The 50,614-nt window shown below is 70.4% G+C and carries 55 protein-coding genes, 1 tRNA gene and 1 pseudogene (1 of these 57 running past the window's edge); 24 read left to right on the top strand and 33 right to left on the bottom strand.

What is annotated here, in order from left to right; genetic code table 11:
* Positions 1-213: 213 nt before the first annotated feature.
* A pseudogene (locus BSB02_RS30665) lies at positions 214-2,005 on the top strand (DNA/RNA helicase domain-containing protein).
* On the opposite strand, the gene BSB02_RS30655 reads toward BSB02_RS30665, so the two are convergent.
* Both BSB02_RS30655 and BSB02_RS30650 read right to left on the bottom strand, forming a co-directional pair.
* Positions 1,983-3,851 (bottom strand): DUF2075 domain-containing protein, encoded by a 1,869-nt coding sequence (locus tag BSB02_RS30655; protein WP_084964218.1) that lies wholly within the window; start codon positions 3,849-3,851, stop codon positions 1,983-1,985. The pseudogene BSB02_RS30665 and the gene BSB02_RS30655 sit on opposite strands and share 23 nt — an antisense overlap.
* Positions 3,852-4,104: 253 nt before the next feature.
* Positions 4,105-5,106, bottom strand: coding sequence for an HNH endonuclease (locus BSB02_RS30650; protein WP_084964216.1), 1,002 nt, complete (start codon positions 5,104-5,106; stop codon positions 4,105-4,107).
* A gap of 119 nt (positions 5,107-5,225) precedes the next feature.
* On the opposite strand from BSB02_RS30650, the gene BSB02_RS30645 reads away from it, so the two are divergent.
* Entirely contained in the window at positions 5,226-5,525 is a 300-nt protein-coding gene (locus BSB02_RS30645) for a nucleoside triphosphate pyrophosphohydrolase (RefSeq protein ID WP_084964214.1), read from the top strand.
* Positions 5,526-5,875: 350 nt separating this feature from the next.
* Here the strand turns inward: BSB02_RS30645 and BSB02_RS30640 are convergent.
* The 4 genes from BSB02_RS30640 to BSB02_RS30625 all read right to left on the bottom strand — a co-directional run bounded on the left by BSB02_RS30640 (position 5,876) and on the right by BSB02_RS30625 (position 8,790).
* Positions 5,876-5,948 (bottom strand) — tRNA-Thr (locus BSB02_RS30640).
* 21 nt (positions 5,949-5,969) lie between these two features.
* A complete protein-coding gene (gene rlmB, locus BSB02_RS30635) occupies positions 5,970-6,890 on the bottom strand; it encodes a 23S rRNA (guanosine(2251)-2'-O)-methyltransferase RlmB (protein WP_084964212.1) in 921 nt (306 codons plus the stop codon).
* 13 nt (positions 6,891-6,903) lie between these two features.
* Complete coding sequence (cysS, locus tag BSB02_RS30630; protein ID WP_084964210.1) at positions 6,904-8,295, bottom strand: cysteine--tRNA ligase; 1,392 nt, start codon at positions 8,293-8,295, stop codon at positions 6,904-6,906.
* 108 nt (positions 8,296-8,403) lie between these two features.
* Positions 8,404-8,790, bottom strand: a complete 387-nt coding sequence (locus tag BSB02_RS30625) for a PPOX class F420-dependent oxidoreductase (protein WP_084964208.1) — start codon at positions 8,788-8,790, stop codon at positions 8,404-8,406.
* A 56-nt stretch (positions 8,791-8,846) separates the two neighbouring features.
* Between BSB02_RS30625 and BSB02_RS30620 the strand changes: the two genes are divergently transcribed.
* Positions 8,847-10,166 (top strand): hypothetical protein, encoded by a 1,320-nt coding sequence (locus tag BSB02_RS30620; protein ID WP_084964206.1) that lies wholly within the window; start codon positions 8,847-8,849, stop codon positions 10,164-10,166.
* Positions 10,167-10,252: 86 nt separating this feature from the next.
* Here BSB02_RS30620 and BSB02_RS30615 read toward each other — a convergent pair whose 3' ends face one another.
* The 4 genes from BSB02_RS30615 to BSB02_RS30600 form a co-directional block, all read right to left on the bottom strand.
* On the bottom strand, positions 10,253-10,534 hold the full coding sequence (locus BSB02_RS30615) for a GlsB/YeaQ/YmgE family stress response membrane protein (protein ID WP_084964204.1): 282 nt from the start codon (positions 10,532-10,534) through the stop codon (positions 10,253-10,255).
* A gap of 93 nt (positions 10,535-10,627) precedes the next feature.
* On the bottom strand, positions 10,628-10,897 hold the full coding sequence (locus tag BSB02_RS30610; RefSeq protein WP_084964203.1) for a GlsB/YeaQ/YmgE family stress response membrane protein: 270 nt from the start codon (positions 10,895-10,897) through the stop codon (positions 10,628-10,630).
* 164 nt (positions 10,898-11,061) lie between these two features.
* On the bottom strand, positions 11,062-11,529 hold the full coding sequence (gene ispF, locus BSB02_RS30605) for a 2-C-methyl-D-erythritol 2,4-cyclodiphosphate synthase (protein ID WP_084964201.1): 468 nt from the start codon (positions 11,527-11,529) through the stop codon (positions 11,062-11,064).
* 17 nt (positions 11,530-11,546) lie between these two features.
* Positions 11,547-12,029 carry a CarD family transcriptional regulator gene (locus BSB02_RS30600; protein ID WP_084964199.1) on the bottom strand — a complete coding sequence of 161 codons (483 nt, stop codon included), beginning with the start codon at positions 12,027-12,029 and terminating at the stop codon, positions 11,547-11,549.
* A gap of 236 nt (positions 12,030-12,265) precedes the next feature.
* Here BSB02_RS30600 and BSB02_RS30595 point away from each other — a divergent pair, with 236 nt between their 5' ends.
* On the top strand, positions 12,266-12,853 hold the full coding sequence (locus tag BSB02_RS30595; protein ID WP_084964197.1) for a copper chaperone PCu(A)C domain-containing protein: 588 nt from the start codon (positions 12,266-12,268) through the stop codon (positions 12,851-12,853).
* 173 nt (positions 12,854-13,026) lie between these two features.
* Here the strand turns inward: BSB02_RS30595 and BSB02_RS30590 are convergent, their stop codons facing one another.
* Together BSB02_RS30590 and BSB02_RS30585 are read right to left on the bottom strand one after the other, a co-directional pair.
* On the bottom strand, positions 13,027-13,716 hold the full coding sequence (locus BSB02_RS30590; protein WP_084964195.1) for a response regulator transcription factor: 690 nt from the start codon (positions 13,714-13,716) through the stop codon (positions 13,027-13,029).
* On the bottom strand, positions 13,713-14,894 hold the full coding sequence (locus BSB02_RS30585; RefSeq protein WP_084964193.1) for a sensor histidine kinase: 1,182 nt from the start codon (positions 14,892-14,894) through the stop codon (positions 13,713-13,715). Before BSB02_RS30585 ends, BSB02_RS30590 begins: the two co-directional genes overlap by 4 nt.
* A gap of 112 nt (positions 14,895-15,006) precedes the next feature.
* On the opposite strand from BSB02_RS30585, the gene phoU reads away from it, so the two are divergent.
* On the top strand, positions 15,007-15,651 hold the full coding sequence (gene phoU, locus BSB02_RS30580) for a phosphate signaling complex protein PhoU (protein WP_084964191.1): 645 nt from the start codon (positions 15,007-15,009) through the stop codon (positions 15,649-15,651).
* On the opposite strand, the gene BSB02_RS30575 is transcribed toward phoU, so the two are convergent.
* From BSB02_RS30575 to mshA, 4 genes are all read right to left on the bottom strand, one after another.
* Entirely contained in the window at positions 15,629-16,582 is a 954-nt protein-coding gene (locus tag BSB02_RS30575) for a helix-turn-helix domain-containing protein (protein WP_084964189.1), read from the bottom strand. The two genes, phoU and BSB02_RS30575, sit on opposite strands and share 23 nt — an antisense overlap.
* A 1,240-nt stretch (positions 16,583-17,822) precedes the next feature.
* The gene (locus BSB02_RS30565) at positions 17,823-18,566 is read right to left on the bottom strand and encodes a phosphoglyceromutase (RefSeq protein ID WP_084964187.1); all 744 of its coding nucleotides are present in this window, start codon (positions 18,564-18,566) and stop codon (positions 17,823-17,825) included.
* 8 nt (positions 18,567-18,574) lie between these two features.
* Positions 18,575-19,042 carry a type III secretion system chaperone family protein gene (locus BSB02_RS30560; RefSeq protein ID WP_084964185.1) on the bottom strand — a complete coding sequence of 156 codons (468 nt, stop codon included), beginning with the start codon at positions 19,040-19,042 and terminating at the stop codon, positions 18,575-18,577.
* Complete coding sequence (gene mshA / locus BSB02_RS30555; RefSeq protein WP_276206371.1) at positions 19,039-20,307, bottom strand: D-inositol-3-phosphate glycosyltransferase; 1,269 nt, start codon at positions 20,305-20,307, stop codon at positions 19,039-19,041. The genes BSB02_RS30560 and mshA overlap by 4 nt, the downstream gene beginning before the upstream one ends.
* A 92-nt stretch (positions 20,308-20,399) precedes the next feature.
* Between mshA and BSB02_RS30550 the strand changes: the two genes are divergently transcribed.
* Positions 20,400-21,143, top strand: coding sequence for an SDR family NAD(P)-dependent oxidoreductase (locus BSB02_RS30550; protein WP_084964181.1), 744 nt, complete (start codon positions 20,400-20,402; stop codon positions 21,141-21,143).
* 28 nt (positions 21,144-21,171) lie between these two features.
* Entirely contained in the window at positions 21,172-21,954 is a 783-nt protein-coding gene (locus BSB02_RS30545) for an SAM-dependent methyltransferase (protein ID WP_084964179.1), read from the top strand.
* A gap of 61 nt (positions 21,955-22,015) precedes the next feature.
* On the opposite strand, the gene BSB02_RS30540 is transcribed toward BSB02_RS30545, so the two are convergent.
* Positions 22,016-22,534 (bottom strand): O-acetyl-ADP-ribose deacetylase, encoded by a 519-nt coding sequence (locus tag BSB02_RS30540; protein ID WP_084964177.1) that lies wholly within the window; start codon positions 22,532-22,534, stop codon positions 22,016-22,018.
* Between the two features lie 46 nt (positions 22,535-22,580).
* On the opposite strand from BSB02_RS30540, the gene BSB02_RS30535 reads away from it, so the two are divergent.
* The 5 genes from BSB02_RS30535 (at position 22,581) to BSB02_RS30515 (ending at position 25,248) form a co-directional block, all read left to right on the top strand.
* Positions 22,581-22,937, top strand: a complete 357-nt coding sequence (locus BSB02_RS30535; protein WP_084964175.1) for a BlaI/MecI/CopY family transcriptional regulator — start codon at positions 22,581-22,583, stop codon at positions 22,935-22,937.
* Positions 22,934-23,836: a M56 family metallopeptidase gene (locus tag BSB02_RS30530; RefSeq protein WP_084964173.1), complete on the top strand. Its 903-nt coding sequence runs from the start codon at positions 22,934-22,936 to the stop codon at positions 23,834-23,836. The genes BSB02_RS30535 and BSB02_RS30530 overlap by 4 nt, the downstream gene beginning before the upstream one ends.
* A gap of 72 nt (positions 23,837-23,908) precedes the next feature.
* Positions 23,909-24,358, top strand: a complete 450-nt coding sequence (locus tag BSB02_RS30525; protein ID WP_084964171.1) for a helix-turn-helix domain-containing protein — start codon at positions 23,909-23,911, stop codon at positions 24,356-24,358.
* 3 nt (positions 24,359-24,361) lie between these two features.
* Entirely contained in the window at positions 24,362-24,787 is a 426-nt protein-coding gene (locus BSB02_RS30520) for a hypothetical protein (RefSeq protein WP_084964169.1), read from the top strand.
* 95 nt (positions 24,788-24,882) lie between these two features.
* Positions 24,883-25,248 carry a DUF2516 family protein gene (locus tag BSB02_RS30515; protein ID WP_084964167.1) on the top strand — a complete coding sequence of 122 codons (366 nt, stop codon included), beginning with the start codon at positions 24,883-24,885 and terminating at the stop codon, positions 25,246-25,248.
* A 54-nt stretch (positions 25,249-25,302) separates the two neighbouring features.
* Here BSB02_RS30515 and BSB02_RS30510 read toward each other — a convergent pair whose 3' ends face one another.
* On the bottom strand, positions 25,303-25,851 hold the full coding sequence (locus BSB02_RS30510; protein ID WP_206184974.1) for an SGNH/GDSL hydrolase family protein: 549 nt from the start codon (positions 25,849-25,851) through the stop codon (positions 25,303-25,305).
* Positions 25,852-26,018: 167 nt separating this feature from the next.
* Here BSB02_RS30510 and BSB02_RS30505 point away from each other — a divergent pair, with 167 nt between their 5' ends.
* Positions 26,019-26,753, top strand: coding sequence for an alanyl-tRNA editing protein (locus BSB02_RS30505; RefSeq protein WP_084964163.1), 735 nt, complete (start codon positions 26,019-26,021; stop codon positions 26,751-26,753).
* Positions 26,754-26,963: 210 nt separating this feature from the next.
* Here BSB02_RS30505 and BSB02_RS30500 read toward each other — a convergent pair whose 3' ends face one another.
* Positions 26,964-27,689 carry a 5-formyltetrahydrofolate cyclo-ligase gene (locus tag BSB02_RS30500; protein WP_084964161.1) on the bottom strand — a complete coding sequence of 242 codons (726 nt, stop codon included), beginning with the start codon at positions 27,687-27,689 and terminating at the stop codon, positions 26,964-26,966.
* Positions 27,690-27,701: 12 nt separating this feature from the next.
* Positions 27,702-28,862: a helix-turn-helix transcriptional regulator gene (locus tag BSB02_RS30495; protein ID WP_084964159.1), complete on the bottom strand. Its 1,161-nt coding sequence runs from the start codon at positions 28,860-28,862 to the stop codon at positions 27,702-27,704.
* Positions 28,863-29,011: 149 nt separating this feature from the next.
* Between BSB02_RS30495 and BSB02_RS30490 the strand changes: the two genes are divergently transcribed.
* The 4 genes from BSB02_RS30490 (at position 29,012) to BSB02_RS30475 (ending at position 31,343) form a co-directional block, all read left to right on the top strand.
* Entirely contained in the window at positions 29,012-29,443 is a 432-nt protein-coding gene (locus BSB02_RS30490) for an ATP-binding protein (protein ID WP_084964157.1), read from the top strand.
* Entirely contained in the window at positions 29,440-29,895 is a 456-nt protein-coding gene (locus BSB02_RS30485) for an SAM-dependent methyltransferase (protein ID WP_084964155.1), read from the top strand. Before BSB02_RS30490 ends, BSB02_RS30485 begins: the two co-directional genes overlap by 4 nt.
* A gap of 342 nt (positions 29,896-30,237) precedes the next feature.
* Complete coding sequence (locus BSB02_RS30480; RefSeq protein WP_143591331.1) at positions 30,238-30,801, top strand: Rossmann-fold NAD(P)-binding domain-containing protein; 564 nt, start codon at positions 30,238-30,240, stop codon at positions 30,799-30,801.
* Entirely contained in the window at positions 30,798-31,343 is a 546-nt protein-coding gene (locus BSB02_RS30475) for an NUDIX hydrolase (RefSeq protein WP_084964152.1), read from the top strand. The genes BSB02_RS30480 and BSB02_RS30475 overlap by 4 nt, the downstream gene beginning before the upstream one ends.
* A gap of 63 nt (positions 31,344-31,406) precedes the next feature.
* Here the strand turns inward: BSB02_RS30475 and BSB02_RS30470 are convergent, their stop codons facing one another.
* From BSB02_RS30470 to BSB02_RS30460, 3 genes are all read right to left on the bottom strand, one after another.
* Positions 31,407-32,516, bottom strand: a complete 1,110-nt coding sequence (locus tag BSB02_RS30470; RefSeq protein WP_206184973.1) for a serine hydrolase domain-containing protein — start codon at positions 32,514-32,516, stop codon at positions 31,407-31,409.
* A 383-nt stretch (positions 32,517-32,899) separates the two neighbouring features.
* Positions 32,900-33,385 carry a Clp protease N-terminal domain-containing protein gene (locus tag BSB02_RS30465; protein ID WP_084964148.1) on the bottom strand — a complete coding sequence of 162 codons (486 nt, stop codon included), beginning with the start codon at positions 33,383-33,385 and terminating at the stop codon, positions 32,900-32,902.
* Positions 33,382-33,618, bottom strand: coding sequence for a hypothetical protein (locus tag BSB02_RS30460; protein ID WP_084964146.1), 237 nt, complete (start codon positions 33,616-33,618; stop codon positions 33,382-33,384). Before BSB02_RS30460 ends, BSB02_RS30465 begins: the two co-directional genes overlap by 4 nt.
* Before the next feature lie 254 nt (positions 33,619-33,872).
* On the opposite strand from BSB02_RS30460, the gene BSB02_RS30455 reads away from it, so the two are divergent.
* Together BSB02_RS30455 and BSB02_RS30450 are read left to right on the top strand one after the other, a co-directional pair.
* Positions 33,873-35,483, top strand: a complete 1,611-nt coding sequence (locus BSB02_RS30455; RefSeq protein ID WP_084964145.1) for a DUF2207 domain-containing protein — start codon at positions 33,873-33,875, stop codon at positions 35,481-35,483.
* Between the two features lie 39 nt (positions 35,484-35,522).
* Complete coding sequence (locus BSB02_RS30450) at positions 35,523-36,623, top strand: serine hydrolase domain-containing protein (RefSeq protein ID WP_084964143.1); 1,101 nt, start codon at positions 35,523-35,525, stop codon at positions 36,621-36,623.
* Positions 36,624-36,718: 95 nt separating this feature from the next.
* Here the strand turns inward: BSB02_RS30450 and BSB02_RS30445 are convergent, their stop codons facing one another.
* Positions 36,719-37,660, bottom strand: coding sequence for an asparaginase (locus BSB02_RS30445; protein WP_084964141.1), 942 nt, complete (start codon positions 37,658-37,660; stop codon positions 36,719-36,721).
* Positions 37,661-37,709: 49 nt separating this feature from the next.
* On the opposite strand from BSB02_RS30445, the gene dtd reads away from it, so the two are divergent.
* Positions 37,710-38,135 carry a D-aminoacyl-tRNA deacylase gene (gene dtd, locus BSB02_RS30440; protein ID WP_084964139.1) on the top strand — a complete coding sequence of 142 codons (426 nt, stop codon included), beginning with the start codon at positions 37,710-37,712 and terminating at the stop codon, positions 38,133-38,135.
* Here the strand turns inward: dtd and ygfZ are convergent.
* The 4 genes from ygfZ to BSB02_RS30420 all read right to left on the bottom strand — a co-directional run bounded on the left by ygfZ (position 38,132) and on the right by BSB02_RS30420 (position 40,549).
* The gene (ygfZ, locus tag BSB02_RS30435) at positions 38,132-39,070 is read right to left on the bottom strand and encodes a CAF17-like 4Fe-4S cluster assembly/insertion protein YgfZ (RefSeq protein WP_084964137.1); all 939 of its coding nucleotides are present in this window, start codon (positions 39,068-39,070) and stop codon (positions 38,132-38,134) included. The genes dtd and ygfZ overlap by 4 nt on opposite strands.
* 9 nt (positions 39,071-39,079) lie before the next feature.
* Complete coding sequence (locus BSB02_RS30430) at positions 39,080-39,493, bottom strand: Fur family transcriptional regulator (protein WP_084964135.1); 414 nt, start codon at positions 39,491-39,493, stop codon at positions 39,080-39,082.
* A 271-nt stretch (positions 39,494-39,764) separates the two neighbouring features.
* A complete protein-coding gene (locus BSB02_RS30425; RefSeq protein WP_084964133.1) occupies positions 39,765-40,064 on the bottom strand; it encodes a DUF2470 domain-containing protein in 300 nt (99 codons plus the stop codon).
* Positions 40,061-40,549, bottom strand: coding sequence for a heme-binding beta-barrel domain-containing protein (locus BSB02_RS30420; protein WP_084964131.1), 489 nt, complete (start codon positions 40,547-40,549; stop codon positions 40,061-40,063). The genes BSB02_RS30425 and BSB02_RS30420 overlap by 4 nt, the downstream gene beginning before the upstream one ends.
* A gap of 91 nt (positions 40,550-40,640) precedes the next feature.
* Here BSB02_RS30420 and BSB02_RS30415 point away from each other — a divergent pair, with 91 nt between their 5' ends.
* Positions 40,641-41,003: a DsrE family protein gene (locus BSB02_RS30415; protein WP_084964231.1), complete on the top strand. Its 363-nt coding sequence runs from the start codon at positions 40,641-40,643 to the stop codon at positions 41,001-41,003.
* Here BSB02_RS30415 and BSB02_RS30410 read toward each other — a convergent pair.
* From BSB02_RS30410 to BSB02_RS30395, 4 genes are all read right to left on the bottom strand, one after another.
* Entirely contained in the window at positions 40,997-41,716 is a 720-nt protein-coding gene (locus tag BSB02_RS30410) for a type 1 glutamine amidotransferase (protein WP_084964130.1), read from the bottom strand. The genes BSB02_RS30415 and BSB02_RS30410 overlap by 7 nt on opposite strands.
* A complete protein-coding gene (locus BSB02_RS30405) occupies positions 41,706-42,935 on the bottom strand; it encodes a Mur ligase family protein (protein ID WP_084964128.1) in 1,230 nt (409 codons plus the stop codon). Before BSB02_RS30405 ends, BSB02_RS30410 begins: the two co-directional genes overlap by 11 nt.
* Before the next feature lie 48 nt (positions 42,936-42,983).
* Entirely contained in the window at positions 42,984-45,890 is a 2,907-nt protein-coding gene (locus tag BSB02_RS30400) for an ATP-binding protein (protein ID WP_084964126.1), read from the bottom strand.
* A gap of 78 nt (positions 45,891-45,968) precedes the next feature.
* Entirely contained in the window at positions 45,969-47,876 is a 1,908-nt protein-coding gene (locus BSB02_RS30395; RefSeq protein WP_206184972.1) for a hypothetical protein, read from the bottom strand.
* Between the two features lie 146 nt (positions 47,877-48,022).
* Here BSB02_RS30395 and BSB02_RS30390 point away from each other — a divergent pair, with 146 nt between their 5' ends.
* Genes BSB02_RS30390 through BSB02_RS30380 form a run of 3 tightly spaced genes read left to right on the top strand, consistent with a single transcriptional unit; the run spans position 48,023 to position 50,177 of the window.
* The gene (locus BSB02_RS30390; protein ID WP_084964123.1) at positions 48,023-48,727 is read left to right on the top strand and encodes a hypothetical protein; all 705 of its coding nucleotides are present in this window, start codon (positions 48,023-48,025) and stop codon (positions 48,725-48,727) included.
* Entirely contained in the window at positions 48,724-49,365 is a 642-nt protein-coding gene (locus BSB02_RS30385) for a hypothetical protein (RefSeq protein ID WP_084964121.1), read from the top strand. The genes BSB02_RS30390 and BSB02_RS30385 overlap by 4 nt, the downstream gene beginning before the upstream one ends.
* Positions 49,362-50,177, top strand: coding sequence for a hypothetical protein (locus BSB02_RS30380; RefSeq protein WP_084964120.1), 816 nt, complete (start codon positions 49,362-49,364; stop codon positions 50,175-50,177). The genes BSB02_RS30385 and BSB02_RS30380 overlap by 4 nt, the downstream gene beginning before the upstream one ends.
* Here the strand turns inward: BSB02_RS30380 and BSB02_RS30375 are convergent.
* Positions 50,167-50,614, bottom strand: the end of a protein-coding gene (locus tag BSB02_RS30375; protein ID WP_084964118.1) for a hypothetical protein. Its footprint extends 851 nt past the window's final position; 448 of the gene's 1,299 nt are visible here — the last part of the coding sequence; its start codon lies off the right edge, out of view; its stop codon occupies positions 50,167-50,169. The two genes, BSB02_RS30380 and BSB02_RS30375, sit on opposite strands and share 11 nt — an antisense overlap.

The raw sequence follows: 50,614 nt of genomic DNA, 5'->3' as shown, positions 1-50,614 counted from the left end.
AGAGCCGCCTAAAAGATCTTGATCCACAGGTCTTGACGATTGCTCCATGCCGCACGAGTCTTTCGTGCTGCCTAGGGGTTGTTCATGGGCCCGCCTACCGGATGTCGGCGAAATCGCTGCGACAGGACCTGAGCGTCCCCAAGTCCGTTCTCGAGAGACACCTCATCGAGATCTTGGCCAAGAAGGTAGAACTTGCGAGGCAGCGCAAGCCCAATGCGGCCGAGAAGCGGTCCTGGGTCGAGAGCCTGTCCGAGCTCGCGCGTGCTCGACGATGCGGGATTAGAGCAAGTCGAGGTTCTGATCGAGTTCCCCATGCCGCACAACAGGCGTAGCAGCGCCGATGTCCTTCTCGCTGGTGTTCATCCTGACACCGCCCTGGACACGTACATCGTGATCGAGCTCAAGCAGTGGAGCAGCGCCGAGTCCCTAGATGACGAGGCGGAGCTGTTCGAGGTGCCAGGCTTGGGCCCTCAAAGCCATCCCTGCCAGCAGGCCAAGGGCTATCGCAACCAGATCGCCAACCACTTCGGCGCCCTCGATGGGCGCCCGGAGGCCGTCAAGGCGGCTGTCTATCTCCACAACGCCACGCACTCCAGCGTCAAGGACCTCGCCATGGGAGCCGTGGTTGAGGGTGTTCCGCTGTTTACGAAGGCCGAGCGTGGCGGGTTCATCGAATACCTGCGTGGGAACCTTGCGAACGAGCCGGGCAGGATGGCTGCGGATCGTTTGCTCGGCAGCCCTATCCGCCCGAACAAGCCCTTCCTGCGCAAATCTGCTGAAGTCATCCGCGGAGTCGGGCAGTTCGATCTGCTGGACAAGCAGCTCGACGCGTTCAATCTTGTCAAGACGAGGGTGCGACTGGCTCAGGCGGCCAACACCAAGCGCGTAGTGATCATCACGGGCGGGCCGGGGAGCGGGAAGTCGGCGATCGCGGTCTCGCTCCTTCGCAGCCAGATCGAGCAGGGCAACCGCGACCGCGTCGTGTACGCCACGGGTTCCCGTACCGTGACCAAGACTCTGCGCCGGCACGTGGCCGGACGGGACATGGAGTTTGACGGCCTGTTCAGGTACTACCTGGAGTTCGCGAACGCGGAGCAGAGCGGTCTCGATTTGCTGATCGCCGACGAGGCGCATCGCGTGCGGAAGAACTCGCAGAGTCGGTTCAAGAAGGAGTGGCGCAGTCCCCGCCCGCAGATTGAGAGCCTCATCCAGGCGGCCCGCGTCCCCGTCTTCCTGTTGGATGAGCACCAGGTCGTCAAGCCCGACGAGGTCGGCACGGTCGCCGCGATCATCGCCCAGGCACAGGCTCTCGACGTGGATTACGAACTCATCCGGCTGGACGGACAGTGGCGCTGCGGCGGCAGCGCCAAGTACGACGTTTGGGTTCAGCGCTTACTGGGCCTCGGCGATACCGACTGCGAGTGGAATGGCGACGTGGAGCCGCAGCTCTGGACGGGAGACCAGAACTTCGAGGTCGTCCTCGCGGACACTCCGGGCGAGATGGAGGACCTCCTGCGCAGCAAGATCGCCCAAGGGCTCACGCCCGCATGACGGCAGGGTATTGCTGGCCCTGGAGCGAGCCGAACCCGGACAACAGCCTCGTGCCTGACATCGTGATCGGCGACTGGGCACGTCCGTGGAACGCCAAGCTGAGGAGAGACAGGCTGGGCTCGGTGCCGTCGAGCGACTATTGGGCGACGGCCGAGGGCGGTTTCGACCAGTGGGTTGTATCTATACGGCGCAGGGGCTGGATTTCGACTGGGTCGGCGTGATCATCGGTCCGGATCTCGTGGCCCGTGGCGGCAGGTTTGTGCCCCGACGTGAGTTCAGCAAGGACAAGAACCTCACCGCTGCCAAGGTCACCCACGAGCAGTTCAGGCGGCATGTGCGCAACGTCTACAAGGTGCTGCTGACGCGCGGGCTCCGTGGGGTGGTCATCTACGCAGTCGATCCGGAGACGCGGAAGTTCCTGGCTGGGCTGATCAAGCCCGAGCTCGAGGCATGAGACCGGCGAGCAAGCTTCGCAGCTCAGGGTTCACCGCGTAGATCACCGTGCCGCGCATGCCCCGGGTGAGCAGGACCTTGTACACGTGCCGGACCAACAGGTCGAACTCGGTGTCGGGCACAGCCTTCCGGCTTTTGAACGCGGGGTCTTTGTTCGCTTCGCGTACCGTAACCAGCCGTCCGTTCTGGACGGTGAGGTCAGGGCCCAGGATGACACCGTTCCAGTCGTACTCGAACCCCTGGGCTGTATAGATACAGCCCACCTGCCCGAATCCGTTCGGGTCGCTCGCCCAGAGCATGCTCGGCGGGTAGTCACCGACGGCACGGTCGCTCTTGACGTTCCACGGTCGCGTCCAGTCGCCGATGACCACGTCATTGACGAGGGTGTGGTCGGGGCGTGGATCACTCCAGGGCCAGCAGAAGCCGGCTGTTATGCGCGCGGTGCCTGTCTGCGCGCGGAGGAACGCCTCGAGCTCGTGCGGTGAGTCGGCGAGCCGTACGTCGAAGTCCTCATCCCCGTCCCACGCCATAGGTCCGCCGTCGGCCAGGCCCAGCAGGCGGAGCACCCAGTGCTCGTATTTACGGCTGCCGCCGCAGCGGAACTGCTCGTCGAGTGAGACGCGCCGTACGTCATAGCCCTTGTGGCGGGCGTAGCGCTCGATGCTCTCCACGGTGCCGAGCTCGCCCGGCCGTACCACTTGATGCTCGTCGAGGAGGAAGACCGGCACCCGCGCCGCAGACATCAACTCGTCGAGCTGACTGCGACCGGTCCGCTTGCCCGCGGGAGTGAAGCGGTTGGTGGACGTTTCGCGAATGCGATGAGCTTCATCGCAGATCAGTACATCTAGAGCGTTCGGTTCGGCATCGGTGAAGCTGTTGAAGTATCGGAAAAGATTCTTAATCCGGGTGCTGCCCCGACCGGGGTAGCGACGCATGGTCTGGGTGAACGACTGCGAGCCGGTGGCGTGCAGCGCCGAGCGACCCTGCCTGAACAGCTCACCGAGCAGGGACAGGGCGATGACGCTTTTACCACTACCGGGGCCGCCGGTGACGATGACGACCTGCTTGGAGTCGGCGCGCCTGGCCCTGTCCACTGCGCGCATGACAAGCTCGTACGCGACCTGCTGCTCGTCCAGCAGCGTGAACTGCTCGCGTTCGCGGATCTCCTTGGAGGCGTAGGTCATGAGCTGCTTGCTCGGCGCGACCGCGCTGTTGAGGAGGCGATCGGCCGCCTCGGCGCCAGGCTTGTCGGCAAGGCGCTCGCTCAAGTAGCGGAGGAATGCGCCACGCCGCTGCTTGGTGAACAGGCGGCTGCGCTCGTCGCGCACTTGCTCGGACAGGCCGTCAACGTCCAGGTCCATGGCGTTGTGCAGGTATGCGGCACCGTACACAGCATCCGGCTTGCCGTTGAACACCCCAAGGAAGTCACGCATGTACTCGCAATACCGGCGGACCTGCTCGGCGGGGTTGAGCCTCTCGCCGCCCGGCATGCCGTCCACGATCACCAGATGCTCGCCCCGCTCCGAGGGCTCGGCACGGCTCCACTGCTTGAGCTCGACCACGACGTAGGAGTCCTCGCCGGTTCGTGGATGCACCCCGGCGAGGACCACGTCGACGCGCTTGCTGGTCAACGGGAGTTTGTATTCCACGAGCATTTCGACCCTGCGTAGTCCGGCGTCGGCCAGATCGCGGACGAGGGCCGGCAGGCTACGCTGCCAGGACTTCATCTCGGAGGGGGAAGGACGGTGCCCGCTGGTATCGCGCACGTGCTCGGCGATCACCTCCGCGAGCGCGATCTCGTTTGGAGAGGCGAGCAGGCTCTCGACAGACAGTCGCAGCGCCGTCACGGAGTGTCCCCCAGGCAGCACGAGAGAACTCGTGCGGGTGGGGGCCTATCCACTCCGGCCGAAGCCGTACGAGCGCGGAAGCCCGTCGGGCCGCATCACATGGTCGCCACAAGAGTAGCGGGGGTGCCTATTCGATGGAACTCGGCGGCAAAGTGTCAGTCGGGCGGCGACGCATGCCTCATGACCGGCGGGGCCGTCCTTCTCCGAGTGCGGAACCGTACGAAGATGCAGCGGTCATCAACGCCGGCAGGCTTCACACCTGGTTGTATACGTGCTGGAGGAAGCGGTACCAGTCGCCGTCTCCTGTGCCCTTGTAACCGTAACGCTGCAGCGTCAGCTGCAGGCTCCGCCTCAAGGGATGAGGAGACTGCATGATCGCCTCATTCCGTTGGGCCAGGCGGTCGAGTTCATCAGGCTTGGGCAGCCGGTTGCTCTTGCGCCCGTTGCAGGATTCGTGGGCAGGGGCAAGATTCCAGATCGCGTCGAGGTCGATCTTCGAGCCGAGGACGCGTCCGTACGAGTACGGGAAGAGATGATCGACCTCGATCTCGTCGACGCTGGGATTGATCAATTCAGTGCAGCTGATGCAGCGCCCGTGCTGAAAGCCGATCACGGCCTCGGTGACTCCTGCGACCGAGCGACGCCGCCGCCTGTCGGTGACGACCCACGCTTCCAGATCGACCGCTACGCCTTCCTCGATCAGGCTCCGGCCAACCTCCGCTGCGAATGACGTCTCCACGATGTTCCATCGCGCGGTCAACTCCGCCTGCAGGCTCACTGCCTGCTCGGACAGCGCAACATCGCGAAGGTGCTCGGTCAGCCTGACCACGCGCTGGTGTCCTCTGCCGGTCACCTCGTAGAAGCGGTGAGGCAGCTCGGTGCCGCCGCGCAGGTTGTGGAACTTCTGCATGACCATGGCAGGCATCGACTTCATCGCGGCTTCGAGAAGCCTCTCAGTAGGCGAGCCGAGCCGAACTGACTCGGCGGCCTCGCGCTCGGCCACGGTAAGGAAGTCGGAGTCGGCGACGACCGAACTCGACGGCGCTTGCGGAGCCTGGGCAAGGTGGTCGACCAGGCCCATTGCGTAGGGCCTGGCCAGATCGTTGAGCAGGATGTCCGTATGCCCCTCGGCGGCGACCCTCAGCAGCGCATCACCTAAGGCGAACTTGTATGTCCGCGAGTTGGCGCCCATCAGCACGGCCAACCGCCACGATGAGCTGGCGGTCGGCTCTCTGCGAAAGAACTCCACGTTCATCTGCTAATGCTCGCCTTGATCGTGATATCGACCGATTCAGGGTAGTTTGCGACCGAGGGGATGTCACCGTAACCCAGTAAGCTCAGGGGCCTTGGGCGCGGAACCGGAGAACGCAGAGCATGGGCAAGCTGGTGCGGGACAAGATCCCAGAGATCATTCGGCAGAACAACAAGGAGCCGGTGGTCACCGTGCTCGGGGACACCGAGTACCGCACGGCCCTGCTGGCGAAGCTGTTCGAGGAGGCGTCCGAGCTCAGCGCAGCCTCCCCAGCCGAGGTGATCGGAGAGATCGCCGACGTGTACGAGGTTCTTCGCGCGGTGGCGGAGGTCAATGGCTACGACTGGCAGGAGGTCGAGAAGGCGGCGGAAGCCAAACGAGAGGAACGCGGCGCCTTCCGTGCCCGTCTATACCTCGCTTGACCGGCCCTGGAGAGCTCATATCCGACCCACATCGCTGGTCTGGCTGACGACCGCCTGCTGTACATCACTTCCGTGGACGTGACCTCCCGTCCTGACTCTGCGTCGCATTCTCGGTTCGCCAGCAAGAAATCCCGAACCGAGAGGAGACGATCACCATGACCAACGAGACCTACCCGCCCCGCGTACGAGCGCGACACACGGCTCGGCAAGGGACAGACCGGGACCCCAGGGCCACGAGCTCGACCTCACGCGGCACTGCGACGCCTCAGCGACAGCACCCCGACCGACACCGCTGCCGTACGAGATCCAAAAGGCCCCTCCCGATCACCGGGAAGGGCCTTTCACCTGCGAGCCGACGAGGGGAATCGAACCCCTGACCTGCTGTTTACAAGACAGCCGCTCTGCCGATTGAGCTACGTCGGCACGGCCCACCAGTTTAGACGCTCACCGCCGCCGATGACGAGCAGCCTCATACAGTGCGATCCCCGCCGCCACGCCCGCGTTGAGAGACTCCGCGGCCGCCTGCATCGGGATCTTGGCCACCACGTCGCAGTTCTCCCGGACCAGCCGCGACAGGCCCTTCCCCTCGGACCCGATCACCAGCACCAACGGCTCGCTCAGCAGCTCGACATCGGCCAGTTCGGTCGTCGCCTCACCGTCGAGCCCGACGACGAAGAGCCCGGCCTCGCGGTACTCCCGCAGCGCCGCGGTCAGGTTGGAGGCCCTGGCCACCCGCATGGTGGCCAGCGTTCCCGCCGACGTCTTCCACGCTCCGCCGGTGACGCCCGCGGCGCGGCGTGAGGGGATGACCAGGCCGTGCGCGCCGAAGGCGGTGGCGGAGCGCGCGATGGCGCCGAGGTTGCGCGGGTCGGTGACGCCGTCCAAGGCGACGATGAGCGGCACCTCGGCCGCGTCCTGCGCGATGGTGACGAGGTCGGCCGGGTGCGCGTAGTCGTAGGGCGGGATCTGCAGCGCGATGCCCTGGTGGACGGCACCCTCGGTGAGGCGGTCGAGCTTGTCGCGCGTGACCTCCAGCAGCGCGACGCCGCGGTCGGCCGCGATCTTCAGGGCGGTGCGGACCCGGTCGTCGCTGTCGATGCGCTGCGCGACGTAGAGGGCCGAGGCCGGCACGCCCGCCGTCAGGGCCTCGACGACGGGGTTGCGGCCGCCGATGTACTCCGGCGCGTCGTCCGAGCGCTTCTGCCGCGAAGGCGCGGGCTTGGCGGCCGGGGCCGCCGGGGCGCGCTCGGCGCGGACCCGCTCCTTGTACCAGTGACGCATCTCCTTCGGCGGCGTCGCGCCCTTTCCTGCCAGGCTGCGACGCTGCTTTCCGCCGCTGCCTTTGAGCGGACCCCGTTTCCTCATGCCCACCAGGGTACTAGCGCGCCAGCTGCCACCGAGCCCCGTGCGGGGTGTCCTCGACCACGATCCCGGCCTTGGCCAGGGAGTCGCGGATGGCGTCGGCGGCGGCGTAGTCTTTGCGGGCCCGGGCGGCGGCCCGCTGCTCCAGGGCCACGGCGACCAGCGCGTCGACGACCGGCTTGAGGTCGGAGCCGGCCGAGCGCCACTGCGGCGAGCGCGGGTCGAGGCCCAGCACGTCGAGCATGTTCTGGGTCTCGGCGAGCAGGCGCGCGACCGCCTCCTTGTTGCCCTGGGAGAGCGCGACGTTGCCCTCGCGGACCACCTCGTGGACGACCGCCAGGGCCTGGGGCGTGCCGAGGTCGTCGTCCATGGCGTCGACGAACGCCTGGGGCAGCGGCGCGTGCGCGTCGACGTCGTGGATGACCTCGGCGGCCCGCGTGACGAAACCCTCGATGCGCTGGTAGGCGGCGGCGGCCTCGAGCAGCGACTCCTCCGAGAAGTCGATCGAGGAGCGGTAGTGCGGCGCCGCCAGGTAGTAGCGCAGCTCGACCGGGCGGACCTTCTCCAGCAGGTCGGGGATGAGCAGCGAGTTGCCCAGCGACTTGCTCATCTTCTCCGCGCCGATCTTGAGCAGGCCGTTGTGCATCCAGTAGCGCGCGAAGCCGTCGCCGGCCGCCTGGGACTGGGCGATCTCGTTCTCGTGGTGCGGGAAGATCAGGTCCATCCCGCCGCCGTGGATGTCGAAGGTCGGCCCCAGGTACTTGGTCGCCATGGCCGAGCACTCCAGGTGCCAGCCGGGGCGGCCCGGACCCCAGGGCGTGGGCCAGGTGGGCTCGCCCGGCTTCTCGCCCTTCCACAGCGCGAAGTCGCGCGGGTCGCGCTTGAACGACTCGTCGTCGCAGTCTCCGGCCGCCCGCATGTTCTCGAGCTTCTGGTTGGACAGCGAGCCGTACCGGTCGGCCCAGGACCGCACGTCGAAGTAGACGTCGCCGCCGGAGGCGTAGGCGTGGCCGCGGTCGATGAGCCGCTGCATGAGCGTGATCATCTCCGGCACGTGCCCGGTCGCGCGCGGCTCGACGGTCGGCGGCAGGCAGCCCAGCTGGTCGTACGCCCAGGTGAAGGCCCGCTGGTTGCGCTCGGCGACGACGAACCAGGGCACCCCCTCCTCGGCGGCCACCCGGATGATCTTGTCGTCGATGTCGGTGACGTTGCGGCAGAACGTCACCTCGTAGCCGGAGCGCATCAGCCAGCGGCGCAGCACGTCGAAGTTGACGCCCGAGCGGATGTGGCCGATGTGCGGCGGAGCCTGCACGGTGGCCCCACACAGGTAGATCGACACCCGGCCGGCCTGGACCGGGACGAACTCGCGGACTGTGCGGGTGCTGGTGTCGTAGATGTGCAGGCTCACGAAGGCAAGGCTAACGCCTCACGGCGCCTCGCACGTCGTTTTACGGGCCCGCAGTGGCCGGCTCCGTGGCCGACCCCGTGCCCGATCCTGTGCCCGGCCCCGCGGTTGTCAGCCTCGCAGGATGACCTTCCGTGGCCGCACCCGCACGATCACCCGCTCGTTGCCCGGCGGCTCCTTCCACGGCTCGCCCCGGTACTTCAGGGAAAGCTCCTGGATGAGCGCGCCGTCCGGGTCGTCCTCCATGGTCACCACGCCCCGGACCTCGGCGTAGACGTAGGGATCCTCCGGGTCGACCACCAGGACGCTCGTCCGGGGGTCACGCAGGAAGTTGCGGTGCTTGCGCCGTCCCTTGACGGTCGAGAACAGCACGTCGTCCCCGTCGGTGCGCACCCAGACGACCGTGGACTGCGGCCCGCCGTCGGGGTTCAGGCTCGTCACGATCGCGTGGTTGGCGCCGTCGAACAGCTTCCGCACTCGCTCGGGCAGCTCGACCATGTCATTCTCCCTTGATCGGTTCCATGTGGCCATTGTTCTGTAGGCTCGAATCCGCCATGGACGTGACTCCCCCATCCACTCTGCGCCGCCTCGGCATCGCCCTGGCCGGGCTGGCCGTCGTCGCCCTCACCGGCACCGCCTGCGCGCTGTCCTTCCACGACCTGCAGCAGCTGGCCTTACAGGGCGGCGCCAGGCGCGACCTGGTCTTCCTGTACCCCGTGGCCTTCGACGCGCTGCTGGTGGTCACGCTGATCAGCGTGCTGCTGCTCACCGGCGGGCGGCTGCTGGTGCGGGTGCAGGCGGCGGTGGTGCTGGTGCTCCTGCTCTGCGCGGCCGCCGCCGCCGACGTGGCCGCCGCGGTGGGCTTCCAGGCCGGGGTACGGCAGGCCGCGGTCGGCGTGGCCGTCGCGCCCTGGGTGATGCTGGCCGTTGCGCTGTGGCTGTGGCTGCTGCTGATCAAGCATGTGCAGACCCGCAAGGCGGCCGAGGAGCGTGCGGCGGAGCCGGACATCGTGCCGTTCCCCTGGGAGGCGGCCACGGCCCCGCCCGCCCGCGCCGAAGCCCCGCACGCACCGGAAACGCCCCAGGCTCCGCAGCGGCCGCAGGCGGCCCCCAAGCCGCCGGAGCCGCAGCCGGAGCCGCAGCCACGACCGGCAGCCGAGCCGCCGGACAAGCCCATCCCCGTCTCCGAGCGCGTCACCCGCTGGGAGCCCGAAGAGCCCAAAGAGTCCATAGAGCCGGAAGAGCCTAAAGAGCCGGAAGAGCTCCAGGAACCCCGGCGAGAGGAACCCCAAGAGCGCCAAGACACCCAGGAGCACCACATCCCGCAGAACCGCCCGGAGTCCGAGCAGCCGCAAGAGGAGCCCGTCCGCCCCGCCGAGACCCACACGCCCGAGGAGGCGCCCGCCAGGCCCGTGCGCTGGGGCGACCGCGCCAGGCCGACGAACCCGCCGACCGACGTGCTCGTCCACCCGCGCCCCGGCACGGTCACCGACAGGGACGCCGACACCCAGCCCGTCCGCGTCTTCGCCGACGAACCCCGCCGGAGGTCCGAGCCGCCCTCCACCGGTGAGGAGGCACCGTCACCTGAGTTCGACCCCGACCCCGGGCACGGCCCCGAAGCCGCCGACGAGCCGGGAGAGCCCGCAGAGCACACAGGGCCCGTAGAGCCGCGCTCCTCCCGCGACGTGCGGGAGCCGTCCAGCCCCGAAGAGCCGTACAGCCCCGAAGAGCCGTACGGCCGCGACGAGCCGACCGTCACCGAGGAAGTGCCCGTCCCCGAAGAGCCGCCCGTCGCCGAGAAGCGGCGCCAGCCGTACGGCGAGGCCCCCTCGGGCCGCCTGCGCAGCACCCCGCTGCCTCCCGAGGAGGACTGAGGACGGCCGAGAACGGCCGAGGAGAACCGAGAAGGCCCGCTCCATCCTGCCGAGCGGGCCTTCTTCGTGTGGGCGTTGTACGGGCGTTACAGGGTGGTGCCTGCGCCACGGCCACGTCGTAGCCCGGCGACCAGGGCCACGCCGATGACGGCGAGGACGACCTGCATGACGAGCTCTATCCAGTCGATTCCTTGCGTGGTCTCAACACCCATGACCTGGGCGATAGCCGTACCTATCAGCGCGGCTACGATGCCGACGGCGATGGTCAGGATCCAGCCGATGGCCTGGCGACCCGGCAGGAGGAGCCGACCGATGGCGCCGATCACGGCACCGATGACGATCGCACCGAGTATGGATTCGATGGTCATGAAAACCTCCCCGTGAGGGTGATCCCTTCACTCCCACGCACAGGGATCTACCCGTACCACCGCAAGTAATCAGACCAACATCGAATGCCCAGGTCAGGTGGTGGTACGGCCGCGCTGAAGCATGGCGACCAGCCAGACGCCGACCGCGGCCAGGGCCACCTGGATGATGTGCTCGATCCAGTCGATGCCTCTGGTGTCCGCGACGCCGATCCCGTGGGCCAGCAGCGTCCCGAGGAGCGCCGCGGCGATGCCGACGATCAGCGTCAGCCAGATCGACATGTTCTGCTTGCCGGGGACGATGAGCCGTCCGAGCGCGCCCACGATGGCGCCGATGACGATGGCGGAAATGATCGCTCCGAGCATGAGAAATCCCCCCTTGTAGGGAGGACGTACCCAAAGCGGCTGGAAGTCACCCGTGGTAAGGGGCGGCGGTCCGTACCGCGCCAGAGACGAACCGCCGCCCGCTTGCGGCGGGCTTACCGCACCGCCCGCCGGGACACCTCAACGCATCCGGGAAAGGAGACGCTTCACGGCCGCGGTTGGTTCACCACGATCGCGGTCGCGATGGCGGCGACGCCCTCGCCGCGGCCGGTCAGGCCGAGGCCGTCGGTGGTGGTGGCGCTGAGCGACACGGGCGCGCCGACGGCCGCGCTGAGGACCTTCTCGGCTTCGGTACGGCGGGGCGCCAGCTTGGGGCGGTTCCCGACGACCTGGATGGCGACGTTGCCGATCTCGAACCCGGCGGCGCGCACCTGGCGCGCGGTCTCCTCCAGCAGGGACACGCCGGAGGCGCCCGCCCAGCGCGGATCGGACGTGCCGAACAGGCCGCCCAGGTCGCCCAGGCCCGCCGCGGACAGCAGGGCGTCGCAGGCGGCGTGAGCGGCCGCGTCGCCGTCGGAGTGTCCGGACAGCCCCGTCTCGCCGGGCCAGTGGAGCCCGGCCAGGTGCAGCTCGCGCCCGGATGCGAACGGGTGGACGTCGACTCCGACGCCCACCCGGGGAAGTTGTGTGTTCAGCTGTTGAGAACCTCGTCGAGAAGGGCTTCAGCCTTGTCCTCATTGGTCTTCTCGGCGAGGGCCAGCTCGCTCACGAGGATCTGGCGCGCCTTGGCGAGCATGCGCTTCTCACCCGCGGACAGACCGCGCTCGCGGTCCCTCCGCCACAGGTCCCGGACCACCTCGGCGACCTTGTTGACGTCACCCGACGCGAGCTTCTCAAGATTGGCCTTGTAGCGGCGCGACCAGTTGGTCGGCTCCTCCGTGTGTGGCATGCGGAGCACGTCGAACACGCGCTCCAGGCCCTCCTGGCCGACCACGTCTCGCACGCCGACCAGTTCTGCGTTTTCGGCTGGCACCTGGACGGTAAGGTCGCCCTTGTCGACCTTGAGCACCAGGTAGGTCTTTTCCTGCCCCTTGATGGTGCGAGTCGTGATTGCTTCGATCCGAGCAGCCCCATGGTGGGGGTAGACGACTGTGTCGCCGACCTGGAAAGTCATGTGACAAGTACCCCTTCCGCTGTACTCCAGGGTACCACGCATCCAGAGTCTCCCGGAACAGTGAAATCACCATAACTGCAGGTCAAGGCGGCATATTGGGGCTTGACAAGCGCTCAACTCTATGAATCGCATTGCCGTCCATAGCGAATGACCTGCGGGGGCGCGGATATGACCATGGAATCGGGTGGATAAGGTTGTCGCGGCCCAACTGTGCATGATCGTAAGGAGAGCCACCCGTGACCAGCCGTCGCTGGATTATCGCCGCCGCGTTCCTGGCAGCCCCTGCTCTGGCCGGCTGCGCGGCCGGATTCGGGGCCAACACCAACCAGCCCTACGCGCCCAACGAGGCGGCCGTCCTCATCGACAAGAGCGCGTACGGCTCGCGTGGCGTGGTGATTCCCCAGGCGTTCATCCTCGGCCCCGACGCGGGCGCGCAGCTCGCGAAGGGCGCGTCGGCGCCGCTGTACGTGCAGGTGGTCAACACCACGGACAAGCCGGACACGCTCCAGGCGGTGACCGTCGAGGGGCTGGGCACCGCGAAGCTGGCCGCGCCGATCCAGCTGCCCAGCAACAAGCTGGTGAACGCGGGCAAGCCGAGCCCGCAGATCCTGATCGAGGGACTGGCGGAGCCGCTCGACGGCGGGGAGAGCGCGAAGGTCACCTTCCAGTTCGCCAACGCGGGGGCGGTGACGATGCAGGTGCCGGTGGTGACGCGGAGCCGCGAGTACGCGCAGTACCCTGCCGCCCCGGGCGCGACCCCGGCCCCCACGCCGACCGCGACGCCCACCCCTTCGGCCAGCGAGTCGCACTCGGGGGACCACTGACGGGGCCTGGCGGCTGCCGGCGTCCCTCCAGTCGCCCGGTGTCCTCCGCCCCGCAGGCGCGCCACCTCACGGGCTGAGGACCAAGGGGGTGGGGTACGGCGAGCCCCACGAGGGTACGGCGAGCCGCCGCACCGGGGTGAGGGCCGAAGGGAGCCGGGTGCGGCGGGCGGGCGTCAGTCCACCGGCTCGAACTTGTAGCCCAGCCCCCGGACCGTGAGGATGCACCGGGGGTTGGACGGGTCGGCCTCGACCTTGGCGCGCAGGCGCTTGACGTGCACGTCGAGCGTCTTGGTGTCCCCGACGTAGTCCGCCCCCCACACCCGGTCGATCAGCTGCCCGCGGGTGAGCACCCGGCCGGCGTTGCGCAGCAGTACCTCCAGCAGCTCGAACTCCTTCAACGGCAGCTGCACCTGCTGGCCGCGCACCGTGACGATGTGCCGGTCCACGTCCATCCGCACCGGCCCGGCGGCCAGCACCGAGGTCTCCAGCTCGTCGCCCGCGTCGCCCTGCCGCCGCAGCACCGCCCGGATGCGCGCCACCAGCTCGCGGGAGGAGAACGGCTTGGTCACGTAGTCGTCGGCGCCCAGCTCCAGCCCCACGACCTTGTCGATCTCGCTGTCCTTGGCCGTCAGCATGATCACCGGGACCTTGGAGCGCTGGCGCAGCGACCGGCACACCTCCGTGCCGGGCAGGCCGGGCAGCATCAGGTCCAGCAGGACCATGTCGGCGCCGCTGCGGTCGAAGATCTCCAGCGCCTCCGGGCCGCTGGCGGCGACGGAGACCTCGAAGCCCTCCTTGCGGAGCATGTAGGACAGCGCGTCGGAGAAAGACTCCTCGTCCTCGACGACGAGAACTCGGGTCATAGGGCCGCCTCCAGGGATTTCTCGTTGGGTACTGCTACCGCGGTGCCGCCGAAGGCGGGCAGCCGCAGGGTGAAGGTTGATCCGGAGCCTTCCTTGCTCCACACCGTCACCTCGCCGCCGTGTGCGGCGGCGACGTGCTTGACGATGGCCAGGCCCAGTCCGGTGCCGCCGGTGGCGCGGGAGCGGGCGGCGTCGACGCGGAAGAAGCGCTCGAAGATCCGTTCCAGGGCTTCCTCGGGGATGCCGATGCCCTGGTCGCTGACGCTGATCTCGACCGAGTCGCCGGCGGGCCGGGTGCTGACGATCACGCGGGTGTGTTCGGGGCTGTAGGCGATGGCGTTGTCGATGAGGTTGCGCAGGGCGGTGGCGAGCAGTTCGTCGTCGCCCCACACCCGCAGGCCCTCGGCGCCGCCGGAGACGAGCGTGATGTCCTTGACGGCGGCCTTGGTCGTGGAGTGGTCGATGGCCTCCTGCACGACCTCGTCGATGAGCACCTGGCTGGGGGTGGGGATGGGCTCGGCGCCCTGGATGCGGGACAGCGTGATGAGGTCCTGGACCAGGTAGGTCAGCCGCGCCGCCTCGTGCTGCATGCGCCCGGCGAAGCGCGTGACGGCCTCGGGGTCGTCGGCGGCGTCCTGGATGGTCTCGGCGAGCAGGCTGAGCGCGCCCACCGGGGTCTTCAGCTCGTGGCTGACGTTGGCCACGAAGTCGCGCCGCACGGCCTCGACGCGGCGCCGCTCGGTCTGGTCCTCGGCGAGGACGAGCACCTGGCCGTAGGCGCCGAGCGGCGCGACGCGCACGGCGAAGCTGGTGCTCTCCTGGCCGAAGCGGTGCCCGGCGACCTCGAACTCGCTCTCGCGGATCTCGCCGTCGCGCCGTACCTGCCGGGCCAGGGCCAGCAGCTCGGCGGCCATCAGCCGCTCACCCTTGACCAGCCCGAACGCCCGCGCCGCCGAGCTGGCGCGCAGGACCCGGTCGTGCGCGTCGAGGACGACGGCGCTGCTGGGCAGGACGGCCAGCACCGAGGCGACGCCCTGCGGGAGGGCTCCGGGCTCCGGCTCCTCGACGGCGCCGGATCTCCTGGACGCGGTCCCGATCTGGTTGCGGTAGAGCAGGACGGCCATCGCGCCCACGACGAATCCGGCCAAAGCGGCGAAGCTCATGGCCAACTCATTCATGTTCTCGATGGTAGGTGCCCTTTTCCGGCATCAGACCCCCCACCTGCACCCTTCCCGCAAAGTTCACCCAGCGGTAGAGGGCCGTTCATCGAGCGGAACGTACGTTTGGGACATGCGTGACGCCTACCACGAAGAGCTCGACGCTCTCACCGGCCGGCTCGTCGAGATGACGCGGCTGGTCCGTTCGGCCATCTCGCGGGCGACCACCGCGCTGCTGGACGCCGACCTGGAGCTGGCGGAGAACGTGATCTCGCGGGACGAGGAGGTCAACCGGATCTTCGCGGAGACCGAGGCGGCCATCTTCGAGCTCATGGCCCGCCAGCAGCCGGTGGCCGTGGACCTGCGCATGGTCATCACGGCGTTGCGCATGGGAGCCGACCTGGAGCGCATGGGCGACCTGGCGGTGCACGTCGCCAAGGTGGCCCGGCTGCGCCACCCGGACTCGGCGATCCCGCCGGAGATGCGCCCGGCCATCCTGGAGATGGGCCAGATCGCCGAGAACCTGGTCGCCAAGGCCGGCAGCTGCGTCGCCCGCCGCGACGTGGAGTCGGCGCTGGAGCTGCAGCACGACGACGACGCGATGGACCGGCTGCACCGCAAGCTGTTCAGGGACATCCTGGACAAGGAGTGGAAGCACGGCGTGGAGGCGGCCATCGACATCACGCTGATCGGGCGCTACTACGAGCGGTACGCCGACCACGCGGTCCGCATCGCGGCCGACGTGGTCTACCTGGTCACCGGGTCCCGGCCCGCGTGAGCACGTCCCCGGCGGGAGTCCGGTAGTAGAGCACGGACCGCCCGGCCCGGCGGCGCTGGATCAGGCCCGCGTCCATCAGCACCTTGAGATGGCGTCCGACCGAGCCCAGCCCCTGGCCGGTCAGCGCCACGAGCTGCGTGGTGCTCTTGGGCTGGCCCAGCAGCACCAGCACCGTGGCGCGAGCCGTACCCAGGAGCCTGCCCAGGGCCTCCGGCGCCCGCCTGGAGGGCTCGACCAGCACGCCGGAGCAGGGGTAGACGAGGGCGTAGCGGCCCGAGTCCCACGACACCTGGCCGACGTGGGGCGTGACGGGGACGAACATCAGCCGACCGCCCGAGATGTCGCGCGGTGGGTTGTCGTAGGCGTTGATCTGCAGCTTGCCTTTGCCCAGCCATCGCATGCCCGGCCGCATGTCGTGGAACGCCGCGGCCCATCCGCCCTGGGTCAGCTGGGCCGTGCGCGCCACGATGTCGGCCTCCAGCACTCTGCGCCGCCTGTCCCACGTCGGCAGCACCGCCTCGCGCCAGATCCACGCCACCAGGTCGGCGGCACGGCCGGGCAGGTCCGAGCGGCGCAGCCGGGGCGGGACCGGGCCGCCGAGCGACACGGCCAGGTCTTCCAGCGCCCGCTCCGGCGGATAGTCGCGGACTACGGCCAGTTCCTCCTCGAAGGCACGCTCCTCGCCTGTCGGCGTGGGGGCGAGGAAGTCGGCGGTCCAGGTCGGCCGCAGCGCGGCGTCGACCAGCAGCGCGTCGACGGAGTCCAGGCGTTCGCGGTAGGCGGGCAGCCACGTGTCCAGCCACTCGCGCTCGCCCGGGTGCGCGGCCCGGGCGCGGTGCAGGAGCTTCAGGCAGGCGATGGTCTCGGCCAGCGGCGAGACGAGGAAGCGGCTGCCCGCGAGCGTGTCGGCGTCGACCAGCCACCAGCCCATGTTCCGCCCTCCCCGGAGAACCATGGTTCCGTCTTCCCGGGGAAACCATCGTTTCGCCGCCCTGCGAAACAGTAACGGCGCCGCCACCGCCCTGCCGACACTCCCGGCATGCGCTCCTATCGCGAACTCTTCCGCAGCCAGGAGTTCACTCCCCTGTTCCTGACCGTGACCGCGCAGGTGGCGGCGCAGACGGTGGGCGGCCTGGCCCTCGCCACGCAGGTCTACGCGGCCACCGGCTCGCCGTTGCTGTCCGCGCTGAGCATGTTCGGCCCTTCGCTGGCCCATGTGCTCGGCGCGACCACGCTGCTGTCGGCCGCCGACCGGCTGCCGCCGCGCGCCGCGCTGACCGGCCTGGCGCTGCTGTACGGCATGGCCACCGCGGCCCTGGCGCTTCCCGGGCTGCCCCTGTGGGGCGTCTTCGCGATCATCCTGGGTCAGGGGCTGGCCGCCGCGCTGAACGGCGGCGTGCGCTACGGGCTCCTCACCGAGATCCTGCCGGAGGACGGCTACCTCCTCGGCCGCTCGATGCTCAACATGGCCAACGGCGGCATGCAGATCGCCGGGTTCGCGGTCGGCGGGGTGCTGCTGGCCGTCCTGTCGCCGCGCGGCGTGCTGCTCGCGGGAGCGTGCCTGTATCTCGTGGCCGCCGCCGTGGCCCGCTTCGGCCTCACCCGCCGCCCGCCACGGGCCTGCGGCCGGCCCTCGGTCCGCGAGACCTGGCGTGTCAACGCCGAGCTGTGGTCCTCCGTGCCCCGCCGCTACGTCTACCTGGCGATGTGGGTGCCCAACGGCCTCATCGTGGGCGCCGAGTCGCTGATCGTCCCCTACGACCCCGCGCACGCCGGGCTGCTGCTGGCCGGGTCGGCCGTCGGCATGCTGGCGGGCGACCTCATCGCCGGGCGCTTCCTGCCCGCGCACTGGCGGCGGGCGCTGGAGCTCCCCGGGCGGCTCCTGCTGGCCGCGCCGTTCCTGATCTTCATCGCCCGGCCGCCCCTGCCGGTGGCCCTGGCCGCCGCCACGGTGGCCACCCTCGGCTACGCCTCCACGCTGATGCTCCAGGAGCGGCTGATCGCGCTGACGCCAGCCGGGATCCGGGGCCAGGCGCTCGGCCTGCAGACCTCCGGCATGCTGACCATGCAGGGCGTCTGCGCCGCCCTGGCGGGCGCGATCGCCCAATGGACCTCGCCCGCGACCGCGATGACGGTGATGGCCGCCCTGTCCATCGCGGTCACGCCGGCGCTCAGCGGCCCTGGTTCGCCACTGCCTCGATCGCTGCCTTGGCCGCCTCGGGGTCGAGGTAGCGGCCGCCCCGCTCGATCGGGCGGTAGTTCGCGTCGAGCTCGTAGACCAGCGGGATCCCGGTAGGGATGTTGAGGCCGGCGATGTCCTCGTCGGAGATCTGGTCCAGGTGCTTGACCAGCGCCCGCAGGGAGTTGCCGTGCGCGACCACCAGGACCGTCCTGCCCGCCGCCAGGTCGGGGACGATGCGGTCGTACCAGTACGGCAGCGCCCGCTCGACCACGTCCTTGAGGCACTCGGTCCTGGGCATCAGCTCGGGCGGCAGCGTCGCGTAGCGGGGGTCGCCCGCCTGGGAGTACTCGTCGTCGTCGGCGATGGGCGGCGGCGGCACGTCGAAGGAGCGCCGCCACAGCATGAACTGCTCCTCGCCGTAGGCCTCGCGGGTCTGGGCCTTGTTCTTGCCCTGCAGCGCCCCGTAGTGGCGCTCGTTGAGCCGCCAGGAGCGGTGCACCGGCAGCCACAGCAGGCCGGCGGCCTCCAGCGCCAGGTTCGCCGTGCGGATGGCGCGCGTCAGCAGGCTGGTGTGCACCACGTCGGGCCGGATGCCGGCCTCGACCAGCAACTCACCGCCGCGTCGCGCCTCGGCCTCGCCGCGCGGGGACAGGTCGGCGTCCACCCAGCCGGTGAACAGCCCCTTGAGGTTCCATTCGCTCTCGCCGTGCCGTACCAGCACCAAAGTCGCCATGGGGCAAATCATATGAGGCGGGCGAAGGCCTGGAGGTTGGCCAGGGACTCCCCGCGCTTGCTGCGCCAGGCCCACTCCCGGCGGATGGAGGAGGCGAAGCCCAGCTCCAGCGCCCGGTCGAACCAGTCGTCGGCGTAGGTGAGCACGCAGCCGAGCAGCCGGTCGATCTCCTCGGCGGTCACGGCGGACAGCGGCACCCGGCCCACGAGGTAGACGTCGCCTTCTGCGTCGAGGCTGAAGTGCACGCCGTACATGCCGCCGTTCTTGGTCAGCAGCCACTTGTAGAACTCGGCGTGGTTCTCGTCGGGCTGGCGGCAGAAGAACGCCTCCACGTGCAGCGCCTGCTCGCCGACGATCAGCCAGGTCATGGTGGCCAGCTTGTGCCGGCCGGGCAGCTTGGCCAGGAACGCGCCGGGCCGCGGCTCCTCGTAGGACACCTCGGCGGCGTCGAGCGCGGCGGCGATGACATCCCTCATACCGCCACCCTAAGAGACCGGCTCGCCACGGCCTCCTCGTACACCTCCAGGAGCCTGGCGGCCGTCGCCGACCAGCCGAACCGGGCGGCGTGCGCCCGCGCACCCGACGACAGCCCCTCGCGCCAGCGCGGGCTGGACAGGAACCGCCCGAGCACGAGGGCCCAGTCGTGCGGGTCGTGGCCGTCCACGAGCACCCCCGACACCCCGTCCCGTACGGCGGTGCGCAGCCCCCCGACGGACGCGGCGGCCACGGGCGTGCCGCACGCCTGGGACTCCAGGGCGACCAGGCCGAAGGACTCGCTGTAGGAGGGCACGACCGTGACGTCGGCGGCGCGGTACCAGTCGGCCAGCTCCTCCTGCGGGGCGGGCGGCACCAGCCGTACCACGTCGGAGATGCCCAGCTCGGCGGCCAGCTTGTGGAGCACGTCGGGACGGGCCAGGCCGTTGCCGGACGGGCCGCCCACGCAGGCGACGATGAGCCGGTCGCGCAGCGAGGGGTCCTCGATCAGCATGCGGGCGGCGGCGCGCAGCAGCACGTCGGGCGCCTTGAGCGGCTGGATCCTGCCGACGAACAGCAGCAGGCGGGCGTCCTGCGGGACGCCCAGCCGGCGCCTGGCCGCGCCGGTCGAGGCGGGCTGGAAGACGCTGAGGTTGACGCCCGGGTTCACCACGACCACGCGGTCGTCGGGCGCGCCGTACAGGGTCTTGAGCTCCTCGGCCTCGTCGTCGGTGTTGGCCACGAGCCGGTCGGCGACCTCCACGACCTGCTCCTCGCCCACCACGCGGGCCTGCGGCTCGGGCTTGTCGCCCTCGGCCAGCAGTAAGTTCTTGACCTTGGCCATGGTGTGCATCGTGTGCACCAGCGGGACGCCCCAGCGTTCCTTGGCCAGCCAGCCGACCTGGCCGGACAGCCAGTAGTGGGAGTGGATGAGGTCGTAGCGGCCGGGCTCGTACATCGCCTCGGTGCGCAGCACGCCCGACAGGAAAGCGCACAGCTGGGCGGGCATGTCGGCGCGGTCCAGCTCCTCGTAGGGGCCTGCGGTGATGTGCCTGACCAGCACGCCGGGAGCCAGCTCCACCGACGGAGGCAGGTCGCGGGCGGTCTGCCGGGTGAAGATCTCGACCTCGACGCCGAGCTGGGCCAGCCGCCTGGCCGTCTCGACGATATACACGTTCATGCCCCCGGCGTCACCCGTTCCCGGCTGGTCCAGAGGGGATGTGTGCATGCTCACCGTCGCGACCCGACCCACCCGTCTGCGCCTCACCGGGCATCACCTCCGAACGGGTAACAACTGTCCAGATCTTTCCGGCATTCCCCCGCAAAGATCGAACCTGCTCGCCCTGGCAGGATAGGCGCATGACGAAGACGGCAGTGGTGACGGGTGCCAGCAGCGGCATCGGGGCGGCCACCGCGCGGCGGCTGGCCGCCGAGGGCTACCAGGTCGTGGCGGGGGCGCGGCGCACCGACCGCCTGGAGAAGCTGGCGGCCGAGGTGCCCGGGATCAGGCCCGTGACGTTGGACGTCACCTCCCAGGAGTCGGTCGACGCGCTGGCGGCGTCCCTGGAGCGCTGCGACGTGCTGGTCAACAACGCCGGCGGGGCGCTCGGGCTGGACCCGGTCGCGCAGGCGCAGGTCGAGGACTGGCAGCGGATGTACGACACGAACGTGCTCGGCTCGCTGCGGATGACCAAGGCGCTGATGCCCAAGCTGATCGAGTCGGGGGACGGGGTGCTGGTGATGCTCACCTCGGTCGCGGGGCTGGTGTCGTATGAGGGCGGGGGCGGGTACTGCGCGGCCAAGCACGCGCAGACGGCGATGACCGAGACGCTACGGCTGGAGCTGGTCGGGCAGCCGGTGCGGATCGTGGAGATCGCGCCGGGGATGGTGCAGACCGAGGAGTTCTCGCTCACGCGGTTCCGCGGGGACGCCGAGAAGGCGGCGAAGGTGTACGAGGGGGTGCCGGGGCCGCTGACGGCCGACGACGTGGCGGACGCGATCGCGTGGTGCGTCACCCGGCCGTGGCACGTGAACATCGACCGGATGGTGATCCGGCCCCGGGCCCAGGCGGCGCAGCACAAGGTGTACCGCGTGTCGTCGTGACCTCCCGCCGACCCGGGAGAATGGGAGGGTGGGCAGGGGCAGGCCGGTCGGGACGATCACCCGGGGGACGACGGGGGTCAACCGGTTGCGGCGGGCGGATCGCTGGCTCCTGGCCGTCCACGGGCGCCTGCTCCGCCCGGCCGACGACCCGCTCGTCGTGGACCTCGGCTACGGCGCCTCCCCCGTCACCACCGTCGAGCTGTTCACCCGGCTGGGCGGCGGCGTCGAGGTCGTCGGCGTCGAGATCGACCCCGTGCGGGTGGCGGCGGCCAAGCCGCATGAGCGGCCGGGCCTGTCCTTCGTCCTGGGCGGTTTCGAGCTGCCCGTCCCCCGCCCGCCGGCCGTCGTGCGCGCCTTCAACGTCCTGCGGCAGTACGGCGAGGCCGAGGCGTGGCACTACTGGGACGTGCTGCGGGCCAAGCTGGCCCCCGGCGGGGTGATCGTCGAGGGGACGTGCTCGGAGACCGGGCACCGGGCGGTCTGGGTGGGGCTGGACGCCACCGGCCCCAGGACGCTGACCTTCTCGGCCCGCTTCGACGCCTTCGACACCCCCTCCGACCTCGCCGACCGCCTCCCCAAGACGCTCATCCACCGCAACGTCCCCGGCGAGCGCATCCACGCCTTCCTGACCGACTTCGACCGGGCGTGGGCCGCGGCGGCGCCGTACGGCGTGCACGGCCGCCGGCAACGCTGGCTGCGGGCGGTCGACCGGCTGGCGGACTCCTGGCCGGTCGAGCGGCGGCCGCCGCTGGGCGGCAAGGCCCGCTGGCGGCTCGGCGAGGTGACGATCCCATGGGAGGCGGTGGGCTGAGCGCCGGACGGGCAGTCGTCGCGGCGAGGGTCAGGAAGGCCCAGCTCGTGCCGCTCCGGCGTCATCCCGCCAGCGCGCTCTCGAACGCCTCGTACGCCTTGCGGTCGAACAAGACGAACCGCACCTCCTCCACCGAGGTCACCGAGGTCTCGGCCCGCCGTACCGCGTCGACCGCGATGCGCGCCGCGGAGTCGAGCGGCCAGCCGTACACGCCCGTGGAGATCGCGGGGAAGGCGACCGTCCTGGCGCCGAGCCCGTCGGCGACCCGCAGCGCCTCGACGTGGCAGGAGCGCAGCAGGTGGGAGCGGTCCTCGCTCGTGGAGTGGATCGGGCCGACCGTGTGGATGACCCAGCGGGCGGGCAGGTCGCCCGCGGTCGTGGCGACGGCCTGGCCGGTGGGCAGGCCGTCGGGGTACCGGGAGGCGCGCAGCGCCCGGCACTCCTCCAGGATGGCCGGGCCGCCCCTGCGGTGGATGGCGCCGTCGACCCCGCCGCCGCCCATGAGCGAGGAGTTGGCGGCGTTGACCACGGCGTCGACTCGCTGTTCGGTGATGTCGCCCTGCACGAGAGTGATATGCATCTCCCCGCCTCCCTGCTCGACGGCTCGTAGTACTACGCTGGAGAGTGTGAAGGGTCTTGGCGAGCTCGAACGCAGCATCATGGACATCCTCTGGGCGGAGAACAACCCGCTCACCGCCCGCGAGGTCGGCAAGTTGATCGCCGACCGCGACCTGGCGCCCACCACCGTCATGACCGTGCTCGACCGGCTCACGCGCAAAGGCTTCCTCAGGCGCACCCGCGACGGCCGGGCGTGGCGCTACCAGCCCGCCGAGAGCCGCGACTCCTACATCGCCGAGCTTATGCTGGAAGCACTCGACATGACGGGCGACCGGTCGGCCGCCCTGACCCGCTTCGCCAAGGCCGTGTCCGGCGACGAGGCGGAGATCCTGCGCAAGGCGCTACAGGAGCTGGAGGAAGAGTGATCACCGCGGCGGCGTTGACGGCGCTCGCCCTGGGCTGCGCCCTCGGGGCCTGGCGGTTCACCGCCGCGCGCTGGACCCACCGCGCTCCGCGCCTGGCCATCCTGCTGTGGCAGGCGCTCGGCCTCACGTGGGGCCTGGCCACCGTCGGGGCCCTGCTGGCCTTCGCGGTCATGCCGTACGACAGGGGCGTCGTGGGCGGGCTCGCGGCCTTCGCACACGGCGAGAAGCCGGCTCAGCCGTGGGACCTGCCGCACGTGCTGGCCATGATCGCCGGGCTGTCGATGCTGGCCGTGCTCGTCATGGTGACGCTGACGGCGGGCGTGCAGACGTTGCGGGCGCGCCGGCGGCACCGGATGCTGCTCGCGCTGATCGCCCGGGAGGATCCGGGTATCCCCGGCGTGCGGGTGCTCGACCACCCGGGCGCGGCGGCGTACTGCGTGCCGGGCTGGCACTCGGAGGTGGTCGTCAGCGCCGGGGCCATGGAGCTGCTCTCGCGCGACGAGCTGGCCGCCGTGCTCGCGCATGAGGCGGCGCACGTGCGCGAGCGCCACGACCTGGTGCTGCTGCCGTTCGCGGCGCTGCGTGCGGCCCTGCCGTTCTCCAAGGTCGTCGGCGAGGCCCAGGAGCAGGTGGAGCTGCTCGTCGAGATGGCCGCCGACGACCGCGCCCGCCGCTACTGCTCTCCCCGCCGCCTGGCCACCGCGCTGCTCAGGTTCGGTACGGCCGGCGCCATGCCGGCCCCGCAGGGCATGCTCGGCCTCCACTCCCACGTCATGGCCAGGGTCGACCGCCTCATCAAGCCGGCTCCCGAGCTGTCCACCGGCTGGCGCTTCGGCCTGCTGACGCTGGCCGTGACGTTGGTCACCCTGGCGCCCTTCCTGTGGGTGATCCGCCTCTGACCTCACGGAACACTGCTTGCAGGTGTTAGCCTCTCTGCTTGCAACTGCAAGCAGAGAGGCTAGACTGGGGTCATGGCACTACCCAAGGTCGGCTCGATCGGGGAATACATCCGCGAGCAGCGCAAGCAGGCGAAGATCTCGCTGCGCCAGCTCGCGGAGGCTGCTGGAGTGTCCAACCCCTACCTCAGCCAGATCGAGCGCGGCCTGCGCAAGCCGAGCGCCGAGATCCTCAACCAGATCGCCAAGGGTCTGCGGATCTCCGCGCAGGCGCTCTACGTGCAGGCGGGCCTCATCGAGGACCGCGAGCCGCCGAGTGACGTCATCACCGCGATCACGGCCGACACGTTCATCACCGAGCGGCAACGCCAGGTGTTGATCGACATTTACGAGTCTTTCCGCAAGGAGAACCGCGCCGGGGAGGATGAAACCTCCCAGAACACCCAACCCCGGCGCGACTCCTCAGCGGAGGACGAGCTACCGGAAACGGCAGCAATCGTCACCACGGAATCCAGGGAAGGGTAACCCATGACGCTCGCCACCGAGGTCAAGAAGCTCACCGAGTCCAAGCCGTTCTATGCGGTCGCGGGCGCCGGCGACTACGTCGTCGAGAAGCTCCGCGAGCTGCCCGAACAGTTCCAGAAGCTCCGCGAGGCCGACCTGGCCAAGGAGCTGCCCGAGCGCACCCGCGCCTACGCGACCAAGGCCGAGAACCTGGTGCGCGACCTGCCGGTCAAGGCCCGCGAGTACGCCGACCAGCTCGGCCACCGCGCCGCCGAGGTCTACGAGGCCTCCGTCAGCCGCGGCCGCAAGGTCGTCAGCAAGGTGAGCGGCGAGGCCGCGCTGGAGCTGGAGGAGGCCGCGGTGGAGATGGAGAAGGTCTCCACGGCGGCCGAGCCGCCCAAGGCCGCCCCGGCTCGCAAGACCCGCACGACCACGGCCACCAAGGCCTGAGCCCGCCGGGAAGGCCCGCCTTGATCGAGGCGGGCCTTTCGCGTGCCTTCCCCGTATAGGCTGGGGACCGTCAGCGCGACACGGGCGGAGCGAACATGACTGTCATCAACGGCGTCCTGAACCTGTTGTTCCTGCTGCTCGCCACGGGCATCTTCGGGATGTCCGTCTATGCCCTGATCCACGCCGTCAGGGTGCACCCGACCGCGTTCGCGGCGGCGGGCAAGCTCAACAAGAACCTGTGGCTGCTCATCCTGGCCCTGGCCACGCTGTTCTCGGCCGCCGGCGCCTGGTCCTACCTCCAGGCCTTCATGCTGGTCGGCGGCATGCAGTTCATCGGCATCGGGCTCGGGCTGTTCTCGGTCCTCGCCGTGATCGCGGCCATGGTCTACATCGTCGACGTCAGGCCCGCCGTGAAGGGCATGGGCCGTGGCGGCTCGCAGGGGCCGTACGGTCCCTGGTGAGCGGCCCGCGCCGCCCGTCCGCGCCATTTCGCCTTCCGGCTGGGAGTCCTGCCGCTAAGCGACCTGCCGCAGCGCCTCGGCCAGCCAGCGGCCGATGACCTTGTGCCCCTCCGCCGTCGGGTGGATGCGGTCGGGCAGCACCAGTCTCGTACGGCCCGCCGTCCAGCGCTGCCGCATCGGGTCGAGGAACGGCACGCCCTCCCGGGCGGCGACCTCGGCCAGCGCGTCCCTCACCCCGTAGGCCTCGCGCGGCGGCCGTCCCATCCACATCGGGCCGACCAGCACCGTGGTGGCGCGTGGCCAGCGGGCCTTCACCTGCCACAGCAGCGCGGCGGCGGCCTGCCGTACCCGCTGCGGGCTCCAGCGGCGGTCGTTGTGGCCGCCGGAGATCACCAGGACGTCGGGCTCGGGCCGCCAGGCCAGCTCGGCCAGGAACGAGTCCAGGAACGTGCGCCCGACCCGGCCCGGGTTCACGAAGCCCGTCCCGCCCGCGCCCGCGATCACCGGCTGCCAGCCCAGCAGGCGGGCGGCCTGCGTGGCGTAGGCCCGCCAGGCGGGCACCGGGCCGGACCCCACGGTGAAGCTGTCGCCGAGGACCATCATCACCGGCGTGCCGCGCGGAGACGGGGCGGGCGTGGGACTGGTTTCCCCCGCAGCACACGTGCATCCCGCAATAAGCGCACATATCACCACAAGCGCGGCGGCCGGATCCGTCAATCGGCGATGCAGCAGGCCGCGCATGACCACCTCGATGGTTCTAGGCTGCCGATATGAGCTTCGATCTCCATGGACGCACGCAACGTCTGGAGCTGACCGACCAGAACCTGCGCTCCTTCGAGGCCGTCGTGCTCGACTCGTCGCCCGAGGGGATCGTCTTGAGCAGGTCGGCATTCTATCCGGGCGGCGGTGGCCAGCCGGCGGATCACGGAACTCTCCTGTGGCAGGGCGTGGAAACCCGCATCGTCGGCGCGCGCAAGGGCGACGACCTCTATCTCATCCCGGCCGAGGGCGACCCCGTCCCGCCGGTGGGCACCACGGTCAGGGGCGCGGTGGCCGACGAGCGGCGCTCGGCGCTCATGCGCACGCACTCGGGGCTGCACGTGCTGTGCGGGGTGGTCTTCCGCGACTACGGGGCGCTGGTGACGGGCGGGAACATGGAGCCTTATAGCGCGCGCATGGACTTCAACCTGCCGGAGGTGCCGCCGGGGTTCAAGGAGGCGGTGGAGGAGGCGTGCAACGCCGAGATCGTGGCGGATCGGCGGATCGACATCCGGGTGCTGCCGCGTGAGGAGGCCTTCGCGATCCCGGACATCATCCGCACCGCCACCAACCTGGTGCCGCCGGAGGTGGAGCAGGTGCGGATCGTGGACATCGTCGGGCTGGACACGCAGGCCGACGGGGGTACGCACGTGGCGTCGACCAAGCAGATCGGGCGGATCAAGGTGGCGAAGATCGAGAGCAAGGGGCGGGGATTCCGGCGGCTGCGCATCACGGTCTCCGACTGAGCGCACTTCACTCGTTCTTGCTTGTTGTACGGCGTGGGCCTTCGCTCTTGGCGCGCTTCGCGCGTTTTGGGGCTCCGGGCTCCCCTCAGCGGGGGGCCGAGCCCCCCGCGACCCCCTGGCAGGGGCCTCCCGAGCATAGGGCGATTACGGATCATCGGCGTTCAAATGTGGGAGGCCCGCGCCAAGCCAAGCCGATGATCAATCGGACCGCTACGAGCGCAGGCGCTTGCTCTCCCGAGCCTCGAGGACCGGAATGGCGGCTACCTTGTCCGCGGGCATGCTCGACCAGATCAGCCCGCTCGGCCGGGGCGAGCGGGGACAGGTGATGACGTCTTGCTCGGTGACGATCATGTCGACGCGGAAGTCGTGTTCCGCCTCGGGCAACGGCTCGTCCAGCACCTGAAGCGAGTGGACGGTGGTCACGATGACGGTGTCGTCGTTGACGAGACCCTCTTCTATCAAAAGCGCCACCTCGATGTCCGAATAACCCGCGCCCTTGCCCAGCCGTACCCCTTGGCGGTTCACGGCGACGGTGCCGCACACGACCAGGTCGATGGGACGCATGTCCTCGACGCCCACGCGTGGGCTGGCCGTCGCGGCGACGCGGCCGGTGGCGGCCTCATGCGGCGGTACCGACAAGTCGGCCGGGTCTATCAGGTAGAACGGCTGGATTGAGGCGATCTTCGGGACGGCCATGTAGAGGACCTTGCCGTCGGCGAGCGCTCGCGCCCGGACGGGGAGCTGCGCGGTATCCGGGTTGGCCTTGACGGTTCGAGCCTTCCGCCAGGGAGCCGTCGCGGCGAGCAGTTCGGCGGCGCGGTCGGATCCGGCGAAGTCGGGAATGTATCCCCGGGCGTCAGGAGTGGAGATCCCGGCTTCGATGAGGGCGGCCCACACCCGCTCCCGGACAGCGTTCTTCTCGGCGTCAAGGCTCATACGCCAACCTCATCATGTGGTCATCATGGCGAACAGCCGGTCGCTGATGTCCTGTACCCACGGCTCGTGGCGCCATGGTGCCAGCTCGCGCCCCGCCGTGAAGGCGACGTTCATCCCGCCGCCTCCACGGGTCTGCTCGATCAAGTCGATTGCCGCGTGCAGCGTGCCGCAGGCTTCCTCCAGCTTGCCTTGCCGGATGTAGGCCAGGGTGAGGTTGCCCAGCACGATGGACTGGGACTTCTTCCACTGAACCAGGCGGCGTGCGGTGCGTGTGAGGATCTCTTCGGCCTTGCCGTTCACTCCCAGGAACAGGTAGCAAGACCCGGCGAGACGATCGAACTGCGACGGCGAGAACATGGGCAGCGCCTCGTCGTCCGGGCGGATGGCGGCGAAGCTGTCCTCCGCGGCGTTCAGGGCCTTTTCGCATGCGCGGCGTTCGCCGAGCATCGCGTGTGCCTCGCCGGCATGAAGGTGCCCCAGGCCGGTGAGGACATTGCTCACCGACCGGCTGACGAGCGTCGTCTCCTCACAGAGCCTCAGCCCTTCCCGCGGATCCTTGGTCCCGTAGAGCGCGACGAAGCCCTTGCGTAGCTGGGCATGTGCCTCGAGAACCGGGTCAGCGATCTCCCGGGCCGCGTGGATCGCCTGGTCGAAGTACTGCAGTGGCACCACGGCATCGCGTCGCTGGGACGCGTCCCAGACGAGTTGCCCCATCAAGGTGGCCGATTCCGCGACTGAGCAGGCGAGCTGGCGCCGGACCCGTCCGGGCGGGGCGTAGCGGTGCAGGAGGGTGATGTGGCTGTGGCACTGGCCGGCAGCTGCCAGGAGCGAGGCCGCTGGTGCGGCGTCGTACACGGCGTTGAGCCGCTCGATCTCCTGAGCCAGATGCGCGGCTGTCACCAGGTCGACGGCGGAGGGATGGCGCAGGACGTAAGCCAGACGTTCGTCGTCTGACTCCTCCGTTGAGGGCGAGGCGAGGATCTGATCGAGTTCCTCCAGGGTGAGCTGAAGGGCGGCAGCGAGTTGGGGTCGGTGCCACGGCCGAGGTTCCGTTTCGCCGCTCTCCCAGCGCACGACTGTGGATCGCTCGACGCCAACGGCATACGCGAATGCCTCTTGGGAGAATCCGAGTGCCTTGCGCCGCTGTGCGAGCTTTTGTCGTCGTATTGGCATGCCGCCGTTCCTCCCGCGACATTGACAGGAGCTCACTTGCAGTATTCCCCGTGTTCCCGCAGGTTACAGGCCTAATGCGGCATTGATGCGTCGTTCCTGCACGCTTTCGCTCTGGAGGCGAAGCCCGCTTCGGCGTTTCCTTCAGGGCTATGACAACCCCCCTGGCAAGCGGCGTTTTCTGGCGCGCTTACACCCTCTCGCCCGTCAAGGCAGCTGTGCCTGCCGCGCGCACCTGGGTCCGGCAGATGCTCAAGCGATGGGACCTGGCTCACTTCGTCGAGCGCGCCGAGCTCCTGGTCTCCGAACTCCTCACCAACGCGATCACCCACGCCAGCGCGAACGGAGCCTCCGTCGGGATCGTGCTGACGTACGGGTCCGGCACGCTCCGGCTCGAGGTCCGCGACCGCAACGCGAGCAAGCTGCCCGTCCCGCACGAGCCGGTGGCCGATGCGGAACGTGGGCGCGGGCTGCGGATCGTCGGCGTCTACGCCGATCGCTGGGCTGTGGATATCACGCGGGACGGCAAGACGGTCTGGTGCGAGCTGGACGCTCCGCTGCAAAGCGAAGGCCATCTTCCATGATCGAGTACAACCGCGGCTCCCCGTGCATCGACATCACGACGCCCAGCGTGGCTTGGATCCACGACTACCTCCTGGGCAGCGAGGCCCATTTCGGCTCCGATCGAATGGCGGCGGAGAAGCTCAAGGTCACGATTCCGGGCATCGCCGAGTGTCTGCGAGATGACCGCACGTTCCTCAGCCGCGCGGTAAAGCACCTCATGGTCAAGGCCGGAATCCGGCAGTTCATCGTCATCGGCTCCGGCCTCCCGACTCAGGGCAACGTCCACGATCGGCCGGGTGCCGGTAGTCATGAGCGGGTTCGCGAGTGCTTCACCGGATTGCGGCTCCTCGAACCGGGAGTCGTCGACGTCCACCATCGGCGCCCTGACTGGGGCACGACTGGCTCGGCTACGCCCACGATGTTCCATGGCGGCGTGGGGCAAAAGCCTCTCCTCTGGGCTTTGACAGGTTGATGGCGATGTCGCTCTTCGATTCGCCTTCCTGCTACAGCCCGCACGTTCGCAAGTCCACACCATGGTCACAGGCATTGGATTGGGACGAGCCGCGTCCAGGCGAGCGCAGGCGCGTGATCACATGGACGTGCGGCTGCCAGACACCGTCCTACGAGTTGTGCGCCGCCGGTGGCCTGTACTTCATCAGGCGCATCGCAGCCACCTCCATCCACGAGAGCACCAGATGGCGTTACCGAGAGGCCGAGGCGACATGGTCGGCCTTGCTCAAGGGTGAGGTCCACTGACCGGCCAAGCGTCGCACACACCTAACGGCGCACGACTTTCCGCTGGCAATCCAGGAGGATGATCCGTATTGGAAGACTTCGAGCGCAGCCGTATCGATGCCTTCTTCCGCTGCATCGCCGACGCCGCCCCCGCTACCACCTACGACATCAACCCGTCCGGCGCGTCCTGGCCCTGTCCCAGGGCTACCGCACCGCCGCCACCCTTGCCGAGGGCCTGTCCGGTGCGGGCATCGTGGTGTGCGCCACCGGCAACATGGCCCTACGCGAGGAGGATTTCGGGCGGATCGCCAACGGCGCCTACATCGCCTCCGTCACCAGCAGCGACGACGAACTGGAGCTGTCGGCCCTGAACGGGCTGTACATCCGCCTCGCCGTCGAGCCGCACGTGGTCCGCTACGCGCGTACCGGCCACTACTTCTACGTCCTGGCCGACGGCAACGCCGTCAACTTCCTGCACGGCGCCAGCGTCGGCCCGTTCATCCTGCTGGTCCAGGCCGAGATCCTCGCCGCCCTGGCTCTCGTCGCCTCCCGCGATCACGACCCGGGCATGTGGGAGGTTCCCGCCGAAGTCCGGCAGTCGATTGCGGCTGTCTGGCTCGCCTACTTCCATGAGGTGCCATGACCGTCACTCGAGACGAGATCCACACCGTTCTGGCCCGGTATCTCGCCGCCCACCCCGACCGCGCCGTCGGCATCGCCCAGCTGTCCGAGGCACTCGACCGTCCCCAGGACCTGGCCTCCCGCTCCACCTTCCCCCTGCATGTCACCTGCAGCGCCGCCGCCATCGACGACCGCAACCGGGTTCTGATGATCCACCACCGGGCCCTGGACCGCTGGCTGCTGCCCGGCGGCCACGTCGAGCCGACCGACCGCAGCCTGTACGGCGCGGCGCTGCGTGAGCTTGAGGAGGAGACCGGCATCCCCTGGCAGCACGCCGTCTCCCCGCCCGGTCACGACGTCATCCCCGTGGACATCGACATCCACGAGATCCCCGCCAACCCGGCCAAGGGCGAACCGCGGCACTGGCACGCCGACTTCCGCTACGCCTTCTGGGCCAAGGACAGCCCGATCGTCATCCAGCCCGAGGAGATCGTCGCGTTCGACTGGCGGCCCCGCCACGACCTGCCCACGACTGCTCTCGCCGAGAGAATCGCCGTCATCTGACGCCTCGGCGCCGGAGGACGGAAAGAGGGTTTGGCGCCGTGACGTCGGGTGGCGGTGCCGCTTCTACGAGGCCGGGTGCCCGGAGGATCGCGGGCAGAAGCGGGTTTCGAGGAGCAAGCTGAAGGTCTTCAGGAAGTCGTTCCAGTCGCCGTTGATGTTGCTCACCAGCGTGTCGGTGCCGTGGCGGTTGCCCATCGCGTAGGTCGTCGAGCCCTGGATGAAGCCGCCGCCGCCCCACAGCGTGACCCCGCACGAGAGCTTCTGGGAGTAGACGCCGAGGCCGTACCTGGTGTTGGGGACCCAGCCCGAGCCCTCGGTCGAGACGGTGGTGAACATCTCCCTCTGCAGGGCGGGCGGCAGGAGGCGGCCGCCCAGCAGGGCCCGCAGGAACCGCTGCAGGTCCGAGGTCGTCGAGACCATGCCGCCGGCGGCCCAGGCCCAGCTCAGGTCCGCGTTGGTCACGTCGTGGATCTCCGTGGGACGGCCGGCCCGGTCGAACTTCGAGTAGTGCCGGGCGTGCGGATCGCGCATGGTGTTGTCGGCGCCCGGCAGGTAGGTGCCCGTCAGGCGCAGCGGGCGGGCGATGCGGCGCTCGATCTCCTGGGCGAGGGTCGAGCCGGTCGCACGTTCGACGATCATTCCGGCGAGGTTGTAGTTGACCTTGGAGTAGATGAAGCGCTTGCCGGGCTCCTCGGGGCGCGGGGTCTCCTGGCCGAGGACGGCGTCGGGCAGTCCGCTGGTGTGGTTGAGCAGTTGCCTGATGGTGATCTTGGTGCCGTCCGCGCCGAGATGCTCCTCGACCACGCCGGGCAGCCACCTGGCCACCGTGTCGTCCAGGGTCAGCCTGCCCTCGGCGACCAGGTGCAGGATCACCGTGGCGGTGAACGCCTTGGTGAAGCTTCCGATGCGGAAGTGCTCGCCCGGCCGGCGCTTGCGGCCGGTCGTCATGTCGGCCACGCCTGCCGTACCGAACCATGGCTTGCCGTGGCCGTTTCTGAGTTCGGCGACGATGCCGGGGCCGCCGCCGTCGGTCACGGCCCGCTCAAGCGCGCGCTGGATCTCGGCGTGACCTCGGCCGTGGTCGGCTGCCGAGGCGGCGGCGGGGGCCGTCATGGCACTTCCCGCCACGGTCAGGGCGGCGAGCAGGCCCACGTGGACACGGAACATCAACATTTTGCCTCCTTGGGCATGAAGTGGGCATGGGAGAAGGGCTGGAGGTGGAGAGGGTGGATCAGGTACGGCGATGCCGGACAAGGCTGCGCCGATAGGACCCAGGAGAACGCGAAAGAAGGCCGCTGAAGGTCGCGGTGGGCGCTGTCGGCCGATCTCTTCGGATCGCCTCGCCGTCAGGGGGCGAGAAGTTTCACCGGCAGGGGGCAATGAGGCTCGCCGTCAAAAGGCGATGAGAGGTGTCGTCTGGCAGGACGTGCCTGTTGTCTCGTGTGCTCGGGAGCGAAGCGCCGGTGCTCCGGGCCGGGGAAGGGCAGCGTGCTCGCTGCTCGAAGCCGTCGTTTGCTCGTTGTCGTCGTTACTCGTCGCGGTCGTTTAGCGGTCGTTTATTCGACGCCGTCGCCGGCGATGGCGTCGCGGACGCGGTTCAGCAGGTCGGCGCGATCGACCCCGGCCAGAGCCAGGGCGCGTGGCACCGTACCGACCTCGGCCTGCAGGATCCCGAGCAGCACGTGCGCCGGCCGCAGGTCCTTCTTGCGCGGCGCCGAGGCGAAGGCCCGTTCAAGAGCCAGCTTGCCCGTCGCGCCGATGTCGGGCGGGCGCTTGGACGGCATGCTCGGCCGGGGCAGGTTGAAGGCGGCGCGAGACACCCCGACCGCGCTCAGGCTGTGGTCGAACTCCCGGTCGAGGGCGGCCAGGACCGCCTGGTAGTCGAGGCCGGCGGAGGCCAGGACGCGCTGCGGGGCGGTGCCCTCCTGGGCCGCGACGGCCAGCAGGAGGTGCTGGGCCTCGATCGTCGCCGATCCCTGCCTGCGCGCCTCGGTCGCGGCTTCCATGATGACCGTATGGAGGTATGCGTCGATCGGGCTCATGGTGAACGTCTCCTCAGCTTGACGCCCGCGGCGATGAGCCGCTTGGCGTGCTTCCTATGGACCGCCTGGCGGGTCACGCCGAGAGCCTCGGCGACCTGCGGCCAGCTCCAGCCCGCGCGCATCGCCTGCTCGACGGCGGCGTCCTCCAGCTGGTCGGCCAGGCGCCGCAGCGCCACCACGGCCGCCAAGGCGTCGGCAGGGTCCTGGGGGACGGGGATCTCACTCGCGGACATGCAAGCAACATTAATTGACTAAATCGAAGTTAGTCAACACAAGTTGCTTAACGGTGAGACGACTCGCCGCGAGCGTGCCGCCGGTGCTGCGTGACCCCGGATTCGACGGCGGCGGCACGATGAGCGAAGGCCCATGCCTTTCCAGCACGGCAAAGGCCCAAGCCGCCGAGCCGGCCGCCTCACGTAACCCCTGATTCATCCGGCGGCAAAGGCACCCCCAGTTCCGTCAGGCAGACCCGATACGATGTGCCGCCATGACGGGAATCCGGATCACGCTGGCGGCGCTGGGGGCCGTCGCGCTGTCGCTGATCTCCTCCCCCGCGCTCTCCGCCCTGGTGCAGGCCCCGATCACCACCGAGGTGACCCTCGACCTCCGCCGGGACGGCGTGCTCCACGTCCAGGAGAAGATCACCGGTAGCGGCGAGCTGAAGCGGACGATCCTCACCAGCATCCGTCACGACGACGGTCACGACCGGGTCTACCAGCTCTCCGGCCTCAAGGGCGGCAAGCTCGACGGCGACGTGCTCACGGTCACCGCCCCGGCCACGCTCGAGTATGACGTCAAGGGCGCGGTGGCCCCGGCCGGCGGGGTCGAGGAGCTGCGCTGGTTCGCCGTGAGCGGGTGGAACGTCCCGGTGGAGAAGGCGACCGTCAAGGTGACCGGGCCCGGCCAGGTGCAGAACCTTTCGTGCTTCGCCGGCGAGCTGACCTCGGCCGTCGGCTGCACCACGGCCTCCATGGACCACGGCGGCACCCACGCCGAGTTCGAGCAGCAGGGCCTGCCCGCCGGCCAGGCGCTGACGGTGGTCGTGGGCTTCCCGGAGGGTGCGACCGGGGCCAGGCCGATCCTGGAGCGGCGGTTCTCGCTGGCCGCCGCCTTCACGCTGAACGCCGTCACCGGCGGCGCCCTGGCCGCGCTGCTGGTGCTACTGCTCGGTGGGGTGGCGCTGCTCTACTGGACCCGCGGGCGCGATGCCCGCGCCGTGGGCGCGAGCGAGAGCGTCAACCCGGTGCGCGACGGCCAGTTCTCCCCGCCCGACGGGGTACGGCCCGGCCAGATCGGCACGCTCGTCGACGAGCAGGCCGACGTGGTCGACGTCACCGCGACGATCGTCGACCTGGCGGTCCGCGGCTACCTGCGCATCGACGAGCAGCCGCGCGGCGCCTACGACGCGCCCGACTGGATGCTGGTCAAGCGGCCCAACGCGCCGGTCGAGGCGCTTTTGCCGTATGAGAAGGCCCTCTATGACGCGATCTTCGACGGCCGCGACTCCGTGCTGCTGTCGGAACTGTCGGGGTCCTTCGCGAGGAACCTGGGCAAGGTGCGGGACCTGCTCTACGCCGACGTGGTCACGCAGGGGTGGTTCGCCCGCCGTCCCGACACCGAGCGCACCCGCTGGACCACCATCGGGCTGGTGCTCATGGGCCTCGGCGTGGCGGGCACGGTGGCGCTGGCCTGGTTCACGACGTACGGCCTGCTGGGCCTCGCGGTCGTCATCGCGGGCGCCGCGCTCACGGTCGGCGGGCAGTACATGCCGGCCAAGACCGCCAAGGGCTCGGCCGCCCTCGCCCACACGCTGGCCTTCCGCGACTACCTGTCCTCCGGCCACATCGGCGACATCCCCGAGCAGCACCGCGTCGAGCTGTTCTCACGCTACCTGCCGTACGCCGTGATCTTCGACCTGGTCGACCACTGGTCGCGCGTGGTGGCCTCGGTGACCGGCGACGGGCACGAGGCCGACAACCTGTACTGGTACCACGGCCCCGCCGAGTGGGACCTGTCCAAGTTCGCCGCGTCGATGCGGACCTTCACCACGACGACCTCCGGCGCGATCTCGGCGACACGCCAGTTGAGATCGCTCTGACGCCGATGAGTTCCGCCCTCGCCGGCGGTCTGTCCTGGCATGAGCGATCTGCACAAGAGCATCCAGGCTGCCATCGACGAGCTGGTGGACTCGGGCGTCGAACGAGGCGTCCAGGTCGCCGTCTACCGTCGCGGTGAACTGGTCGTCGACGCGGTCGCGGGCGTCGCCGACCCGGCCACGGGCCTGCCGTTCACCTCCGGCACCCCCGTCTACGTCACCTCCACCGGCAAGGGCGTGAGCGCCGCCGTCGTCCACGTGCTGGCCGCCAAGGGCGTGCTCGACTACGACACGCCCATCGCGTCCCTGTGGCCGGAGTTCGCCGTCCACGGCAAGGACAAGGCGACCGTACGGCACGCGCTCACGCACCAGGTCGGCGTGCCGGGAGTCCCGGTCGACACGACGCCGGAGGACCTGGTCGACTACGACGGGATGTGCGCCACGATCGCCGCCGCCAAGCCGTGGTGGGAGCCGGGCACCAAGATGGGGTACCACCCGCAGACCTACATGTACATCGTGGCCGAGATCGTCCGGCGGGCGACGGGCAAGCCGATCTCTCAGGTGCTGCGCGAGGAGATCACGGGCCCGCTGGGCGTGGAGGACGAGGTGTACTTCGCCGTGCCGGCCTCGGAGCTGGGCCGCGTGGCGAGGATCGAGGATCCGGCGACGCCGATGGAGATGCCGCCGGAGATGATGGCGCAGATCCCGTTCTTCCGCGTGGTCGACGGCTTCACCGCCGCGCCCATGCGGGCGATGCCCGACGCGGCCTTCAGCAACCGGCCCGACGTGCTGACCTCCGAGATCGGGGCCACCATGACGGCCAGAGGGCTGGCCAAGGTCTACGACGCGCTCATGCATGGGCTCATCCCGGCCGAGCGCCTGCGTGAGGTGACCTCGCCGCAGGTCAGCGGGCTGGACGAGGTGGCGGGCATGGAGGCCACGTGGGGGCTGGGCTACTCGCTGCGGTTCCCGCTGGAGCGGGACACCATGTTCGGGATGGCGGGAAGCGGCGGCACCGCCGGCTTCGCGGACACGGCCACGGGCGTCTCGGTCGCGGTGACCAAGAACCGGATCTCCGCCGGAGAGTTCACCACCGTGCAGCGGATCGCCTCGCTCGTCTTCGAGCGGTCTCAAAGCCGCTAGAGCCGGATCAGACCCCGCTCGACGGCCTCCCGCACGGCCGCCGTCGCTCTGATCGCCGCCGGTGCGGTACGGCTGGGCCGTACGGCAGGAGACCGTCAGGAGGCGGCGTCCCCGGGCGGCTCCCGGTGAGCCCGCACCCGGATCTCGCCCACGGGGCGCCCGCCGCCCAGGAGCGGCGGCGTGGCCAGGGCGTCCAGCTCGGGGGCGTCCAGGCCGAGGGAGCGCAGGGCCGCGACGGTGACCGGGACGCGGGCGCGCTGGCCGCCGTCCTCGATCTTCACGACGCCCGCGCGGCCGTCCTCGAAGGCGAAGGCGTCGAACGCCTCGGCGCCCGCCTTCAGCATGAGGCCGGGGATGGCGCGCATGAGCTTGGCCTCGGGGCGGTGCGTGCCGGAGGTCCACTCGGGATGGGTCCGCATGGCGTCGAAGACGCGGCGCTCCAGCGAGTCGGCCGAGCTCAGCGGGAAGGCGCGGAAGGCACGCGCGACGCCGGCCATCGAGACGAAGAACAGCGGCGCGCCGCAGCCGTCCACCCCGGTCGCGGCCACGCGCTCGCCGGTCAGCTCCTCGACGGTGTCGCGGATGGCGCGCTGCAGCGGGTGGGTGGGCTCCAGGTAGGTGTCCAGCGGCCAGTCGTTGGCGGCGCAGGTGGCCAGCATCGCGGCGTGCTTGCCCGAGCAGTTCATGAAGATCCGGGCCTTGGCGGTCACCGACCGGTCGTCGGGGTGGTCCTCCGGGCACCGCAGCAGGCTCTCGTCCAGCCCGGCCCCGGCGAGGATCTTGCGCGCGCCGTCGACGTGGAACGCCTCGCCCGAGTGCGAGGCGCAGGCCAGCGCGAGCAGCTCGCCGTCCAGGTCCAGCCCGCTGCGCAGCATGCCGAGCGCCTGCAGGGGCTTCATCGAGGAGCGGGGCGAGACCACCGCGTCGACGGCTCCGTGGACGCGCACGGGCCTGCCGCCGGCGTCGACCGTGAGCATCCGCGCCCGGTGCACGGACTCCACGAACCCGGAACGGACAACCTCCACAACCAGCGACATTCCACTCCCCTTTCGCGAAGAGTCTAAGGGTCGGCCACAATGGGATCCCATGCGAGCTGTGGTGCAGCGGGTGAGCTCCGCGTCCGTGGTGGTCGACGGCCGGACCGTCGGCGAGATCGACGAGCCGGGCCTGCTGGTCCTCGTGGGCGTGACGCACACCGACACGCCTGAGGTCGCCGCCAAGATGGCCGCCAAGCTGTGGGGCCTGCGCATCCTGCACGGCGAGAAGTCGTGCTCCGACGTCGGCGCGCCGCTGCTCGTGGTGAGCCAGTTCACCCTCTACGGCGACACGCGCAAGGGCCGCCGCCCCACCTGGCAGGCCGCCGCGCCGGGACCGGTCGCCGAGCCGCTGGTGGAGGCCGTCTGCGCCGAGCTGCGCGCGCTCGGCGCGCACGTCGAGACCGGCAGCTTCGGCGCGGACATGAAGGTCTCGCTGGTCAACGACGGCCCCGTGACCCTCGTCGTCGACCTCTAGCGGATGCGGCGCCGCAGCGCGGGGTCGATCTGCACGTTGCGCCCGGCGTCCGGCGGGACGACGACCTCCTGCGTGGCCGCCACGCCCCCGGCCAGCAGCGTGGCGTCGACCGGGACCGTGCGCTTGACCACCGCCAGGGCGATCGGCCCCAGCTCGTGGTGCCGCGCCGACGAGCCGACCGTACCGACCTCCTGCCCGTCGTGCGTCACCGGCGCGCCGTGCGGCGGCAGGACGTCGACGCTGCCGTCGAGGTGCAGGAACACCAGCCGCCGCGGCGGGTGGCCGAGGTTGTGGACCCGCGCCACCGTCTCCTGCCCGCGGTAGCACCCCTTGTTCAGGTGTACGGCGGAGCCGATCCAGCCCACCTCGTGCGGGATCGTCTTGTGGTCGGTCTCGAAGCCCAGCCGCGGCTCGTGGCGCTCGATGCGCAACGCCTCGTACGCCCACAGCCCCGCCAGCGGCCTGCCCATGTGGCCGGGCAGCTCGGCCCGCGGCACGAGGAAGTCCTCGGTGGCCGTGGACAGCACCGCCAGGTCCTCCACCCGGGAGACCTCGACGCGGAGCATGAACCGCATGCGGTCCAGGTAGTCGATCAGGGCCGCCGATGTGCCGGGCTCGACGTGGGCCAGCACCGCCTCCCCGTCGTCGACCAGCGTGAGGTGGTGCTCCACCCGGCCCTGCGCGTCGAGGATGAGCGTCTGCGTCCACACGCCGGGCCGCAGGTCGGCGAGCTTCTGCGAGCTGAGGTCGTTGAGCCATTTCAGCCGGTCCGCCCCGGCGACGCGGACCACTTCCCGGTTGCTGCGGTCGACGATCGCCTCGCCCTTGGCCAGGGCGCGTTGCTCGGAGTAGAGGTCACCGTAGTGGGCGGCGACGTCGGCGTCGGGCGCGTCGGCCGCCACGGCTCCGGGAAGGTCGAGCAGTGGGCTGCGCATGATTCCAGGCTAGCGGCAGCCGCGGCACAGCCCGAAGACGGTCAGGTGGTGGACGTCGGCGACGAAGCCGTGCTCCACGTCCAGCCTCTTGACCAGGTCCGCGGCGAGGTCGGGGCTGACCTCGAAGACCGCCTCGCAGCCGCGGCACACCACGTGCACGTGGTCGGCGTCCTCGGTCAGGTGGTAGGTCGGCGCGCCGTGGCCGAGGTGCGTGTGGGTGACGAGGCCCAGGTCCTCGAGCAGTTCGAGGGTGCGGTAGACGGTGGAGATGTTGACCCCGCGCGCGGTCTCGCGGACCTTGGCGCAGATCTCCTCGGGAGTGGCGTGCTCCAGCGCTTTGACGGCCTCGAGAACCAGCTGCCGCTGCGGGGTGACTCTGTACCCCTTCGCCCGCAGTTCCTCGTGCCACGACGTCTGGCTCATGTCCTGAGAATAATCGCTTGCCGGTGCGCTGACGCCTCGCATAGCTTCGGGGGTACGCGGAAAGGAGGTGGTCCAAACAATGGTGATTCATAGTTGGGCTAGCGAGGTGGCCGTCCGCTAAGGGCGCGACTCGTCTCGTGCCTTTCGGCGAATACGAGGCAGCCACCGGGGTCCCGGGCAGCTGGAGGGCGGAAGCCGGCGGTTTCCGACCATGGTCCATCCGGCCCGCCGTACGGCGGAGCGCGCCCGGGGCCCTTCTTTTTCGTCCGCTTCAGTGCTCCCCGCGCGGGGAGATGCCCAGCTTCTCGCACGCCTCCCGATACAGGCGCACGACGGCCAGGCGGGCCTGGGCGCGCTCGGTGAGCGTCTCGCCCCACGGGATGCGCACCCGCTCCCCGTCGGCGACGAACTCGATGCCCTCGGCGTCGACGTCGCTGGTGCTGACCTGCGCGGCGTCCGGCCTGCCGCCGAGCGCCCGCACGATGATCCTCGCCTCGTCGGCGTGGTCGTCGTTCATGTGCCGCTTGATCGCCTCGACGACGTCGGGCGTGAACGGGGTCAGGCTCGTCATGCCACCTTCTTCAGCTCCGCCGACATGTGCGAGGTCAGCGGATGCCCCATCGCGGCCATGTCGTAGGCCCACATCAGATTGCCGTTGACCAGGCCGTAGAGCCGGTGGCCCGCGGTGTACTCCTTGGCGCTGACCGTGCGCGCCACCACGTCCGTGCGCAGCTCGATCTTGTGGAAGACGACCTCGCCGATGTAGATCTCGACGATGCCCGTCGGGTGGGCGAGCAGCACCTCGATCTGCCTGTCGGGCTGCGGCCGCCAGAAACCCGTCTCCGTCGCCAGCGGCCGGACCTGGTTGCCCGCCTCGTCCAGCAGCCAGGTGCGGCTGGTGTAGGTGAGGAACGGCTTGCCGTTGTGGCCGAACTCGATCTCCTGGCCGAAGTTGAAGCTCTCGATCGTCGGGTAGCCGCCCACCCCCGCGCCCTCCCACCGGCCGAGCAGGAAGGCGATGGGCTCGAGGTCGGGGTGTATCTCAGGTGCCTCCATAGCCTTCCACCTTAGCTTTCCTCCAGGTCCCTGGATTCCCGCCGCGGCCCCTGCCCCGCCGTACCCCAAAGGGAGCGTTAGGGTGGCGGGCATGGCACGATCACTGGTGATCAAGGTGACCGCCGGGGCGGACGCGCCCGAGCGGTGCAACCAGGCGTTCACGGTCGCGGCGGCGGCCCTCGCGAGCGGGGTGCCCGTCTCTCTCTGGCTGACCGGCGAGGCCTCGTGGTTCGCCCTTCCCGGCAGGGCCAAGGAGTTCAGCCTGCCCCACGCCGCCCCCCTGACCGACCTGCTCGACGCGGTCCTGGCGGGCGGCAGGGTGACGCTGTGCACGCAGTGCGCGGCCCGCCGGGACATCACGGTCGACGACGTGATCGAGGGCGTCCGGATCGCCGGAGCGCCCGTGTTCGTCGAGGAAGCCGTCGCCGAGGGCGCGCAGGCGCTCGTCTACTGACCCGCGACCGCGGCGAGGCGCTCCTGGCGCAGCGCCTCGAAGCGGGAGTCGTCGAGCGGCGGCAGCCGGTCCTCGCCGGTCGCCCAGCGCAGCAGCAGGTCGGCCAGCGCGGGGTTGCGGGCCAGCGCGGGCCCGTGCAGGTAGGTGCCGACCAGGTGCCCGGCGTAGCAGCCTTCGTACCCGTCGCCGTTGCCGACCCCGGTGACCACCTTGGCCAGCGGCCTGACACCGGGGCCGAGGCGCGTGACGCCCATGTGGTTCTCGAACCCGGTCAGCGTGGGCAGGTTGAGCGCGCTGTCGACCTCCGCGACCAACTCGCCCACGCCCCGCACGGTGCCGCGCCCGCTGGAGATGTCGAGGATGCCCAGCCCCTCCACGGGCTGGCCCTCCTCGCCGCCGAAGGTCGAGCCCATGATCTGGTACCCGGCGCAGACGGCGAGCATCGCCGCGCCCCGGGCGACGGCGCGGTGCAGGCCGCCGTCCTTGCGCAGGCGCTGGGCCGCGAGGATCTGGGGCCGGTCCTCGCCGCCGCCGATGAGGTAGATGTCGCCGGTCTCCGGCACCGGGTCGGCCGACTTGACCCGGATGGACTCCACGGGGATGCCCCGCCGCTTGGCCCGCTGCTCCAGCACGAGCAGGTTGCCCTGGTCGCCGTAGGTGCTGAGCAGGTCGGGGTAGATCCAGACGAGGCGGAGGACGCTGTCAGACGGCACGGCCGAACTCCTGTCGGATCTGCTGGAAGGCGGTGTAGTTGGCGATCACGTCGACGCGGCCGGGCGGCTGCATGGCCAGCGCCTCGGAGAAGGTGTCGACGAGCGTGAACGGCACGTCGGCGATGTCGAGCCGCAGCGCCAGGTCCAGCCGCCGCTCGCCGGTGACGAAGACCGGGCGGCCGCGCAGGATGCGGTAGTCGACGTCCCACAGCCAGGAGGTGTCGCGCCCGTCGGGCCCCTGCGCGTTGACCGACAGGATCACCGGCAGCGCCGGGTCGGCCACGTCGAAGGCCTCCAGCCAGCCGGCGGGGTTCTTGGCCAGCAGCAGCCTGGCGTAGCGCCCGTCGCGCTCGACGGTGGTGTAGCGGCCGGCGACCGAGGTGACCTCGCGCAGCCTGGGCAGGGCCCGCTCGACGGGCAGCCCGAACGCCTCGGCGACGGCCAGCGCCATCGCGGCGTTGGACCGGTTGGCCAGGCCCGGCAGTTTCAGGTCAAGCACCCAGCGCCGCCCGTGGGGGTCGATCACCGCGTCGTCGTCGAGCACCCACTGCGGCTCGGGCCGGTGGAAGGTGCACTCGCGGCAGGCCCAGTCGTTGCCCTTGCGGTCCAGCGGCCCCCCGCACTCGGGGCAGCACCAGGAGTCCTCCTTCCAGCGCTGGCCGCCGGAGACCCAGGTGACCTTGGCTGCCGTGGAGGCGCCCCAGGTGACGAGCGGGTCGTCGCAGTTGGCGACGACGTGGGCCGGCTTGCCGGACAGGGCCCTGCGCCACTTCTGGGCCAGCAGCCAGATCTCGGCCGCGCGGTCCATCTGGTCGCGGCTGAGGTTCATCAGGCAGATCACCCCGGCGCCGGTCGTGTGGAGCACCTCCGGCAGGTACTTCTCGTCGACCTCCAGCACGCCGTACGGCGCGGCCTTGTGCTGCGCGAGCGCGGAGACGTGCCCGGCGGGCATGTTGGCGCCGAAGGCGTTGGTGGCCACCTCTCCGAGCTCCAGGAGGGCGGCGGTGATCAGCCGCGTGGTGGTGGTCTTGCCGTTGGTGGCGCTGACGAGGGCGAGCTTCTTGTCCTGAGCCAGCTGGCGGAGCAGGTCGGGCTCGAGGAGGAGCCCCACGCGCCCGCCGATCACCGAGCCGTCGCCGCGGCCGGTCAGCCTGGACAGGGTGGCGGCGCCGCGGCCCAGGGCGCTGGCGAGTTGAGCCCGCAGGGGAAGCTGCGTCATGCTCCCCGAGCATAGTCGGCCTGGCGCGGCGCCAGGCTGGCGAAACCGCTACGGCGCCTCCACGAAGGCGATCCCGGGCTCGCCGTCGTGGTCGAAGGGCAGCACGAACCGCCGCGGCCACGACAGCACGCTCTCCAGCCAGGCGGCGCCCATGAGCCGGCCGACGTGCCCGATCCTGTCCGGCGCGTCGGTGCCGATCGCCACGGCGGTGACGTCGTCGAGGAAGGCGGCGCCCTCGTCGTCGCCGAGGATCGCGCGCCAGGCCAGCTCGCGGTTGCGCGGCAGCTCCATCGACAGCGGGTGGCGGCGCAGCGCGCGGGCCCGGTGTCCGAGCAGCTCGTCCCCGTTGGCCGTGGTCAGCGCGTACTCCTGGGGCGGCGCCGGGCTGCGCACGTCGGGGGCCGGGCGGCCGTAGGGGAAGAGCCGGTCCACCTCGTGCAGCCAGCGCACCTGCGGGATGACCCAGGCGTGGCCGGGCCGGTCGCCGCCCGGCTGGCCGTCCAGCAGCGCCGCGGCTGCCCCGGCGGCGTGCTCCACCAGCAGCGCGGGGTCGTACCAGGAGCGCAGCGCCCAGCCGCGCCGCCGTACGGCCCGCTCCACCACGGTGGCCAGCAGGCACTCGCGCCGCCGCGAGGGCACCTCGGCCCACATCCCGGCCAGCGCGCGCGGCACGCCCGGCAGCGGCCGGTTGGCGACGAACGCCAGCACGACCGTCTCGGCCCAGATCCGCAGCCACGCCCACTCGGGCGCACCGGCCAGCACGTCGGCCTCGCGCACCTCCACCAGCGTGCAGGCTTGCCCGGTACGGCAGGCCGCGCCGCAGGCGGCCGAGCGGCGGGCGCGCAGGGGCGGCGGCGGGCCGGGCATCGGGCGCTCCCGGTCCTCGCCGAGGGGGACGCGCAGCCGCAGCGGCCGGTCCATGCCGTCGGCGAAGACCGCGGCCACGCCGGGCTCGAACGACACGACCTGGCGCGACTGCTCCTCGTCCAGGTTCATGGCCGAGCCGACCAGGTCGCGGTCGTCGCGGGCGGGCAGCCGGTGCACGATCTTGAGCGCGGTGTTCTTGACCACGTCGGGCACGAGCTTGGCGGGGATCTGCTCGGCCACGACCAGGCCCTCGCCGTAGGCCCTGATCTCGGCCAGCATCCCCGCGAACAGCTCGACCGCGTGGGTGGCGGCCCGGCCCTGGCCGCGGTCGCGCAGCAGCCGGTGCGCCTCCTCGATGACGATCACGTGCCGCAGCTCCCGTGACCGGTCCGGCGCCGTCCGCTCCCGCATCCGCAGGTGCTCGACGATCCTGATGATCAGCGTCCCCATGAGGAACGCCTTGTCCTCGTCGTTGGCCACGTCCTCGATGGCCAGCACGACGTTGCGCCGCAGCAGGCCCGCGACGTCGGCCGGATGGCCGCCCTCGAAGAAGCGCCCCGCCGAGCCCACGCGGAGGCTGCCCAGCCGTACCGCGATGAAGCCCTCGACGTCGGCCTGCACCTCCGGGCCGTAGCCGATCTCCTTGATCACGTCCATGGCCTCCCGCTGGAGCTGCTCCAGCGTGGGGACCGTGGGCGGCACCTTCGAGCCGGGGGCGGCGCCGCCGGTGACGACGTCCCAGCCGTTGGCCTCGTAGACCCGCTGGAGCGCCATCGAGACGATCTGCGGGAAGGGCTCCTCGGCGTCGAAGGCGGCCATGAACAGCGCCCTGACCATGTCGATGTGCGCCTGCACCGGGTAGCCGGGCTCGGGTTCGAGCGGGTTGACGCTGATCGGCACGCCGTCGGGCGCGGAGGGCCTGATCACGGTGACGGGCGCGCCGATGCGGCCCGCCATGGCCGCGTACTCGGACTTGGCCGGCTCGATCGCCAGCCACGGCGTGCCGGCCGCGCTCAGCTGCTCCAGCAGGTGCCGGACCGTCTGCGACTTGCCCGAGCCCGTGGCCCCGGTGACGAAGGCGTGGCGGTTGAGCGTGGCCGGCGAGACGCGGAAGGTCCCGACCGGCCGGTCCTGGCCGTCGAGGACGTCGCCCAGCTCCAGCTCGCCCCGGCTCTCGGCGGTCACGTCGAAGTAGCCGGTGTCGAGCACCCTGACGCCGGGCACCTCCCGCCGCGGCAGCCCGGCCAGCGCCGCCAGCGCCCCGGCCGTGGCCGCGAACGGCACGGCGGCGCCGTCGGCCGGGTCCTGCAGCGTGGCCAGCAGCGCGTCCGGCAGCGCGTGGACGTGGCCGGTGGCGCTGCTCAGCCGGTAGGGGTGGTGGCCCAGCTCGGCCGAGCCGACCAGGACCGGGGCGATGCGCCGCAGCTCCTCGGCCGTGGCCGCGCCGGCCAGGACCCGCACGTTCCACAGCCCGGCCTCGCGGAAGGTGTCGAGCTCCTGCATCCTGCGCTCGGCGCGCTCGGCGTCGAACCTGGCCCCCTCGGAGGCCTCGCCGTACTGCCTGAGCACGTTGAGCTGGGTGCGCAGGTGGGCCACCTCGGCGTCCAGCAGATCGGTGGGCTCGGCGACGACGAGCCAGGCGAAGGGCCGGGACATGAGCGTCACCAGCGCCGACTCGAAAAGCGTCGGCCGCGCCGGGTCGTCCTCCTCACGCGCGCCGCGCAGCGGCGGCGCCTGCCGTCCCGGGCACGGCGCCCACACCAGCTCGGCGAGGTCGGCCAGGTAGTCCTCGCCCAGCTGGACGCCGCGGGCGCCGGCGGGGAACAGCAGCGGCTCCCGCTCATGAGCCTCGTGAGCCTCGTGGGCGTGCGCGGCGCGGCGCGGCAGGGGCGCGGGCGGCCCGGCGTTGGTGACCAGCTCCAGCGGCGCGCCGGAGCCGCGTGACACCCAGCCGATGACGAAGGGCCGCTCGCGCTGGGCGGCCGACAGCGCGGCGGGCAGGATCGCGACGAAGTCCGCCTCGGCCGACGCCGCGCGCTTCGGCGCGCTGATCGACTGGATCCGGTACCAGGGCCCGCTCAGGCGCATGTCATCCCCCCACGCACTCGCTCGCTCCAGCCAAAGTCCGCCGACGATCAAGCCGCCACCCGGCTCTTGGCCGTGTCCTTACCTGTCCTTGCGCCAGTCCAGACGCGGCGGGGGCGGGCCGAGGTTGGGCGGCGGGTCGCCGTCGCCGCCCTTGGGCGTCAACGACAGCACGGCGTCGCGGACGTCGTCGAGCTCGCCGAGCGTGGTCTTGGGGAAGGTCAGGATCGCCGGGTTCGCGTCGGCCAGGCGCACCCTCCGGCCGGCCGTGGTGGCGTCGGTGACGATCACCGCGGTCGTGGGCAGCTGCTGCAGCTGGTGCGGCTCGACCAGGAACTCGCGCGAGCGCTGCAGGACCCGCTCGATCTCGCCGAGCTTCTCCAGCGTCCTGCCCCACTCGGTGGACTCGGTGATGTCTTCCTTCAGGTCCGTACGGCTCTCGCCGCACTTGTCGGGGTGGGCGTCGGCGATGGTGGAGGTGTAGGTGCCGCTCAGCCCGGAGACGGTCGCGCCGATCGTCTCGGTGAGCTGGGCGAGCTCCAGCCGGTGTTCGGTGCCGACGTGCTCGCTGGCCACCCGGGCGTCCTCGGCGTTGCCCAGGCGCATGAACGCCACGGCCGCGTGCCCCCGGCCCAGCCGCTCGCGGACGGTCGGCGTCAGGCTGCGATAGGTCAGCACCAGCCCGGTGCGCGAGGTCTCGCAGGCGTCCATGAGGCGGTCGAGCACGTCGCCGCGCAGCTTGTCGGCTCCCGCCACGATGATCGTGTGGTACCACGGCCGGTCGGAGCCCGGCGACTGGCGCAGGATGTGGGTGAGCGCGGTGGCGACGTAGGTGCCGAGCACGCGGTTGCCGAACACGCCGGCCTGGCGGTCCATGCTGATCACGCGCAGCCGGGCGGGCGGCAGCCGTACCGCCTCGGTGCCGAGGTTCTCCAGTTTGCGCAGCTGGGATTCCAGCGCCCAGGCCCGCTCGATCACCACCCGGTCGCTGACGCCGCGGCCGAACAGCGTGCTCAGCCGTTCCAGCTGGGTGGCGGTGATCAGGCCGTGGCGGATGTCGTCGCGCGGGTCGCCCACCTGCGCCAGGGCCCGGAGCGCGGCGGTGACCTGGGAGATCGTCGCGTTCTCGCCCAGCACCTCCAGCACGCGCTCCAGGATGGCGTTGTCGAAGCTCAGGTCGCGGGTGCTGCGGTGCTCCTCGCTCACGCTGACCACGTGGGCGAGCACGTCGGCGAACGCCTCGGGCTTCAGCGTGGCGCCGAGGTCCAGCCTGGGCAGGTCCACCGGCAGCACCCACACCAGGGGGTCGTCGCCGCCGCGCCGGGCCAGCTCGATGAGGTCGGTGGCGACCGCGCCCTCCGACAGGTCCAGCACGGTCAGGTGGCCGCCGGTGTACAGGCGGGTGGCCCCGAGTAACGTGATCAGCGCGGACCAGCCCGGCAGCGTGCCGCCCGCGACGTCCACCCGGTCGATCTCGTCGGGCACGGCCACCGCGTACCAGGTCATCTGCTGCTCGAAGCGCTCCTTGCGCTCCTGCCACTCGCGGTAGCGGGCGGCGTGCTCCTCCTGGGCCTGGAACAGCTCCTTGTCACGTTCCTGGCGCAGGCGGTCGTTCCTGGCCTGCTGCTCCAGCACGCGGTAACGCACGGCGCGGTCGCCCTGGAACAGCGCGTAGGTGCAGATCGCGGCCACGCCCCCGGTGGCGACCAGGCCGATGACGGCGAACGACCAGGCCAGGTTGCCCGTGACGCCGAGCACGAGGATGAGGACCGCCAGCAGGGCCATCGCCGTCCGGAAGATCTTGACGGGCCGGTTGAGCATGTCCTCCTGGAGGCGTTCGCGGCGCAGCAGCTCGGGGTCCGGCCCGCTGGGCGCCTCGGGGGCCGGGGAGGGGCGCTTGGGCGGCGGCCCCGGATCCGGATGCAGCAGGACATATTGCCAGCCCAGGTAAATGCGGTCCGCCTGGAGCTGCGCATGCTCGGGATGCACGTCCGCCACGTGAACCCTCCGGCCGGCACTATGTCGTTTGTAGGTCCCAAGCCTAAGAGTTCGGCGATGGCTCGCGCAGCTTTTCCCCAAGTCGATGGGATCAATGCGGCGAATGGGGCCATCGTTACCTATTACCATCCTTACCCATGACGGAACCCACCGGCGAGAGCAGGCCCAAACGCCCGGTCGTGGTCCCCGCGCTGGCGCTGATCACCGCGACGGCACTTGGCATCACGGCGCTTCTCGGGGGGTTCGATGAGGTGCCGGCGGTGGAACCGGCCACGATGGCCGAGGGCGGCAAGGTGGACCAGGTCCTCTACGAAACCCAGTTCCTCGAGTCCAAGATCACTCTTCAGCGGGCCGCGAACGAGTTCGCCGAGGACAAGCGATACCTGGACGTTCTGCTCAAGGTGACCAACAAGGGCGAGGAGACGGCCTGGGTCGGCACGCCGTGGAAGGCCCCCGACAAGCCCGGCGCAGGATACGGCGTGAGCCTGCAGGTGAAGGAGCCGAAGCTGGGCACCGAGCCCGACATGTTCGTCCCGGGCGAGGCGCGCTCCACGCAGCTGCATCCGGGGGTTCCCACGACGGTGGTGCTCCGCTACGAACTGCCGGAGGCCGCGGCCGCGCCGGAGAAGGTCGTTCTGAGCGTCGCCTCCTTCGAGGAGGTCGAGGACGAGTACGACGGGAGCCTCCGCTGGGACCTGGCCGGTGAGAAGGTCACCAAACCCGATCCCTTCACCAAGGAGGGCCTGCTGGCGCCGCTGACCGGCAAGGGCCGTCCCCAGTCCTACAACATGGTCACGCCGACCGCGGTGGTCACCCTCAAGGTCAAGCAGGAGGCGTCGTGACCGCCACGCAGCAGCGGACCGCACCCGCCGGACGGCGCTCCAGGGCCCGGCGGCGTCGCTCCCGCACGCCCTTCACCCACGGCATCGTGGGCCTGGCCCTGGCCTGCGGCGCGATCTGGGTACAGTCGATGGCACCCTCTCCGGAGGACATGAGCGCGCCTCTGACCTATGTCGGCGACAAGGACGACGAGGTGGCGACCGGCCGGTTCACCGTTCGCGTCGAGTCGGTCGAGTCCGCCAGGTCCATCGGGACCGGCGAGGCCACCGTCACGACGGACCAGATGTTCCTCATCCTCCAGGTCGCCGCGACATCGGCACGGGAACCCCTCAAACTCCCCCCGCCATCGCTGCTCACCGAGGAGGGACTGCGCTTCCATGCCACCAACAAGGTCCAGAGCATGCTGACCTTGAGCAACAAGTGGGTCCAGCCCGGCATGTGGTCCAAGGGCGTGTTCGTCTTCGAGGTGCCCCCTTCGGTCATCGCGGGCGCGCGGGCGGTCTTCCCCGCGCCCACCAGCGCCTTGTACGGCGATCCCGTGATCCCCGAGGCGGAGATCGACCTCGGCATCGACGACGCGCAGGCCAAGCAACTCGTCTCCGCCCCGAAGGACGTCTATCCCCTGGGTGACAAACGGTGAACGCCAACGAACCCGAGCGCGGCTGGTTCTCTCCCCCCAGCGGACAGCAGCCGGCACGGCTGCCCGACTACGGACGGCCGGCCGTACGGCCGGATCAGCAGGTGTGGCCGCCGGTCAACCGGGAGCCCGTGGGGAGTTCCACCCAGCCCATGCCAGCCCTGCCGAGCGCGGGGCCGCTGCCGGGCAACCAGCCGCCCGCGCCGCCGTCAGGCGAGCAGCCCCCAGGGGCGGGCGGCCCCACTCCGCCGAAGAAGGGCAGGCCCGTCCTGATGGGTGTGGCCGCGGTGGCGGCGCTGGTCCTGGCCGTCGGCCTGCCGACGGCCGACCGGTACATCTTCTACAAGAGCGGGCAGCCGAGCGACATCGTCCACGTCGTCTCGCCGGGCCAGGCGGTCTCTTTCGAGCACGTGTCGTGGAAGGCGGTCTTCGGGCCGATGGACCCGCCGGAGGGCGCGACGCCGGATCCGGTGCGCCAGTGGATGAAGGTCACGGTGACCCGGACGGCGCTGGACTCCGACGGCTCCGTGCTGTCGGGCACCCCCGAACTGGCCTTCAAGGACAGGGCCGGACGCAACTGGAAGGTGGAGGTGGTCCAGGACAACACCCCCACCGATCCCCACGAGATCGGCAAGCCGTACACGATCGAGGCGGCCGGAGTCGTGCCCAAGGACGTGGCCGACGAGGTGGAGCTCCACCTGCGGCCCAACACCACCTACCGCATGGACACGCCGACCGAAGACCTCATGAAGCCCCGCACCCCGGAAGAACAGGAGAAGGCCAAGCACAAGGACGTGTTCGTCTTCAGGCGGTGATGTTCTCGCCGCGCAGCCGCGCCCGGGTCGCCGCGATGTCGAAGGCGGCGGCCAGGACGCAGAACGTCAGGCAGGTCAGCAGCAGGTCCTTGACGAAGGAGACGGGGTAGCTGATGACGAGCCACAGGTACGGCACGTCCGCCCCGATCAGGGTCGCCACGCCGCGGTCGGCGTAGTCGCCGCCGACCCGCAGGCCCACGTACAGCAGGCAGACCATGCCGAAGAGCGCCAGGCCGCCGCGGCTGGTCACCTTGAGGGCGTTCAGCACCGGCACCCAGCGGTCCTGGAAGCCGCCGGCGAAGCGATCGAAGGACTTCCGCGTCAGCTCGTGGCTGCCCTCGAGCCGGTCCAGTCCCGTCTCCAGCCGGCTGCCGCGGATCACCCGCCGGACGTCGTCGACCGAGCCGCCGAAGGTGAGAATCGCCAGGGCCAGCCAC

Origin of the sequence: Thermoactinospora rubra (genome assembly GCF_002093975.1) — a bacterium.
In the GTDB taxonomy this organism is placed as follows: Bacteria; Actinomycetota; Actinomycetes; order Streptosporangiales; family Streptosporangiaceae; genus Nonomuraea; species Nonomuraea rubra_A.
The sequence above is the reverse complement of the archived record's forward strand: the minus strand, read 5'-3'. Positions and strand labels throughout refer to the sequence as shown.

Coding starts and splice junctions, on each gene's coding strand:
- BSB02_RS30510 (WP_206184974.1), bottom strand. CDS start 25,851: ATGATGGTCCTCGGCGACAGCTTCACCGTGGGGTCCGGCCCGGTGCCC.
- BSB02_RS30425 (WP_084964133.1), bottom strand. CDS start 40,064: ATGACGAGCCTGACCCCGTTCACGCCCGACGTCGTCGAGGCGATCAAG.
- ygfZ (WP_084964137.1), bottom strand. CDS start 39,070: ATGCGCAGCCCACTGCTCGACCTTCCCGGAGCCGTGGCGGCCGACGCG.
- BSB02_RS30470 (WP_206184973.1), bottom strand. CDS start 32,516: ATGTTGATGTTCCGTGTCCACGTGGGCCTGCTCGCCGCCCTGACCGTG.
- BSB02_RS30615 (WP_084964204.1), bottom strand. CDS start 10,534: ATGACCATCGAATCCATACTCGGTGCGATCGTCATCGGTGCCGTGATC.
- BSB02_RS30480 (WP_143591331.1), top strand. CDS start 30,238: ATGATCCGTATTGGAAGACTTCGAGCGCAGCCGTATCGATGCCTTCTT.
- BSB02_RS30520 (WP_084964169.1), top strand. CDS start 24,362: ATGACGCTCGCCACCGAGGTCAAGAAGCTCACCGAGTCCAAGCCGTTC.
- BSB02_RS30455 (WP_084964145.1), top strand. CDS start 33,873: ATGACGGGAATCCGGATCACGCTGGCGGCGCTGGGGGCCGTCGCGCTG.
- BSB02_RS30495 (WP_084964159.1), bottom strand. CDS start 28,862: ATGCCAATACGACGACAAAAGCTCGCACAGCGGCGCAAGGCACTCGGA.
- BSB02_RS30550 (WP_084964181.1), top strand. CDS start 20,400: ATGACGAAGACGGCAGTGGTGACGGGTGCCAGCAGCGGCATCGGGGCG.
- BSB02_RS30490 (WP_084964157.1), top strand. CDS start 29,012: ATGACAACCCCCCTGGCAAGCGGCGTTTTCTGGCGCGCTTACACCCTC.
- BSB02_RS30650 (WP_084964216.1), bottom strand. CDS start 5,106: ATGAACGTGGAGTTCTTTCGCAGAGAGCCGACCGCCAGCTCATCGTGG.
- BSB02_RS30565 (WP_084964187.1), bottom strand. CDS start 18,566: ATGGCGACTTTGGTGCTGGTACGGCACGGCGAGAGCGAATGGAACCTC.
- BSB02_RS30515 (WP_084964167.1), top strand. CDS start 24,883: ATGACTGTCATCAACGGCGTCCTGAACCTGTTGTTCCTGCTGCTCGCC.
- BSB02_RS30390 (WP_084964123.1), top strand. CDS start 48,023: ATGACGGAACCCACCGGCGAGAGCAGGCCCAAACGCCCGGTCGTGGTC.
- BSB02_RS30460 (WP_084964146.1), bottom strand. CDS start 33,618: ATGTCCGCGAGTGAGATCCCCGTCCCCCAGGACCCTGCCGACGCCTTG.
- BSB02_RS30415 (WP_084964231.1), top strand. CDS start 40,641: ATGGCACGATCACTGGTGATCAAGGTGACCGCCGGGGCGGACGCGCCC.
- BSB02_RS30400 (WP_084964126.1), bottom strand. CDS start 45,890: ATGCGCCTGAGCGGGCCCTGGTACCGGATCCAGTCGATCAGCGCGCCG.
- BSB02_RS30625 (WP_084964208.1), bottom strand. CDS start 8,790: ATGGTCGAGCTGCCCGAGCGAGTGCGGAAGCTGTTCGACGGCGCCAAC.
- BSB02_RS30505 (WP_084964163.1), top strand. CDS start 26,019: ATGAGCTTCGATCTCCATGGACGCACGCAACGTCTGGAGCTGACCGAC.
- BSB02_RS30540 (WP_084964177.1), bottom strand. CDS start 22,534: ATGCATATCACTCTCGTGCAGGGCGACATCACCGAACAGCGAGTCGAC.
- rlmB (WP_084964212.1), bottom strand. CDS start 6,890: ATGAGGAAACGGGGTCCGCTCAAAGGCAGCGGCGGAAAGCAGCGTCGC.
- BSB02_RS30620 (WP_084964206.1), top strand. CDS start 8,847: ATGGACGTGACTCCCCCATCCACTCTGCGCCGCCTCGGCATCGCCCTG.
- BSB02_RS30485 (WP_084964155.1), top strand. CDS start 29,440: ATGATCGAGTACAACCGCGGCTCCCCGTGCATCGACATCACGACGCCC.
- BSB02_RS30575 (WP_084964189.1), bottom strand. CDS start 16,582: ATGGGCTGGTGGCTGGTCGACGCCGACACGCTCGCGGGCAGCCGCTTC.
- BSB02_RS30560 (WP_084964185.1), bottom strand. CDS start 19,042: ATGAGGGATGTCATCGCCGCCGCGCTCGACGCCGCCGAGGTGTCCTAC.
- BSB02_RS30600 (WP_084964199.1), bottom strand. CDS start 12,029: ATGACTTTCCAGGTCGGCGACACAGTCGTCTACCCCCACCATGGGGCT.
- BSB02_RS30500 (WP_084964161.1), bottom strand. CDS start 27,689: ATGAGCCTTGACGCCGAGAAGAACGCTGTCCGGGAGCGGGTGTGGGCC.
- BSB02_RS30450 (WP_084964143.1), top strand. CDS start 35,523: ATGAGCGATCTGCACAAGAGCATCCAGGCTGCCATCGACGAGCTGGTG.
- BSB02_RS30475 (WP_084964152.1), top strand. CDS start 30,798: ATGACCGTCACTCGAGACGAGATCCACACCGTTCTGGCCCGGTATCTC.
- BSB02_RS30420 (WP_084964131.1), bottom strand. CDS start 40,549: ATGGAGGCACCTGAGATACACCCCGACCTCGAGCCCATCGCCTTCCTG.
- BSB02_RS30465 (WP_084964148.1), bottom strand. CDS start 33,385: ATGAGCCCGATCGACGCATACCTCCATACGGTCATCATGGAAGCCGCG.
- BSB02_RS30405 (WP_084964128.1), bottom strand. CDS start 42,935: ATGACGCAGCTTCCCCTGCGGGCTCAACTCGCCAGCGCCCTGGGCCGC.
- BSB02_RS30645 (WP_084964214.1), top strand. CDS start 5,226: ATGGGCAAGCTGGTGCGGGACAAGATCCCAGAGATCATTCGGCAGAAC.
- BSB02_RS30525 (WP_084964171.1), top strand. CDS start 23,909: ATGGCACTACCCAAGGTCGGCTCGATCGGGGAATACATCCGCGAGCAG.
- BSB02_RS30585 (WP_084964193.1), bottom strand. CDS start 14,894: ATGAATGAGTTGGCCATGAGCTTCGCCGCTTTGGCCGGATTCGTCGTG.
- BSB02_RS30590 (WP_084964195.1), bottom strand. CDS start 13,716: ATGACCCGAGTTCTCGTCGTCGAGGACGAGGAGTCTTTCTCCGACGCG.
- dtd (WP_084964139.1), top strand. CDS start 37,710: ATGCGAGCTGTGGTGCAGCGGGTGAGCTCCGCGTCCGTGGTGGTCGAC.
- BSB02_RS30445 (WP_084964141.1), bottom strand. CDS start 37,660: ATGTCGCTGGTTGTGGAGGTTGTCCGTTCCGGGTTCGTGGAGTCCGTG.
- BSB02_RS30430 (WP_084964135.1), bottom strand. CDS start 39,493: ATGAGCCAGACGTCGTGGCACGAGGAACTGCGGGCGAAGGGGTACAGA.
- BSB02_RS30610 (WP_084964203.1), bottom strand. CDS start 10,897: ATGCTCGGAGCGATCATTTCCGCCATCGTCATCGGCGCCATCGTGGGC.
- phoU (WP_084964191.1), top strand. CDS start 15,007: ATGCGTGACGCCTACCACGAAGAGCTCGACGCTCTCACCGGCCGGCTC.